This window comes from Brevibacillus jepli (assembly GCF_047229145.1).
Taxonomy (GTDB): domain Bacteria; phylum Bacillota; class Bacilli; order Brevibacillales; family Brevibacillaceae; genus Brevibacillus.
This window is the reverse complement of record NZ_JBFEFW010000001.1, coordinates 115,344-171,696: the sequence shown is the minus strand read 5'-3', so window position 1 is coordinate 171,696 and position 56,353 is coordinate 115,344. Positions and strand designations below refer to the sequence as shown.

The window sequence follows — 56,353 nt, the reverse complement described above, 5'->3', positions numbered from 1 at the left end:
TCGTTTTGCGATCTCATCCGGAGACAAGCCTTCTTTACTCAGCTCAAATACACGGCGATACCGTTCACGCAAAGCGAGCATATCCACATCTTGAACTTGCGAAGCTGGTTCTATTACGTCGGTGTTCTTCGGAGCGTCTTGCTTGTGGCTTATGCTCTGCTTTAACTGCTGATCCATGTTGTCTAATCTCTTGTGCAGACTAGCGATATCCTGTAGTAGATCCGCTCTCATTTCTTGCCACTCAGAAGCAAGAAGATTTGTTTCTTGCTTCCATTGTTTTTGAAGACGCTGCATATTTTTTTCAAGCTCGTCCTTGTCCGTTGTGCGTTGTGTCGGTAAGGAGGAAAAGGAGTCAACAGGCTGCTTCTTTTTAATGACGAACGCAAGAAGCATACTGATGATTCCTGCTCCGATCAGGATGGGATACACTACGTCCATGTTGTCCACCTTTATTTCTGGCTTGGCTTCATTTCTTTTATAATGAAATATCAATAATGCGTCCACGCAACGGATCTCTCATTAGATCAGCGCTCGTAGATATACCCTCACTCGATCCGGACATTTGGCTCTCCGAGGATTCATTTTTGTCCTGATGTTGCTGCCCTTGCTTTTTCTCTCTTTCACGTATCTCGTTCTTCTGTGATTGCTCAATATCGCCAGGACGCTGGCGCATGTGTTCATCCAGCTCTCTGCGCTGATCAATCATCGATTGTTGTTCATGCATGGAACGTTGTTGCTGATGCTCCTGAATACGGCTGACTTCTAACGTACGTGGTATTGCCACCTGTAATTCAACCGCTTTCAAACTCATATGGCCCCAACTCCCTTATTTGCACTAGTTAGAAAGAGCATCCTTGATCAGATAAGAGTTGCTGTGCTAATCTCACCGTCGAGCACAATAAAGCGCGTTCTCGCATACTCATGCTTGATAAAGTGCACGAGCTTTCCAAACGTCATTTTGATTCCTGGATACATCACATGATACGCCTCAATTGCTGCTGGGCCTTCGCCTTTCAACTCAAGCTCGATATCATTTCTGCGTGCTTCCAGTTCCTTGCTTTCTTTTTCGAGAACCAAACGAGTATTGGTTAGCTTGATTTGCATGAGTCGTTTGTCAGCAGGCAGTTCTTTGCTTACTTGGAGAATCTGATTAATAACTCCCAAGCCCTGGTCTGTTTTGCGTAAATTTTCATACACATTTTGCAGTTCTTTCTGAATATTCGCTAGCTCTTGCCTTAATTCTGGTTTTACCCCTACCTCTAGAATAGTAGGTGTGGCGCTGCTGTTCCCAAATACACGAGCTGCGATCTTTTCACCTGCTTGCAGCACGCCCCCAATGATAAAGCCTTTTGCCCCTTTGCAAATAATTTGCTTTCCGGCTCTTACTGTTGAGAACATAATGCTTTGCGAAACGATCACTTGATTGCCTGCCGTGACATTGGCGTTTTGGATAAAGGATGTCCGGACGTCTTTTCCCGCAACGATGCAGCCTTTGTCCTGCGCAACAATCCCGCTTTTGATTTCAATCGAGCCTTCCGCGTACAACTCAGCGCCTTCTACACTGCCTAGTACACGGATATCCCCTGATGACTTTACGCGAAAGCCATTCAATACGTTCCCGCGAATGACCACCGTTCCCACAAAATCAATATTGCCAACACCAAAATCAACATCCCCGTTTACTTCAAATACGGGAAAGACATTCATTTTTACCTGGTCTGTAAAGGAAACTTGTCCGTCAATTGCAGCGTATAACATCGTTCGCTCTTGATTCAGAACAACATTTTTCCCAGGCTTTATGTTTATTTCCTTGCCGGCTTTGGGAGCGATGGGCTCTCCGGTAACTGCTGTGCCTGGGCTTCCCGGGCTAGCTGATGTCTTGCGGGCCAAGAGCTGTCCTTTTGCCACGTTGGGAATGGTTGTAACATTATAGAAATCAACCCGTCCATCCTCTAGCTCTTTTGGACCTTCCCCTTCATTAATAGATGCCAAATACGGATATTCGATTGTTGCATCGGAACCGGGCACAGGAGCAACACCCTGCGCAATTTTTAGTCTCGCGTTTGCATACTTCGCGGGCAAAGTACATAATTTCTGAATTTCCTCATCGAGGATTCCATATTTCACATTGTTTGCCTGCAGCGCTTTGTATACATCATTTTCCATGACAACAATGTCGTCAATATCTTGTTCGTCGACCCTTAGAAGTACTTCAGCCTCAAGTTTATCAGCTGAAATTTTTACTTCTATTCTATATTTCCCGATCCCTTCCATCATTCTACCCCTCTCAAGCTTGGGTAATTTCTTTTACATCAATTGCGATTTCCATCTGGACAACGCAGAACGAAGTCGGAAAAGAGCCTTGGAATGCAGCTGGGATATCCTTGAAGGTGACAAGCTCATGATTTCCGCTATTTCAGATAAAGTCATTTCTTCGAAGTAAAACAAGGAGACAACCAACCGTTCCTTTTCAGGCAATTTGTCGATGACTGTTACGAGAACCTCTTTTAAGCTGGATACTTCCGCCACATTATCAGGACGTGGTGTAAGCTCATCGATGATATACGAATGTCTTGCTGTTTTCTGTTCGTCTTCATCCCCTACTGCCTCATCGATCGAAACCATGCTGGCAAGAGACGTTTCCAGGAAAACCTGTTGAAGCTCCTTTTTGCTTATCCCCAGATATTCAGATACTTCTTGATCGGTTGGCATTCGCAGCATTTGCTGTTCTAAGGTTGTATATGCTTCTTCGATTTTTTTGGCCTTGTCTCGGACGGTACGAGGGATCCAGTCGTTCTCGCGGAGTCCATCGATCATCGCGCCACGAATACGCCACATGGCATACGTCTCAAATTGCAGACCCCGGGTATGATCGAACTTGGCCAAAGCGTCCAACAGTCCAAAGCGACCATAACTAATCAAGTCATCCTTGTCCACATTCGCCGGCAAATTAATCGCTAACCGATTTGCCACCTTGTCTACCAGTGGCAAAAACCGCGTGACCAAGTCTACCTCCGCCTCGCGACTACCCTCTTGTTTCCACATGACCCATTTATCGAATTCTTTTGCTTTTTCTTGACTGGTTAGCCGTGCCACGAATAGTCACCAACCTTTACTCATCTGATAAGCGCCTAACGACCTCTGCAACGGTGGCTGGATCCTCAGTTGGATGAATCCTTTCCATCTTGTTGATTGAGAGTGGTGCAAATGTTTGATCTTCCTCGTTTACTTGTCCGATTTCCAGTACAACCCCACCTTCCGCTAGAGGAGAGCTTGTCCCCTCTAGCGCGTCAGTAACCATTGGTGGGGTGGATGACTGTATGAACGTTGCGAGCAGCCAGCGAATTGGAAATGCAGCGAGGAAGAATAGAACAAATGCAATACCTGCCCTCTCCAGTGACACTAGCCAGACATTACTTGCCACCGCCGTAACCAGCGTTACAAGAAATGCGAGCATTCCTAAGCCAAAATTAATCCAAATGGTTCCTAACATTCGTTATACTTCCTTCACACCTTGATTTACGGTCCTGATTTGAAGAATACCGTTTGTGGCATCTAACTCTATCGTCCGACCGCAGTTTCCCCCTGTATCTTCTGCCACGATCTTTATATGAGCATCCTTCAAAGCAAGCTTGCATGCCTCTACATTACGAGGCCCAATCCGCATGGTGTCATTATTACCTAAAAAAGCGAACATTTGAGCACCGCCAGCTATCTTAGCAACCGTATGCTTCGACTGCGCACCAGCCTTCTCCATCAGTTGAATCAGATGGGGTATTGCCGTATCCGCGTACTTGCCAATGGATAGCTCTCCGCCTTTAGCCAGTGACGATTCAGGGAGCATAACATGTGCCATACCTGCAATTTTATGGATATGATCGTAGAGCACTACCCCTACGCAAGAACCTAACCCGGTGGTACGAAGCTTACTCGGCGGCTTTGCCACACCGAGATCAGCCATCCCTATCTTAATAATCTCCATCGAACGGAACCCCTAATGAACGAAATAGTATTGGGAGCGATTCAGGATCAGGAATTAAGAAAAAGTTCCCTTTTATTTGGTCATTGCCTTCAAAAAAAGCGGTGTCAATCGTGAGGGCAAAGTCACCCGCTTGACCCAACGCTATTAATCCGTAGCTTAGAATAGCTCCAGCCATATCCACAGCAAGTGCAGGTACGGACGGCTGCAAATTTAGCTGTGTAAAATCAGCTAACGATGAAAGATAAGAACCCGTTAAGATGTTTCCAATCTCATGCAGCGCTGAAATCTCCAATTCTTCCCACTCGTACACATCTTTATTGATTCCCGTGATTTGCTCGAGCAGGTGCTTAGCAGAATCTAGATCAAGGATGAAGAACATGTTCCCCGGGCTATCCCCTTCGACCCGAAGGAAGACCGTAACCACTACAGTTTCCGCTCCCCCTACACAATCTGCGACTTCGTCAAAGGGAATAATGCTAACTTGAGGAACTTTCATATCGATTTCTTTTTGCATGAGCTTGGAGAGAGCCGTGGCAGCGTGACCAGCACCGATGTTCCCGATTTCCCGTAAAACGTCAAATTGGAAATCCCCAAACTTCGTAAAATCACCCATGTCGCTTACCCCTCAATTGCGTCCAACTGCTTGATTTCCTCTGTGCTCAGAACCTTATCGAGGTTTAAGAGGATTAACAGTCGCTTGTCCAGCTTAGCGACGCCTCGCAAATAAGCTGCTTCCACTCCTCCTACAACCTCAGGAGGTGGTTCAATCGCATCAACTGGAATGTCGATGACATCGTTAGCAGCATCTACAATCAGCCCAACTTCCAACTCGCCTACCGCTACGATAATGATCCGCGTCGCTTCGGAATAGACGCTTTCTTCGAGCGAAAAGCGATTTCGCAAGTCGATAATCGGTGTCACGACTCCACGAAGGTTAATAACGCCTTTGACGAAACTAGGCGTTCGAGGAACTCTTGTGATATGCTCCAGCTTTTCAATGGATTTCACTTGATGAACTTCTACACCATACTCTTCGTCCTTCAATCGAAAGACAATCACTTTGACTTCGCTAACGACTTCTTTTTGATCGAGCATGTGGCTGCCCCTCCTTCTACTTAATCAGTGAGTTACAATCTATGATGAGCGCGACTTGACCGTCTCCAAGTATCGTTGCGCCAGAAATGGCAAATACATTGACGAGATATTTGCCGAGAGATTTAAGTACAATCTCTTGTTGGCCGATGAACGAATCGACGACAAGTCCTGCCATTTTCTCACCTTTGCGGACGATGACAACTGCCACTTCATCTTCTGTCGTTTCACCATTATCAGGCACTTGGAAAATGTCCTGGAGCGACACGAGCGGAACAACTCGTCCACGGAAGTCGATCACTTTTTGGCGGTGAGCCATCATAATTTGATCTTTTTTGAATACAGCCGTCTCAATAATGGAGCTAAGTGGGACTGCGTATTTTTCATCTTTCACTTGTACCAGCATCGCGGAGATGATGGAGAGTGTCAGTGGCAATTGAATGAGGAATGTAGTACCTTGACCGCGCACAGAATCTACACCGACGCTACCGCCCAACGATTCAATTTTGGATTTCACAACATCCAGCCCAACACCGCGACCGGAAATATCCGAAATAACCTCTGCTGTACTAAATCCTGCTGCAAACAACAGCTCGTGGATCTGTTTGTCACTCATGCTATCTGCGTTGGCAGGATTCACGATGCCACGTTCAAGCGCTTTTTTCAGTACTTTATCCTTGTTGATTCCGGCACCATCGTCTTTTACTTCGATAAATACGTGGTTGCCACTGTGGAAAGCTCGCAGCTCGATTGTGCCTTCTTCCGGCTTCCCAGCTTTTTTCCGATCTGCTGGAGACTCAATTCCGTGGTCAAGCGAGTTTCGCAGTAAGTGATTCAGCGGATCACCGATTTCATCGATAACGGTACGATCCAATTCTGTCTCTGCACCGATAATCTCCAGATTCACTTTTTTATTCAGATCTTTTTGCAAATCACGAATCATACGCGGGAATCGATTAAATACTTGCTCGACTGGAACCATGCGCATGGTCAGAATGATGTTTTGCAGATCGCCACTGATGCGGCTCATATGCTCCACGGTTTCTTGCAGTTCGCTTTTTCCGATCTCGCGTGCGAGCTGCTCCAGTCGACCGCGGTCGATCACTAATTCACTGAACAAATTCATCAAGATATCCAACCGCTCGATATCAACACGAATCGTTTTTCCACCTGCAGCCGCCTTTTTCACAGGTGCCTGAGGAGCTTCCGCTGCTCCCTTCTCAGCAGGTGCGGATGTCTGTTGCACAACTGGAGCAGGTGGGGCTTCTTTTTTCAATTGAATCGTATCGATTGTCACATCTTGGATTTCCGAAATGTTAAGAATCGTATTGCGAACTTTTTCAATCGGTTGCATCGTCACATATGCGATTTCAAACGATTGTTCAAAGCGCTCATTCTCGATATCTTCAACCGCTGGCTTCGTTTTGATCACTTCACCCATGGACTCCAATTGATCAAAAACCATGTAGGAGCGAGCAGCCTTGAGCAAGCAGTTTTCATTTAATGTGACTTTGATCCACACAACGTTGTTGCCTTGCTCTTGCGACTGTTGCAAGACCATAATCGCATAATCATCCAGCTCGTGATCTTCTGCCTGGGTACTTTCCTCTTGCGGTGCTTCTACTACTGTCATCGTAGCGGCTATTTCCTGCTCAGCAGAAAAGTCGCCTGCTACAATGGCTCTCAGCTTCTTAACAATTGCGGATACATCCGCTGAACCGTCTCCGCCTTCTGTAATATCGATTACCATTCCTTCGATCAAATCTACGCTTTGAAAAATAGCGTCCATGATATCGCTGGTAATGGTTAATTTCTGATTGCGAATCAGGTCAAGCACGTTTTCCGCTTCATGAGTCAAGCTCGCCATGTCTTCGAAGCCCATGGTTGCTGACATACCTTTCAATGTATGCGCGGAACGAAAAATTTCTTTGACGTGGCCAATATTACCCGGATCACTTTCCAAGAGTAATAGATTAGCGTTGATTGCCTGTAGGTGCTCCTTTGACTCCTCAATAAACATGTCCAAATACTGATTCATATCCATAGGTGATCCACCTCCCAAAAATCAGTGCAAGAGCTTGCACAACAGCTCTGGAATCTTCTCCAATGGGGCCACATTGTCGGCCAAACCTGCTTGAATCGCCGCTCGTGGCATCCCGTAAACGACACAACTCGACTCATCTTCGACAATGCTTGTGACGCTGCCCAGCTCCTTCATGAGCTTTAGCCCTTTAGTCCCATCATTTCCCATGCCTGTCATGATGATTGCCCATTTGTCTACATTTGTCAATCGACTGACTGATTCAAAAAGAATGTCGACAGATGGTCTGTGACCGCCTCGTGGCTCCTCTTGATGTAAATGGGCCTGTAGCCTTCCATTCACCTGTCGAACTTCGAAATGAAAGCCTCCTGGAGCGATGTAAGCTGTACCATTCTCGAGATACTCGCCATCCACTACTTCGGTCACTCTGATTTGGCACAACGAGTCTAACCGATTTGCTAACGATTTTGTGAAACCTGCTGGCATATGTTGAACGATGGCAATTGGCGCCGGGAAGTTCGCCGGAATTGCAGTAAGTACACTCTGCAATGCTTTAGGCCCACCCGTGGATGTACCTAGAACCACCAGTCTTGCCTTTCCGCCCACTTGTGTACGCAACACGGCAGGCGGGCTCGGTATTTTCGTACGGATAACTGGGGATGCCGGTGTAACAAGTGCTGCTGTCGGATCTAATGATACGGGTTTGATTACTCGCGGCGTCATTTTTCTCATGCGAACTTTGGAGGCTGCTGCAGCCTTAACTCGCTCGATAAGTCGATCGCCTACTTTATGGATGTCCAGAGAAATTGGACCTGATGGCTTCGTGACAAAATCAAACGCACCTAGCTCCAATGCATGAATCGTAGCTTCTGCCCCTTCTTTCGTCAGGCTACTTAACATGACGATAGGGAGAGGGCATTCATTCATTAGTTTTTCCAGAGCGTCCAGCCCGTTCATGACCGGCATTTCAATGTCGAGTGTGAGAACATCCGGAGCTAGTTCTTTACACTTTTCAATACATTCGAGTCCGTTCTTCGCTCGATCAATGACTTCAATCTCAGAATCCGTAGATAATATGTCCGTAATCACTTTACGCATAAATGCAGAATCGTCCGTGACGAGAACGCGAATTTTGCTCATTCGAATGTCGCTCCCTTCCTACTTTTATGTCTCATCGTATGAAGTGCCTCAACCTCGCAAGAAAACCTTTGAGCCCACTGACAGAAGCATCTGAAGCAACCGGACGATCCAAATACCGCTCAACCAGATTTCGTATGCTTCTCGCGGCTTGCGATTGTGGATATGTAAGTAGAAAAGGACGCTGCTGTTTTACAGCTTTTGAAACATAAGGATCATCCGACACATATCCAAGCGACTGAATTTCCATATTCAAAAAACGTTTGGAAACCATCGTGAGCTTGTCCGCAGTCATTTTCCCTTCCCTTTCCGACGATGCTCGGTTTATCACCAATCGAATGGAGACAGCCGGATTACGTGCGTGTAGCATCTTGATGACTGCATATGCATCGGTTATCGCTGGGGGTTCGGGTGTAGTAACGAGAATGACCTCATCTGAGGAGAGCATGAACCGCATGGATTCCTTGGAAAAGCCTGCTCCCGTATCAAAAATGATTGTGTCGGCATAGCCTTGCAGCGGGTCCAGATGCGAGAACAAGCGATCAAGCTTGTGATCATCTAGCTGCATAATCTGCGTAAATCCAGAACCACCTGCGATGAATTCTAAGCCGCCAGGTCCGTTCTCGATAATGTCCCAAACAGTCGTATCTGGCTCTAACAAATGAAACAGATGCTTTTTCGGCGTAATTCCCATCAATACATCCAGATTTGCCAGACCCAGATCCAAGTCAAACAATACCGCCTTATGTCCCTTCTCGATCAAACCAAGCCCAAAATTCAAGCTGAAATTGGACTTGCCGACACCACCCTTTCCACTTGTCACTGTCACCAGTCTAGTTGGTCGTGTCTTCTTGTTTTGTAGCATCCGCTCACGGAGTTGCTCTGCTTGGTCACGCATCTGTTTACTCTCCCATAATCATCGTTGAAACTAACTCGGGCGTAGCGACAACGATATCATCTGGTACATTTTGACCTGTCGTTAAATAGGAGAGTTGTAGATTCATCTCCTGACAAACATTCAACATCGTGCCGAAGCTGTTCGTTTCATCAGCTTTTGTAAAAATAACTTGTTTCACTTGAACTTCCGCAAAATTTTGGGCGATCGCCTTCATGTCGTTGTATTTAGCGCTCAAGCTGAGCACCAGGTAGTTCACGCTGTCTTTTCCGTGCGCAAGCAACTCACGAATGCCTGCTACATATTCATCATTGCGAAAATTTCGCCCAGCCGTATCGACGAAAATGAGGTCACAATCGCTTAAGCGCTCCATCGCTGCAGCCATTTCTTTTGGAGAAAAGACAACTTCCAACGGGACATTCAGAATGTTTGCGTACGTCTTCAGTTGCTCTACAGCTGCCATTCGATACGTATCAGCCGTAATAAAGCCAATCTTTCGCTTCTCTTTTAACATGCTGTTTGCTGCAAGCTTCGCAATGGTCGTCGTTTTTCCTACTCCTGTCGGACCAAAGAAGAATGCGTATCGAACGTTCCTGCCAAGCGTTGCCGACGTTTCTGCGTACGGCTCAATCATGGAAGTGATGATTGTTCTACATGCTGTGAACGCTTCTTCCTCCGTCCACTTTTCACCCGGTTGGACCTTTTCCATGACTTTTCGAATAATTTCAGCGGTAAGCTCTTCTGTTACTTCCTGCTTCAATAGCTGGGCACGAACGGGCTGTATCGCCGCGGGCAATTGCTCACTTAAATCATGCACCAGCAGTTTTTGAAACATTTGACGCATATCCCGCATTTCGTTCGCGAGAGCGTCATGATTGCTTGCGAGTGAAGCTGTTTCCTTAGGCGTTACGACAGGTGCATGCTGCATGGTCGGCTCCACTTGTGAAGGCACATCTCTCATATCTTGGTACTCTACTCTTGGAGAAGTCGCAACCGCAGTTTGCGCCATCGCGGCTGCGACCTGCTCCTTGCCATCAGATTCGGTTTGTGTCTCCAACGTCTTTGGCACAGAGGGTCTTCGATACGCTTGAGCAGCCGTGTACGTCCCTGTCGGCGATTTGGGCAAAACGTTGTTGGCTCGATGTTCAGCCGCAACAGGGGTATTTACTCGATCGGATGCCTTTTCATCGACAGCGGCGACAACTTCGATTTGTTGTTTGCTAAACATCCCGAACAATCCACCTGTTTTGATCGGTTTGGAATTAAGAATGACCGCATCTATTCCTAAGTCCGTCCTGATTTTATCCATTGCTTCTGGCATCGAATCGACAATGTAACGTTTTACCCTCACGAAATGTTCACCATCCCTACGCTTTGCACTTCAACATGTGGTTCGAGCTCGCTGTACGACAAAACGGGTACGTCTGGCATCATTCGTTCTACCAATTGACGCAAGTACATTCGGATCGCCGGTGATGAAAGAATGATTGGCTGTTGACCCGAGTTGATCATTTTGCCCACTTCCGATGACATGTTCTGGAAGATCCTTTGTGACGTTTCCGGATCCATCGCTAGATAGCTTCCTTGCTCAGATTGTTCCACACGTTCGGAGATTACTTTTTCCAACCCAGCTCCGGCTGTAAGTACACGGAGTGGCTGCCCAGGCTCTGTAAATTGGAGCGTAATCTGTCTCGACATAGCCTGTCTCACATATTCTGTCAGCACATCTGGATCTTTTGTATACAAGGCATGATCCGCAAGTGCTTCGAGAATGACATTAAGATTGCGAACAGATACTTTTTCGCGCAACAGCTTCTGCAACACTTTTTGCACGTCCCCAATTGCTAGTAGACTTGGAATCAGCTCGTCTACGAGTACTGGTGCTGTCTCTCGTACATTGTCGATCAAGGCCCTTGTTTCTTGGCGTCCCAACAGTTCGTGTGCATGTCGCTTGATGACCTCTGTCAGATGAGTAGCCACAACAGATGGCGGATCGACTACCGTATAGCCAGACAGCTCAGCAATCTCCTTATTCTCTTCTGTTACCCATAATGCGGGCAATCCAAACGCAGGTTCTACGGTTTCTATTCCAACAATCGAATCGTCCTCGATCCCTGGGCTCATTGCCAGATAGTGATCCAGCATGATTTCCCCTTTTGCGACTTGGTTGCCTTTTATTTTGATCATGTATTCATTTGGTCGAAGCTGGATGTTGTCACGTATCCGTATGACCGGAACGACGATCCCCATCTCTAGTGCGATTTGTCTTCGAATCATAATGACCCGATCAAGCAGATCTCCTCCCTGCTTTACATCTGCAAGCGGGATTAAACCATATCCGAACTCGAATTCGATCGGATCGACCTGCAACAGGTTCACGACGCTTTCTGGACTGCGCACTTCCTCCATTTGCTGCTCTTCCACTTTGTCGGCTGACTCTTGTATTTGAATCTTTTGGTTCTTCTCCATTTTCCAGGCAGCAAAAGCCATAATCGCGCAAACTGGAAGTACAGGAAGAATCCCAATCGGTGTAAAGAGTCCTAGTAAAAGCATACATCCAGCTACGATATACAGAAGACGCGGGAAGCTGAACATTTGCTTGACGATGTCTTCTCCCAAACCTTCTCCAGATGTAGAACGAGTCACAATAATACCCGCTGCGGTCGAAATCAAGAGCGCTGGAATCTGGCTCACCAGTGCGTCCCCGACAGACATGGTAGTAAAACGTGATGCAGACTCGGCAAAACTCATGTCGTGAATGAGCATCCCGATGATAAAACCACCGATAATATTTACGATAAAAATGATAATACCCGCGATGGCGTCCCCTTTTACGAATTTACTGGCACCATCCATTGCTCCATAAAAGTCTGCTTCGTTCTCAATCTTTTTTCTTCGTACACGTGCTTCTGATTCTGTGATCATCCCTGCATTCAGATCCGCATCGATACTCATCTGTTTCCCTGGCATCGCATCCAGGGTAAATCGTGCAGCTACCTCTGCGACACGCTCAGAACCTTTTGTGATTACGATAAACTGAATGATGATCAAGATCAGGAACACAACGAAACCGACGACTTGATTACCACCGACTACGAAGCTACCAAACGTTTCGATAACCTTACCGCCTTCACCGTGCGAAAGAATGTTTCTTGTGGTCGACACGTTTAGAGCTAGTCGAAATAAGGTTGTAATGAGCAATACCGTCGGGAAGATCGAGAATTCCAACGTTTCTTTTGTGTACATCGACACAAGCAAGATGGTCAATGCAAGGGAGATATTCAGAATCAACAGTAAATCAAGTAGCGCTGAAGGAAGTGGGATTACCATCATGACAACAATGCTTATGACAAAAAGGATCGTACCGACTTCTTTAAATTTGAATCCCACTGGTTATCCTCCTTCCATTTATTTCACTTTCCCTTGCAGCTTGTAGACGTACGCGAGAACTTCCGCGACCGCTTTAAACATCTCTTCGGGAATTTGTTGCCCAACTTCAACTTGACTATAGAGAGCCCGGGCCAAGGGCTTGTTTTCCATGGTAACAATACGATGCTTCTTAGCTACTTCCCTTATTTTTAAAGCCAGGTAATCTTGTCCCTTGGCGATTACCGTCGGCGCACTCATCGCACTTGCATCATAACGAACAGCAACGGCAAAGTGAGTCGGGTTCGTAATAATGACATCTGCTTTGGGAAGCTCCTGCATCATCCGGCGAATGGCCATACTTCTTTGCCGTTCACGAATCTTCCCTTTAATGAGCGGATCACCTTCGGCTTGCTTATGCTCGTCCTTTAAATCCTGCTTGGACATTCGCAGCTGTTTTTCATGCTCATAACGCTGATACGCGTAGTCGAGGATAGCAAGAACGAAAAGCAATAATCCAAGATAGATTCCTAATTTTGTTACCTCTTCTGCAGTAAACGATAGGACTGCATCGATAGAAAGTAAGGAAAGCTGTACAACTTGTTCCTTTGAACTCCACAAAATGACATAGGCGACATAAATGCCTGCACTAATTTTTAACAAGGACTTGAGTAGCTCTACGATCGAGCGTAAGGAAAAAATTCGTTTTGCGCCTTGAATCGGATCGAGCTTTTCCAGCTTTATTTGCAGGGTTTCTGTACTAATTAACCAGCCCACCTGCATGTAGTTCACCGCAAATGCGACAAGGAAGCTTAAGGCCAATACAGGACCTATTATTTTTAATGCTTCAAATGCCAGCTGCATCACGATGACTTTTAAATTTTCTTCATTTACTTGCCAAGTGGTGTACGTAATCAATGACTCGCGCATGAGATCTTGAAAGGTACCGAACATAGAAGAACCAAGCATCATCAACAGAAAGAAAAATGCTGTCAATGATATGGCTGGGGAAAGATCCTGGCTTTTGGCAACTTGCCCTTTTTTTCGAGCGTCTTGCTTTTTCTTGGGCGTCGCTTTTTCTGTCTTTTCCCCATTAAAAAATTGAAGATCTACTTGATAAGAAAACCTCAATTGATTCATGGTGATCCTCCGAGCGATTTCATCATTTCTGCAAGTGCCCGGAACATAATCTCAAACAATCCGTTCAGGGTCAGCAAGAACGCAGGCATCACCACGATAAGCAGTAAAAAGCCAGCAAGCAGTTTTATGGGCAAACCCACCACAAAGATATTAAACTGCGGAACAGATTTGGCGATAATACCAAGAGAGAGATCAACCAGAAACAATGCTACGACAATTGGGGCCGCCATCATGAAGGCGCTCAAAAACATGGTTTGAAAAGTTTTAACGGCTGTCATCATGACGTTTTCGCTTCCAAATGCCGCCCACATAATGTCCACCGGTATTGCCTGATAGCTGTTTATCACTCCACGTATCAGCATATGATGTCCATCAATACTGAAAAAATAAAGAACAGCGAGAATGTTTTTAAAGTTACCTGTTACCGGGATGTACGCACCTGTCTTTGGATCGATAACGTTTGCCATCGCAAGACCCATCTGCATGTCCATCAGTCCACCGGCAACCTGAATAGCAATAAACATCATTTCACATATGTAACCGAGAATGACACCTACGAGTGCTTCTTTCATGACATACAGAATGAATGTCAAGTCCATGGGAATCTCGTTTTGTACAGGCAAGTATTGAAAACTGATTACTGCCATGATAAAGGCAAGACCAATCTTAAACTGGTTCGGTACGCCTCGAATAGAGAAGAATGGAGCCGATACGAAGAAGGCACTCATTCTAACAAACACGAGTAAGAACACGGGCAAATACATCAGAAAAAGATTCATACGCTACCCAATAAAACGATGAAGGTTACCGAATATCCCCATCGTAAAATCAAGCATTACACGAAGCATCCATGGACCAACAGCCAAGATCACCACAAACACCGCCACGATCTTCGGAATGAAAGCGAGTGTCTGCTCCTGAATTTGTGTCGTTGCCTGAAAGACGCTGACCATCAAACCGACCAGTAAGGCGACCCCAAGGGCGGGTGCCGAAATCAGCAGGATGGTATAAACAGAGCTTTGGGCTATCTGCATAAGTAATTCTTGAGTCATGCTCTACCTCCTGAGGCATTCGGAATGTCGCTAAAAACTGGTCAAAAGTGATTTCACAACGAGATACCAGCCGTCCACCATGATGAACAACAAAATCTTAAACGGCAGAGATATCATAACCGGCGGTAGCATCATCATCCCCATCCCCATCAAAATACTGGAGATGATCATATCAATGACTAGAAATGGAATGAAAATCATAAAGCCGATCTGAAAAGCTGTCTTCAACTCACTAATGGCAAAAGCAGGGACCAGCGCATTCAATGGAATATCTTGAATCGATTTTGGTCGTTCGGCTTTTGTATATTCTAGAAATAGTGCCAAATCTTTTTCACGCGTCTGCTTTGCCATAAACTCCTTAAACGGTATGACTGCTGCGTCAAATGCCTGCTGTTGCGTCAGCTTTCCATGCATGAATGGCTGCACCGCTGTTTCGTTTACTTGTCCGAGTGTCGGAGCCATGATGAAAAAAGTCATAAACAACGCAAGAGCAATCAATACCTGATTCGGTGGCATCTGCTGCGTTGCCAATGCATTTCGCACAAAGGACAAGACAATGATAATTCGCGCAAAGCTGGTCATTAAAAGCAAAATCGCTGGAGCCACAGATAGTACTGTCAAAATCAGTAACAGCTGAATGGCCGTTGATGTCTCCTGCGGTGTTCCAGTTCCGCCGCCTATCTTCAAATCGATGCTCGGAACAAGCGATGTACCCGCTGGCGCCGCCATGACCATCTCAGGTACGGATAGCAGCACTGCGACAAGCATCAGCACCTGCAAAAAATATTTCATTTTTGGTCCCCTCTGTCCTGAGCTTGCTCTTTCTCCCAATGTTCTGTTTGGTGTGGGCGATTTTTCAAATCGTTCCATTGACCTTGCAACAGATCTTGAAAGGTTTTGCCGTACATATCAGAAGAAAACAATATTTCTTCTTCAGCCTGCTTTTTCTTACCGAACGGGAGCCATTCTAGCGAGAATGGGTTTTTCATCGGTTTGATCTCTGCGTCAGCTAAGATCAGATCCACTTCATCACCCGGTTCGATTCTACGAAGCAATTCAACGTTATCTCCAACTCCCACGATGTACAATGACTCGCCAATCATCACGACCTGCAGTGTTTTTCCATTTCCTAAAGCAGCTGCACTGATCACTTTAATGGGTCCATGACTTTGAGCCGCTTGACGTCTACCAAGAAAACGAAGCAGTAAGAAGATCAATACTGCTATAAATCCAAGTGAAAAAATGACTTGAACTAGATACCCTATCATACTTCCTGTTCCGCTGCCCGGAATGGCCGCCGGCTGTTCGTTGCCGGCGGGCGCATTGCTAGTTGGCACTTTTCCCTGGTTGTACGCATCCGCGACTGAACCTTCTGCAAAAACGGTACTCGGCAGGGAGGAGACGAAAAGCAACAGGATCAGACTGAAGGCTAAAATGAGTCTTGCCCCTGCATTCCGGATCTTCATCATTAGCTCATGGTCTTTTTGATCGCTTCCAGAACGCGATCTGCCTGGAATGGTTTTACGATGAAGTCTTTTGCGCCCGCCTGAATCGCATCGATTACCATCGCTTGTTGTCCCATCGCAGAGCACATAATTACGCGTGCGTTAGGATCCAATTTTTTGATTTCTTTCAATGCAGAGATTCCATCCATCTCTGGCATGGTAATATCCATAGTTACGAGATCAGGTCCCAATTCTTTGTACTTTTCAACTGCTTGTGCACCGTCACTTGCTTCCCCTACGACGCTGTACCCGTTTTTCGAAAGAATTTCCTTGATCATCATACGCATGAATGCTGCATCATCAACGATTAAAACTTTGTTAGACATGAATAGCTCCTCCCTAATACTTCCCTCTTGATTGGATTATTGTAATTTTTGAACACGATCTATCTGACTGATGATGTCTGTGACACGAACCCCAAAGTTCTCATCAATGACGACAACCTCGCCTTTGGCAATCAACTTGTTGTTCACCAAAATGTCTACATGCTCACCTGCCAGCTTGTCCAACTGTATAATTGACCCAGCGGACAAGTCAAGGATTTCTCTGATCAGCTTTTTCGTGCGACCTAATTCAACGGTTACTTGCAGCGGAATATCGTGCAGCAAGTTAAGATTTTGTATGTCTCCTGTATACATAGGAGCACCTCCAAGCGGAGCAAATTGTGCCGGTACTACGTTCGCCTGATTAGCAGCTGGACTTCCGAAGTGCTGCGGTGTTGGCGGAGCCATTGGAGGCTGCTGATACATACCTGGGTATGGAGCGAAGCCCGGAGGCATCATCTGTTGTCCATACGCATCAGGATACATCGGCTGTCCTGGGTACCCCATTGGCTGTGCATACCCCATCGGTTGTTGATACATTGGCTGTTGTTGTGGCGGCGGCGCTACAGGCGGCACGTGACCCTGTGCTGGCTCTGGCGCGCTTGGTTGGACTGATGGAGCCGACAGGTTCATGGCAGGCAGAGAAGGCATCTCAATCTCTTCTACGAGGGCCGCTGCTGCTGCTTCATCCTCTGCACCTCCAACCAGTCTATCAATCATCTTTTTCGCAAAGGAAAGCGGAAGAAGCTGCATAATATTCGAATCGATAAGTTCGCCTTGCTCTCCTACCTTTAAGCGGAAAGATACTTTCACCAGAGGACTGTCATCATCAGAAAAACTGTCTCCGCCCTTGCCTTGCGCAAGATCCATCACATCGATGCCTGGCGGTGTAATATTAATAAATTGGTTGAAGATCGTCGACATGGACGTAGCAGCGGAACCCATCATTTGATTCATCGCTTCTTGAACCGCACTGATATGTAGCTCCGACATTTCCGTGTTCGCCGGTCTGCCGTCTCCGCCCATCATGAGATCCGCGATAACCGCAGCATCCTCCATGCGAATGACCAACAGGTTAATTCCTTTGAAACCATCCGTATATTCCACGTGGACTGCCACATGAGGAATGGGAAACTCACTTTCCAATTCATCGACATTCACTACGGTAACAGTAGGGGTCGTAATATCTACTTTTTGACTTAACAAAGTAGATAACGCAGTAGCTGCGCTCCCGAAGGAAATATTTCCGATTTCTCCGAGTGCATCCTGTTCAAACGGGGACAGAAAATCGGCAACATCCTGGGTCACTACCGAATCAGCTTCCTCTTCGTCCTCAACCAAGTTGTTCGCACGTAGCAGCGCGTCAATCTCGTCTTGAGAAAGCATATCTCTACTCATTTTGTTCCTCCCCCTCCTCTATGACTTCATCAATCTGTACAGCGACTCTTCCTTTGAGTGTTCCTGGCTGACCCAAGAACTTCAAATGGTCACCTACTTTAATTTTCAGCTTGTTATCGATTGATTGATCCAACTGGATCACATCGCCTTTTTGAAGCTGCAGGAAATCTCCTACCGTAATAGTAGCCGTTCCCATTTCAGCAACAATCGGCAATTTCGCAACCTTTACTCGCTCTTCTACGCGAAGACGTTCTTCTTCATCCCGCGTTTTCTTTTGTTTGGAGAACCAGTATTGTCCCGACAGCTTTGTCATGATTGGCTCCAGTACCACGTGAGGCAAACAGAGATTGATCATTCCTGTTGTATCGCCGATTTTGGTACTAAAGGAGATTACCACGACAATCTCGTTAGGTGAGACGATCTGCATGAACTGTGGGTTCATCTCCAAACCTTCCTGATACGGATCCAGCTCAATGATTTGCTTCCATGCCTCGTGGAATGTATCCAGCGCTTTGCCGAATACGCGTTCCATCACCGTTGTTTCAATTTCCGTAAGGGCGCCCATCTTTTCCGGGATAGCCCCCTGACCTCCTAGAAGCCGATCAAGCATGGTGTAGGCGATGTTTGGATTCACTTCCAAGACCATACGCCCTTCCAGTGGAGGAGCTTCAAAGATGTTCAAGATGGTCATCTTGGGAATAGAACGTATAAATTCGTCATACGGCAATTGATCGACGGAGGCAACCGTAATTTGCACGAAGGTACGGAGCTGAGCAGAAAAATACGTAGTCAACAGCCTCGCGTAGTTTTCATGGATTCGCGTTAGACCGCGGATCTGATCTTTTGAGAACCGCAGGGCGCGTTTAAAGTCATATACCTTGACTTTACGCTCAGTCTCTTCCTTTTTCAGCTCGTTGGCATCCATCTCGCCCGATGATAGGGCGGCCAACAACGCATCAATCTCACTCTGTGAGAGAACCTCGGCCATATGTCGTCACCTCCTTGCTATGTATACCATAATCGCTTCCTATGACAAGACGCGTTTGGTTGTCACTACTTGAACAATCTTACCTTCTTGCATCAGGGAGCTGATTTCATTCATGATTTTAGCTTCCAGCTTGTTCACACCTTCAGTTCCTTTAATGTCTTCTGGTGTCAACCCCGCCAATGTTTTAATAATCACCTGATTGACCTGCGGCAAACGCTGTTCCAATTCTGTTTTGGCATCAGCACTGTCCGCCGTGATGCTAAAGCGTACAATCATGTAATTGTTCGTTAGCAAGTTCGTCGTAATTTCGCCTGTGTCAACGGAGAACTCTTTCATTTCCTCAGCTGTTAGCGGCTTCACTTCTTGCTCTTCCGTCGTGGCTGTTTGAGCAGCCGGAGAGAGATACGTTTGCCAGAGAACAAACGAGATCACTCCCAGTAGCGATATCGCGATGATAATGATTAGAGCCATGTTAAACAATCGATTTTGAAACATCGCTAATGCCTCCCGCTATTCATTTGAATCACCCGGCATTCTCGGTATAGACGTTGCCGGAGGAACATTATGATAAAAAGCCTGAACACGTTCAGCGATGGATTCCACCGAATCCTTCACGATGTACTTTCTGTCGTTGAACAGCGTAATCACGCTATCCGGAGTTGCTTCAACAGTTTCAATGTGAGTGATGTTCAGATAAAAAGTAGAGCCGTTAAAACGTGTCAACTTAATCATTGGCTGCTCCTTTCCGGATCTAGCTGGGGAAGGCTTGTCGCACTTCCCCGGCTGTTTCCGTTAAACGAAATTATCGTTTCAGGTTCACCAGTTCTTCTAGCACTGTGTCAGATGTCGTGATGATCCGAGAGTTTGCTTGGAAACCGCGTTGTGCCACGATCATTTCAGTAAATTCTTCAGAAAGATCCACGTTGGACATTTCCAGTTGTCCCGCGATGATGCTGATTCTTGCATCTGCCGGAGTAGCTGGAGTCATTGGGTCATCGTCACGCGCACCAGCATTCACCGTGTTTTCGTAAAGGTTGTTCCCGACTTTCTTCAATCCGCCTGGGTTGTTGAAGGTCATGACGCCAATGGTGTTGTCCGAAGCGAGTGCGCCGGTATCATCCACAGTCGTAACTACCCCGTCCTTGCCGATAGAGTAAGAAACGATTCCATCAGCCTGGTTGATTTGGATTGGTGCTGGGTCGGTATTCATCAGCTTCATCCCTTGGGAGTTCACTAAGAAACCTTGAGCGTCACGCGTGAAGTTGCCTGCACGTGTGTAATAGATCGTAGCACCATCATCAGGGCTGACCATGAAAAACGCGTCTCCTTCGATCGAAAGGTCTGTCGGAAGGTTCGTCGTCATCGGACTACCAGCAGAGAAGACGGTATCGATCGAAGCTAAGGATGCACCAAGACCGATCTGCGTCGGGTTGGTACCGCCTTTTCCACCATCTGTAGGAGCCCCAGCCCCTTGAACGTTCTGGCTCAAAATATCTTGAAACATGACACGACCCTTTTTGAAGCCGACTGTGTTCACGTTCGCGATATTGTTACCAATCACGTCGAGTTTTGTTTGAAAACCACGCATACCTGAAATACCTGAGTACATAGAGCGAAGCATAATTAATTTCCTCCTTTACCTTCTCATTCACAGCGGCTACCTCTGTCAGTCGGTAGCCGAATGGGCTTCCTCAAAAGGAGGTCCAGCCCGCTAAAACAGCCACCTACACGAAAATGGCACTGTCAATGTTTGTAAAGACGTTGTCCTTCATGCTGCCATCGTCTACGGCGGTTATTATTTTCCGATTTACGATGCTCACGACGTAGGCCACATTATCCATCATAATGAGAGACTCTCTGGCGCCTTTAGAGGCTGCTTTTTGCACAGCAGATTCCAAACGCTCCAACTGCTGACTTTCAAGCGAAATGCCCCGTTCCTGCAAGCGATTGACGGCATGCTGACTAAAGCTGAGTGCTTGAGTCTTGGTTGCAGACCCAATCGATTCCGTCAAAAACTGCTGAAATGACTTGTTGTTTCCCCCAACTGTTTGGGTTGTAGCTTTTGCGACGTGATTCGTTTTCGGAGGAAAATAGGGCTGCCCCACACGAAAATGGTTCATGGTGCTTCCTCCTTACATCCAATCCTAGACGATATCGTCAATGCCGCGAGCTGTTTCCCGCAGTCGATTCCAAAGCGCTTCTGTTGATTCATTGTTGTCTACCAGGGCATCGAGGGCGAATTCCTGCTCGTCCTTGTTCTGCTGTTGTTTATTCTCTTGTTGTTGTCGAGCTTGTTCACGCTGCTGCTGGAAGTTAAAAGCTGTATCCTGCTGCTGGTTTACCTCCAAGCGATCTACCTGCAAGCCTTGTTGTGTCAAAGCTGCACGAAGCTGTGGGAGCTGATTATCAAGCAATTCCTTTCCAGCCTGTGTTTCGGCATGGAACTGTGCAGTAATAACCCCATTTTGGGAAGTAATCGTAACATCTACCTGTCCCAACGATTGCGGATTCAAAATCAGCCTTGCCTCATGCACGCCATTGTTTTGGGTCATCTGCATTTTGGACACGAAAAGCTGTGTAACTTGCTGTGTCAGTTGATTGGCGTTCACATGATGGGTTGGAACCGCCGACTGCTGAAAGGTCTGTACCGATTGTGATTGCGTATTAGATGAAGCGATAATCGGTGTCTGACCATTTCCTGTTAACAGGCCCTCTTGTGCATTCCCTTCTTGATTCAAAAGGCCACCTTGAAGCGTAGACTGTACCGTCTGAGACTGAATCCCTGCCTCCAGCTTGTAAGCAGATAGACCTTGGTTCAGTCGCAGTGGAGAAATCGTCTTGAACGTATCTTGCTGTGTTGTGTTCAAGTTTGCCAGCACGTCGGATCGCAAGTTCAGTCCACTACGCTTTGTCTCCTCTACATTTCCTTTTTGATTCTTCAAGGATTCGAGAAGAGCTGCCAGCTTGTCCATGTCGCTTGGAGTTGCTTCCCCTTTTTTCAGGTTAGCAAGCATCTGCTTTAATTCCTCACTCACTTGGCCAGCATTTCCTTGCGCTTTACCCAAGAGTTGTTCAATCGCTGCCGCAAACTTTTCCTGAGTTTCAGGCGGCAATTCCCCTTGTGCATTTTGACCGGAGTTAAGCAGTTGGGCAATTAACGCCATGAGTTCAGCCATCGCTTGCATTTCCTCTTCACTCAAGCCCTCTGGCGCGACCGCTACCTCTTCTGCGTTTCCAGCCTGATCTAATACTTGAATCAACTGCATAGAAAACAATTGGCCTAAACTAGTTCCTCCTGCATTCGATGCAGGTACTGCTGTAACAGATCCAGCTGAACCAACTGCCGGGGTAATATTGGCTACATTCATCTCGTTCACCTCCTCTTTTTGATTTGTTGCTTATAGGAACGAAAACAGATGATTGTTCAACTATTTTCGAAGCAACTCTTCTGTGATGCGAGCCGCCAGATTGTCTTTTTCCTTCTTGTCGTCATTGGCGATCGCGGAGAGAGTTTGCGCCCGTTTCTCCACAGGCAAATCTTTCATTAAGGCAATAGCTCTGCTCTTGTTTGTAACCATAAGAGAACGAATGATGGCAGCAGCATCAGCTGGCGGCAATTGTTCAAACGTCTTGTTTAGGTCCTCTTGAGAATCAGAACCATCACGAGTATCGCTCAACGCCTTTGTCAAAACATCAACCCGTTGTTGAAGAGCGGCGATGTCATCATCTTTGTTCACAACAGAATCTTTTAACAAGATCGAAATATCAGCAGCTTTCTTCGGATCCATTTTGGCCAAAATGTCTGCCTGTTGCGCAGGTTTCATCTTTGTCATGACTGCAACAGACTCTTCCAGCTTTAGATTTCCAATGATCGCAGCCGCATTTTTGGCTGACATGGTTGTATACACCTTAGCCAAATCCGTAAATTGCTTCTGACGCTCTTCCTCTGTCGTACGCTTGTCTTCCATAAGCTTGTTTACATCATCAAGTTGCTTTTCCAGCGCCGCTATGGTGGCATCTTTCTTTGCTGACTCCTCTTGTAATGCGGTTATTTGCTGCTGGTTTTTGGCTTGATCTTGCTGTAGGGTTACCACTTGCTTGTCCATATCAGGTTGTTCTTCCGAGTCGGTAGCTGCCGCATAATCGTCGGGGACTAATTTTTCCACGTACGGTATGGAGTTAGCCCAGTGGAGAACATTCCCTAACACATTGACCCCGAGCAAGCTCAGGAGCACACCGCCAAGGAGGCTGGCAAACAGTGCAGGAATGACAATCATATAAAAGAACCATTCCCACCTGCCGTATTCCCGTTCTTCTTGGATTTCTTCCATTTGGAACCTCCCTCAGTTGCTTCGGCGAAGATAGAGCTGCGTACCGATCTCATCCAGCTCTTTTTGCTCTCTTTGCTTCTGGTCGTCCAGAAATTGGTGGAGCGACTTTTCCCGAAGGCGTTGCCATAGCTGGGACTCTTTCATGCGTTCCGTCAATCGTGACTGACAGCGTTCCACATCCTGTTCACAACCGTGCAAGGTACGTTGTTGATTCGTAATTGATCTCGCAACAGATTGCTGGTATTGCGTGATGGAAATGAGCTGCGCTGCACTGCATGTCTGCATCTGTACTTCCTGGAGCTTCATCGTCATCTCTTCATGATGATCCGTTAGTTGAGAGAGCTTCCACTCTTCTTCGTTTTTACGTTGAATCGACTTTCCGAAAGCCCATTCTGCTTGTTCTTTTTCTTTTTCCTTTAAATCAAGAACCTTTTGGAGATGAAACTGAAACACTCGCACTTTAGTTCACTCCTCCGAAATGAGCTGTCAACGCTTGGATGGCGCTTTGCAATGTAGATGGCTCATGTGTCCCTTGTGCCGTAAATCCTGAAATGATATCACGATAGCGAATAGCTGCATCAATATCCCGATTGGTTCCCGGTTTATACGCCCCAATATTAATGAGGTCTTCCGCTTCACGGAATGTAGCCAAATGCTTTTTCAGTTGCCGAGCCGCATCCAAATGGTCGCTTTCGACAATTTCATTCATGACACGACTTACACTCGCCATTACATCAATGGCCGGGAAGTGACCTTTATGCGCGATTTTTCGGTCAAGAACGATGTGACCGTCCAAAATCCCGCGCGCCGCATCCGCAATTGGATCGTTCATATCATCCGAGTCAACCAATACGGTATAAAACGCTGTAATACTGCCCTTATCCGCTGTTCCTGCGCGCTCCATCAACTTTGGCAGCATCGCAAACACCGATGGCGTATAACCACGAGTAGCCGGAGGTTCTCCGATTGCCAAGCCCACTTCACGTTGCGCCATGGCAAAGCGTGTGACGGAATCCATCATGAGCATGACATTCATTCCACGATCGCGGAAATACTCCGCAATGGATGTCGCTATCATCGCCCCCTTGATCCGAATCATCGCTGGTTGATCAGAAGTGGCGACGACGACAACAGAGCGTTTTAGTCCTTCTTCCCCAAGATCGCGCTCGATAAACTCCATTACCTCACGACCGCGCTCTCCGATGAGACCAATGACATTGATGTCTGCAGTCGTATTACGAGCGATCATTCCCATCAATGTACTTTTTCCAACCCCTGATCCAGCAAAGATACCAACCCGCTGGCCTTTTCCAATGGTTAAGAGTCCGTCTATCGCCCGAACTCCTACACTTAATGGTTCATGAATGCGTGGTCGAAGAATCGGATTCGGAGGCATATTGTTTGTTGGATAAGAAGTTAGTCCAAATGGCAGTGAGCCTTGATACGGTCGGCCAAGTCCGTCCAAAATTGAACCCAAGATTTCAGGTCCAACCTTTACATCTAATGAACGTCCAGTTGCGACCACATCACAACCTGGACCAATCTCCGTCAGTTCGCCTAGTGGCATTAAAAGCACTTTATTTTCACGAAAGCCAACCACTTCCGCGATGATGGGTTCCTTTGTGTTAGCCGGATATAGATGGCATATCTCGCCTAATTTCACTTCTGGTCCTTGCGACTCAATCGTGAGACCAACGACTTGTGTGACTTTTCCATTCACGCGCATCGGGTCTAATCCATGCAGCACTTGCTTGTACTTCGATAGATCTAGGATGCTCATGGAGACTCACTTCCTCTAGCAATCGCAAGTAGAGCTTGTTTAATCTCGTCCATTTGTGTATCGACTCGTGCATCGACACTTCCTAATGCCGTACGGATGACACAACCACCATCTTGTACCGTATAGTCAGGGTAAATCGACAGCTCAGCTTGGCCATCTAGCAGTTCGAGAAAACCAGCACGATGTTCCAGCACATAATCGAAGTACTTATGGTTCACACATACCGTAATCTCACCGTGAACACGAGAGCGGCGAAGTGCTTTCTTAGTCATCTCCAGGACCTGCTCGGGATGCTGTTGCAGCTCCTGTCCAATGATTTTTTTAGCGACCTCCATGCTTAGTTCAACTAAGAATGGCTCCGCCTCAGCAATGATCTGTTTTTTCTCAGCGAAGGCTTGTTCCAAGATGCTTTTTGCTTGGCTGAGCGATGCTGTTTGCTCCTCGTACGCCTCACGTTTTCCCTCTTCGAAACCTGCCTCGTGCCCTTCAGTCGAAGCTTGCTCATTTACTTGCTGAAACAATTGCGCAGCTTCCTGGCGCTTTTGTTCCCACCATTCTTCCATTTGAGCAAGCGTCTCTTGTCTTAATAGCTCCGCTTGCTCCGCAGCTTGCTGTAGGATGTTTTGCGCGGTTTCTTCTGCATCTGCGATGATCGTTTTTGCTTCGATCTCAGCTTGATTTAAAATTTCTTGATTTTCTTGCAACCTTTCGGCAACTTCTTCCGTCTTTAGTTGTACAGGCGTTACCGAGAGGAGAAAAGAGTCCTCAGAAGGCCGATAATTGGCGCTTTTGATGATCCTAGACAATGATATCATCTCCTCCACCGCGGGCGATGATGATCTCACCAGCCTCCTCTAAGCGACGGATAATCGCAACGATACGAGATTGTGCCTCTTCGACGTCGCGTAGGCGAACTGGACCCATAAACTCCATCTCTTCTTTGAAGGTATCCGCCATCCGTTTGGACATGTTTCGGAAAATAACTTCCCGAACTTCTTCGCTGGATACTTTGAGAGAGAGTTGTAGATCGGCATTTTCCACATCGCGGATAACGCGCTGAATCGAGCGGTTGTCGAGTGTTGCAATATCTTCGAAGACGAACATGCGCTTCTTGATTTCTTCTGCCAGCTCTGGATCTTGAATTTCGAGGGAATCCAGAATCGTGCGTTCGGTTCCACGATCGACACCGTTGAGTACAGCCACGATTGCTTCGATCCCACCTGCTTGTGTGTAATCTTGGGTAACAGTCGCAGAGAGCTTTTGCTCCAGGACCTGCTCTACCTGAGCAATTACTTCCGGTGATGTACTGTCCATCGTCGCAATACGTTTCGCAACCTCTGCTTGACGTTCTTGCGGAAGAGCGGACAAAATCATGGCAGCTTGTTGAGCCTCCAGATACGAAAGCACCAATGCAATCGTCTGCGGATGCTCATTTTGGATAAAGTTGAGAATTTGACCTGGATCTGCCTTTCTTGCAAAGTCAAACGGTCGAACTTGCAGGTTTGCCGTCAAGCGATTGATAATATCCATCGCCTTGGTCTCACCCAAAGCCTTTTGCAAGATTTCTTTCGCGTAAGTAATCCCACCTTGTGCAATTACTTCTTTGGCAACAGCTATTTGGTGAAATTCAGATAAAATTTTATCTTTTTCATCGGTATCCACTTTTCGCACATTGGCGATTTCTAATGTCAGTTGCTCGATCTCATCCTCACGCAAGTGCTTGAACACTTGGGCAGAAACTTCGGGCCCGAGTGAGATGAGGAGGATAGCTGCTTTTTGTCGTCCTGACAACTCTTTAGCGCCGCGAGCCATACCATTCACTCCTTAATCTTCTGCTAACCATGTACGAAGCAGAACAACAAACTCATCTGGATTGCTTCGCGCCAATTTTTCAAGTTGTTTTCTGACCACTACCTGGTCTCCATCTTCTTGGTAAATCAAGTCTGGTATTTCGGTCGCGTTGAACGGTTTCTGCAAGTCTGGCAATTCCTCTTCTTCCTGTTGCTTCGCCTGACTGCGTCTGCGGTAGACGAGGAATGCAACAGCAGCAAGTGCCAATACTGCAATACCACCAACTGTCCAAAGAACAGCAGGACTAAGTGCACTGGAATCCTCAATCTCAGCTTTTCCTGAGAACTGACGAGGGAGTACAGAAATATGCTTGTCCAACTCAGCATCTGTTAAATCAACAGCTTGATCACTTAATGTGACACGAACAACATTGCGCAACACTTGCTTGATGCTCTCAAGCGTAGCAGCATCCAATTGTCCACCGTCTGGCGGTTCTACCCCTACGTTGATTGTGATGTCTTCGATCTTGTATGGGCTTGATGTAACATTTCGCGTGATGCGATTTACTTCACGGTTAATCGTATCGTTCAACTCTTCGTATTGACTGTTACTTCCTTGCGGGTTACTTCCTGGGTAAGTCGGAACTGCATTGTTGCCTGTTCCTGCAATCCCCCCTGGAGGTTGACCTTGTCCAGAGAAGGCTTTTGATAATTTTTGAGAAGAAATGATAAGTCCTTCGTTGTTCTCTTTGTCAGGTGCTTCGACGATATTTTCCACGCGATTTTCTTTGTCAAAGTTCATTTTAATGAATGTATGGACGATGACTTTATCGCGTCCCATGATCGTACCCAACAGGTTGTACAGGTTTTGTTGAATTTTCTTTTCAACATCTGCTTTGATTGTTTCCTGTTGCTTGAAGCTGCTCATTGTTCCTTCGTTTTCATTGCCTTCAGATCGTTCAAGGGGATTGGAATACTGGTCTGTAATCGCAATCGCTTCCATTGGCAATTTTGGAACGCTTCGAGAAACGAGCAGGTAAAGTGAGTTAATTTGCTTTTGATCAAGTGTCGTTCCAGGTTCTACATCGACGATGACCGAAGCAGTCGCTGTATCCGGTGTCTCTGTTACCCAAACGCTTTCCTCCGGTAATGTAATCATCACCTGTGCGGAGCGTACACCTTTTACACGTTCCAGCATCTTGCGTAATTCTTGTTGCAACGCTTCTTTTTTCATGACATCAAATTGGCGATCCGTAACGCCGAGCGTACTGGAGAAAATTTCTGCATTAATTCCTGCCTGGCTCGGAATACCTTGTGCCGCCAAATCTACGATGACATCTTGTGCCATTTTCTCGGGAACCTCGATGCTGGTACCATTCCCTGTGATTTGATAAGGGATTTGTTTTGCTTCCAGCTCTTTCTTGATAGTCCCAATTTCTTGTTCACTCAATCTTTGGTTATAAAGTGGCTTGTACACCGGCTGAGAAGCGATGTATATGTATAGACCAAGAGATATCAAGAGGAAGAGCGAGGTACCAATTATCAACCATTTTTGCTTCTTGGAAAATTGGTTCCATTTAGACGTAAACTGGTCTTTGTATAATGCTAAACGTTCGTTCATGTTTCACCTCTCAAAGGATACCACCCACGATCAAATCGACATGCGCATGATTTCTTGATAGGACTCGATCATCTTGTTCCTGACCTGCATGGTCATTTGGAGCATGACCGTAGCTTTTTGCCCTGCGACAGTCAACTGGTGCAAATCTGTAAGTTCTCCCGCTGCATACTTAAGCCCAAGATTCGATGATTCTATTTGAGCCTCGTTCACTTTCGTCATGGCATCGGATAGAAACGATGAAAACTCTTGGGAAACTTCAGCTGGGGTTGGTTTGTTCACACTCGCTGTACGAATTGGTGTTAATTGAGATATTGCGCTCATTTCCATGCTTTACTGTCACCCGCTTTACTTGATTTCCAATGCTTTTAGCATCATCGATTTGGCAGCATTTAATGCTGTTACGTTTGCTTCATACGATCTGGAAGCGGAGATCATGTCCACCATTTCTTTCATCGGATCTACATTCGGCATCAAGAGGTACCCGTCTTGATCAGCGTCCGGGTGCGATGGATCGTATACACGCTTGAATGGAGTATTGTCTTCCTGAATTGCTGTTACTCTCACACCTTGTCCACCCTGACTACCAGAAACCGTTCCCACTGCTGCTTGCAGAAAGTTATCAAACGATTGATTGGTTCGTGGCGATAGCTCCACCATTTTCCGACGGTATGGCTGCCATGCACCGTCTACGAAGCTCGCACGAGTTGTTTCCGCGTTCGCAATATTCGATGCAATAGTATCCAGTCGCAATCGGTTAGCTGTTAAGGCAGAAGCACTTGTGTTAATCCCTTGAAACAAGCTCATCCTTATTTACCTCCACCTTCAATGACGCTGCGTAGTTTTTGGAAATGTCCGGCCGTTAGTTGCGTCAGTCCGCCATACCAGATTTGATTTTTGGCCAGCTCGGTCGTTTCTGTTTCCAAGTCCACATCATTTCCATTGTTTTGTACGAAGTTATTCGGATTGGACCCAACCTGTGGTACTGCTACTCCCCCAGTACTTCCAAACGGGAGATGTCGTTGGTTAGTCCGATACGCTTCTAACTTGCCACCCGCTCTTGCGTTCAACTCATCTTGCAAAAAGCTCTCAAAGATGACCTGTTGACTTTTGAATTGAGGGGTGTCTATGTTGGCAAGGTTGTTTGCGATTGTTCTATGTCGCAATGTCGCAGCATCCAGTGATCTTTCCAGAACCTGCAGATTGTAACTATCCAGCATTTTTCCTTCTCCCCCAATATGAGTCAATTCTTTTCCCTAAAACCACCTATATTTCCTGTATTTTCGACACCTTAATACGATTCAATCATAGCAAAATCAAATTGGACAAAAAAGCCCCTTTTCATGACGTTTTTCAAAATGATTCAATGGCACTAAATCCCTGATCTTTCCTGTTTTTTTACTGCATTTTACAAGGAATCCATATTCAAACCATCGCCGATCTCGGGTCAATTATTAAATTTCAATATATAATATATGGTAATAATGTGTCGTTTTTTGTAATAATCAGGACTATAGTCCTATGAAAAAAGGTGCAGCAACATGAGTTGCTACACCTTTTGTTTACTTTTGTGTAACTTTCAGCCAGGTATCTTACGAGGTTTTGAGCTTCTCCAGCTCAGGCAACAGCTTTTCATTCAATACTTTAATGAAGGTACCCTTCATCCCCAAGGAACGGGATTCAATAACACCCGCACTCTCCAGCTTACGCAGTGCGTTAACGATTACAGAACGAGTAATTCCTACGCGGTCCGCGATTTTGGAGGCAACGAGCAAGCCTTCTTTGCCCTCGAGCTCTTCGAAAATATGTTCAACTGCTTCCAGCTCGCTATAGGAGAGGGAACCAATCGCCATTTGTACAACTGCTTTGCTACGAGCTTCTTCTTCGATTGCTTCAGAACGCTCACGCAGGATTTCCATACCTACTACCGTAGCGCCTACTTCTGCAAGAATCAAATCGTCATCGACAAATTGATCGTTAATGCGACCCAAAATCAGTGTACCCAGACGATCTCCTCCACCCATGATTGGAACAAGCGTTGTCCAACCTGTGCGGAATACTTCTTTCATTTCGACTGGGAAGATTGTGTATGGGCTCTCTACATCCAGGTTAGCAGATGTTTCATCTACTTTCAGAAGTCCCATGCTGTATTCTTCTGGGAAACGGCGCTCTTCCAGCATTTTTTGCATACGGCTGTTATCCATTTCTTGGTGAATCGCGTAGCCAAGAAGTTTTCCTTTACGGCTTACAACATAGGTATTTGCTTCAATAACGTCACTCAAAACCTGCGACATTTCATTGAAGTTCACGGCATGACCCGCGGATTTTTGCAACATGCGGTTAATTCTTCTTGTTTTCGACAGTAGATCCATCTGTATTTCCTCCTAATGTATATGTGCTACCTATCCAATGATTATAAAATATATTGACTCAAGTCTTTGTTCCCCACGATATTGCCTAATTTCTGTCGGACATAATCAGGGGTAATCTGTACAACTTCCAGGTGGATTTCTGGGGCTTCAAAAGAGAGATCCTCCAGTAGCTTCTCCAGTATGGTGTGCAATCGTCTAGCACCGATGTTATCTGTGCTCTGATTGACCTCAGCGGCGAGACGCGCGAGTTCTTGGATGGCTTCCGGTGTAAAATCAACCTGCACACCTTCCGTTTCCAGAAGAGCTACATACTGCTTAAGCAAGGCGTTTTTTGGCTCTGTCAATATTCGGACAAAATCTTCAACGCGCAAGCTAGTCAATTCTACCCGAATCGGAAAACGTCCTTGCAATTCCGGAATCAAATCCGATGGTTTTGCCATGTGAAAAGCACCCGCTGCGATAAACAAAACATAATCTGTTTTGACAGGACCGTACTTGGTCATGATCGTTGAGCCTTCCACAATCGGTAGAATATCACGCTGGACTCCTTCACGGGATACATCCGGGCCACGCCCATCCTTACCCGCAATCTTGTCAATTTCGTCGATAAAGATGATTCCGTGTTGTTCTGCTCGACGGATCGACTCCTGCGTCACTTCGTCCATATCCACCAGTTTTTGCGCTTCCTGCTGAATTAATACCTTTCGCGCATCTTTTATTCGCAATTTTCGTTTCTTCATCCGCTTAGGCATCAGGCTACCGAGCATATCTTGCATTTGCATCCCCATTTGTTCTGTACCCGGAACCTGGAACATGTCAAACATCGAAGGTGATTGATCTTCTACTTCTATCTCAATCATCTGCTCTTCTAACTGGCCATTTGTCAATTGCCACATTACCTGTCTCTTCTGCTGCTGGATCGATACTTCTTCTTGATCAGAGGTATCCTGCTGCTGTTGCTGCTGACCACCGAAAAACATCTCCAGCGGATTTTTAAACGAATTTGATTGCTTACGTGATGGGACGAGTACGTTCACAATCGCTTCATTCGCAAGTTTTTCGGCTTTTTCCTTTACCGAGTCTACTTTTTCCTGTTTGACAGTACGAATCGAAGCTTCCACCAGATCACGAACCATCGATTCCACATCTCGTCCTACATAACCGACTTCCGTAAACTTCGTTGCTTCTACCTTAATAAAGGGAGCACCTGTTAATTTGGCAATTCGGCGAGCTATCTCCGTTTTTCCAACACCAGTAGGTCCGATCATCAAGATATTTTTGGGAACAACCTCTTCAATCATTTGTTCTGGCAAACGACTGCGACGATAGCGGTTGCGAAGCGCTACAGCGATGGCTTTCTTGGCTTGTGCCTGCCCGACAATGTATTTGTCCAAATGCTCAACGATCTTACGCGGGGTTAATTGCTCAAGATTCAGCACAGTAGGGTCCTCCCTTTCGCTCAATTCAACTCATCCACAACAAGATTGTTGTTTGTGAACACGCAGATTTCAGCAGCGGTCCGAAGTGATGCTTCCGCAATTTCACGTGCGCTGAGATGTGGCGCATATGTTTTCAATGCACGACCAGCTGCAAGAGCAAAGCTACCGCCAGAACCAATTGCAAGTATTCCATCATCAGGCTCGATGATTTCGCCGTTTCCGGAAATAAGCAGCAAATGCTCCTTGTTAGCAACAATCATCATGGCTTCCAAGCGACGCAGTATTTTATCCATGCGCCACTCCTTCGCTAGCTCTACAGCTGCACGCTGCAGATTGCCGTGATACTCTTCAAGCTTTCCTTCAAATTTCTCGAAAAGTGTAATCGCATCAGCGACAGAGCCAGCGAACCCTGCCAAAACTTCACCTCGATAAAGACGTCTTACTTTTTTCGCACCATGCTTCATTACCATGCTGTTGCCAAAAGTAACCTGACCATCTCCGGCCATCGCTACGGACCCATTGTGCTGTACAGCAAAAATGGTTGTTGCGTGAAACTGTTCCATCACTGATTCCTCCCGTTATGTCCGATTGGCGGAACCTGTATTGCTCGGGTTTGCTCGTGGGTGTGCGGTGTCATATACATGCCGAAGTCGCTCTTTGGTTACGTGCGTGTACACCTGTGTCGTCGAAACATTGACGTGTCCCAATAATTCTTGCACGGTACGCAGATCAGCGCCTCCGTTCAGCATATGGGTCGCAAACGTATGACGAAAGGTATGAGGTGAAACCCGCAAGTGAAGAGCGTACGTATCTACGTATTTGTCTACAATCCGCCGAACACTGCGGTCGGATAACGGTTCTCCCCGATAGTTAACCAGCAAATTGCCGTGATCTACTTTTCCAGCCAACAGTTTTTCTCTTCCATACTCTAGGTATTGCCGAAGAACGTCGCAGGCATAACTTCCAACCGGCACATATCGTTCTTTCGCTCCTTTTCCATAAACCAAGGCGACTCCCATGCTCGGATTCACATCATCTACAGATAAAGTGGTAAGCTCCGTAACACGCATGCCGCTAGCGTATAACAGTTCAAAAATCAGCCGATCACGAATTCCTAATGGAGTGGTTGTATCAGGCAGATCGAAAAAAGCTTGAACCTCTTGCGGATATAAAAAGGAAGGAAGTTTCTTCTCCATTTTTGGAGTGGAGACTAGTTGGAATGGGTTATGTTCCAGTTGACCTTCACGCAACAGAAATCGGTACAAGCTTCGCAAACTAGAAAGCTTGCGGGCAATACTTCGCCGGGAAAGCCCCCTGCCAGCCAATTGCGCGAGAAAGGAGCGACCATGCAAATAAGAAACAGCAGCAAATACGGTGATTTGGTGCTGTTCCATAAAGGAGACAAATTCGCTGATATCTGCCACATACTGCTTCACCGTATGAGGAGAGGCGTTTTTTTCAACTCGCAAATAGCGGGTAAACATCTCAATATCCGCAGAATTTTGTTGCGAAATGTCCATACCGGATGCACCCTCCTCGAAGCACCTATATAGTAACACAGACGAAAATCGGATATCAATGTTAATTGTGTCGTTCTTGTGTAAAATTCTGAATTGTATCTAGCGCCCGCTCAGCCAGCTTTTCATTTTTCGCACGCTTGTCTCGGATTCTTTCAGGCCATTCTGGTACCAACCCGAAGTTTGCGTTCATTGGTTGAAAATGCTTTGGATCTGCTGTTGTAATATAACGAGCCATACTTCCCATGATTGTCTCAGGCGGAAGCACGATCAATTCTTCTCCTTTTGCGAGTCGTGCTGCATTCATCCCCGCAAGCAAACCAGAAGCCGCTGACTCTACATATCCTTCTACGCCAGTCATTTGACCAGCAAAGAAAAGTGTTTCCCGATCTTTATACTGATACGTAGGCTTCAATAGTTTTGGCGAGTTGATAAAGGTGTTGCGGTGCATGACGCCATAACGAACGATTTCGCAGTTTTCCAACCCAGGAATGAGTGAAAAGACTCTTTTTTGATCCGGCCATTTCAGATGGGTCTGGAAGCCCACGATGTTATACAATGTCGCAGCACTATTGTCCTGACGAAGTTGTACAACCGCATAAGACTTTTTGCCTGTACGTGGGTCGACCAGACCTACTGGCTTCATCGGACCAAATGTCATGGTCTTGTGCCCACGCTTCGCCAATACTTCAATTGGCATGCAGCCTTCGAAGAAGATTTCCTTCTCAAATTCCTTCAGAGGAACTGTTTCTGCCGAGATCAACGCATCGTAAAAGCGATTGAACTCCTCTTCCGTCATCGGGCAATTCAAGTAAGCTGCTTCACCTTTATCGTACCTGGAAGCAACGAATACCTTGTTCATATCAATCGAATCTTTTTCGATGATAGGTGCCGCGGCATCATAGAAGTACAGGTACTCTTCACCGGTCAGTTCTTTCAACTGCGTAGACAGAGCCGGGGAAGTAAGTGGTCCGGTTGCAATCACCACAATCCCTTCAGGAATTTCAGTAATCTCCTCAGAGATGACCTCTACCAGCGGATGATTACGAACGGCATCTGTGACATAAGCTGCAAACTCGTGTCTGTCCACAGCAAGCGCGCCTCCAGCTGGAACCGCGCAACGATCTGCCGCATGAATAATAACTGAGTCCAGTCGACGCATTTCTTCTTTTAATACACCTACTGCATTTGTCAACGTGTTAGCACGCAATGAGTTACTGCATACCAACTCTGCGAATTTATCGGTATGGTGCGCAGGAGTTTGTGTTTTAGGTCTCATTTCATACAGCTTTACTTTTACGCCTGCTTGCGCGATTTGCCAGGCTGCCTCACTACCAGCTAGGCCAGCGCCCACTACTGTAATGGTTGGTTGTGACATGCTGTTAATCCTCCAAACTACAAAATCGAATCAGGCTGCTTAGGAGTCTGCTTCTTCTTGATAATCACACTTGGTGCAAACAATACTAACTCCTTGCTTCTTGCGCTTTTTCTCCACTAGCATGCTCGAGCATTTTGGACAAGGTCTGGCAATCGGTTTGTCCCACGAAACAAAATCGCATTCCGGATATTGATTGCAACCGTAAAAAATACGGCTCTTCTTAGATTTACGTTCGATAATCTCTCCGGTTTCACATTGTGGGCATTTTACTCCCGTTTCTTTTACAATCGGCTTGGTATTACGGCATTCTGGGAACCCAGAACAAGCTAAAAACTTACCGAAGCGGCCAAGCTTGTAAATCATCACGCGACCGCAAAGCTCACATGATTCATCCGATTCTTCGACTTTGAGCTCTACTTCTTTCATTTCTTCTTCTGCAACAGCTAAGCGCTTTGCAAAATCTTGATAAAAATCGTCAATGACTTGCACCCAATTGGTATTTCCAGCTTCGATGTTGTCCAAGCCTGATTCCATATGTGCTGTGAATTCTACATTGAGAATCTCGGGGAAGAACTCCTCCGTGAGCGTAATCACAATCTCGCCCAACTCAGTCGGTACAAATCGCTTTTCCTCTAACGCTACATAGCCTCGCTTTTGAATGGTCTCTAATGTAGGAGCATAGGTAGACGGTCGTCCAATTCCCATCTCCTCCATTGTTTTAAGCATGCGCGCTTCGGAGAATCGCGGTGGTGGCTGTGTAAAGTGCTGACTCGGCTCGATTTCTTTTTGTTCAAGGATTTGTCCTTCTTCAATGGGCGGAAGGAAGCTTTCTTCTTCTGCCCCGTCATCGCTTCCTTCAATATATACTTTCATAAATCCAGGGAACTTCACTTTTGAGCCCGTAGCTCGAAAAGTAACACCACCTGCATCAATATCTACGCTCATGGTATCAAGAATGGCGGATGACATTTGGCTGGCGAGGAAACGCTCCCAGATTAATCGATACAGGCGAAGCTGATCTCGTGACAAGAAATCTTTGATTTCATCAGGGGTACGCATTACACCAGTTGGACGAATTGCTTCGTGGGCATCTTGTGCATTTTCATTTTTCCCCTGATTACGCGGTTCGGTTAACACAAAATCAGGGCCGAATTTTTCAAGTATGTATTCTTTCGCTTCGTTCCGAGCCGTTTCAGACAGACGTGTAGAATCTGTACGCATATAGGTAATCAAACCTACTGCTCCTTCTTTATTCCCAACGTCAATCCCCTCGTACAGTTCTTGAGCAATTCGCATCGTCTTGGAAGTACGGAAGTTCAGCTTGCGCGCTGCCTCTTGCTGTAATGAACTTGTGATAAAAGGTGGTGAAGGATTACGCTTGCGCTCACGCTTCGTTACCTTTTGTACCACATATGGCTTATCCTTCATTCGTTTCAACACTGCGGCTACATCTTCTTCTGAATGAAGCTCGACTTTCTCATCACCGTAACCGTAAAACTTTGCGTTAATTTCTTTGCCTTTGCTGATCAGGGTGCTTGCAATTGTCCAGTACTCTTCCGGAACAAACTCTTGAATCTCACGTTCACGATCCATGATGAGCTTTACCGCAACCGATTGAACACGTCCTGCACTCAAGCCTTTGCGAACCTTTTTCCATAAAATCGGGCTGATATTGTAGCCTACAAGTCGGTCAAGAATGCGACGCGCTTGTTGGGCATTTACCAAGTCCATGTTTATGTGTCGCGGATGCTTGAACGCTTCTTTAATGGCATCTTTGGTGATCTCATTAAATACTACGCGAAGTGGCTGAGTTAAATCGAGCCCCAAGTATTGCGCCAAATGCCAAGCAATTGCCTCCCCTTCGCGATCCGGGTCGGCTGCGAGATATACTTTTTTTACTTTTTTAGCGGCATCTTTTAACCCCTTCAATACATCCCCTTTGCCGCGAATGGTTATGTATTTGGGTTCAAAATTATTCGTAACGTCTACACCCATTTGGCTTTTCGGCAAATCGCGTACATGCCCGATAGACGCTTTCACGATATATTTACTACCCAGGTATTTTCCGATGGTTTTGGCCTTCGTAGGGGATTCTACGATTACTAGCGTATCAGCCATTTTTTTCCTCCCCTTTTAGTAAGGAATCTTCCCTATTATTAAATATGCTCATCCGGTTTGTCAAACACTTGTACGTCTACAGCATTGCTATGAAGCTAATGGATATGCTAGCGCCGTGCAAAATAACCGCCAGGAAGTGCCACGATAGCCCCTTTTGCTTCCAGACGAATCACGACCTGATGCAGCATTCTGCGTTGGTCTTTATCCAAACTGCTCATTAGCTCATCCATATGTATGCCATCATACGTTACTGCCTCCACGATTGCTTTTTCTTCATTAGATAAGGGAACAACATTCGATTCGTTGCTATTTACAACAGGCTGCATTTGCTTTGTTACTGGAAGATGCTGATTGATTTCCTCCAAAATATCTCTGCTGCTTGTTACTAGCTTTGCACCTTGTTTGATCAAGTTATGCGGACCTGTGCTCATCAATGAAAAAATTGGTCCAGGAATCGCAAAAACTTCTTTTCCTTGCTCAAGAGCGCAGTCTGCTGTAATCAAGGATCCGCTTTTTTCTGCCGCTTCAACAACTAATACGCCGATAGCCAGCCCACTTATGATTCGATTTCGTTCTGGAAACAATCCAGCTATAGGTGGAATATGGGGAGGATATTCACTGAGGAGTAGGCCAAAAGATTCAATTTCGCGATAAAGTTCTCGATGTCGAGAAGGATAAACATAGTTCATTCCGCAGCCGAGTACGCCTATTGTCTTTCCGCCTGCTTTCAATGTGGCTTGATGGGCTTCCGCATCAATTCCATACGCTACTCCTGAAACAATGACAAGTCCTGCTTGCACGAGCTCGCGAACAAAGAAGGTACAACTCGCTCTTCCGTAAGATGTTGGCTTGCGCGATCCGACAACACCAATCGACAAGTTCTCCAACAAAGTATGATCTCCACGATAAAACAAGGTTAGTGGCGGATCGGGGATATTACGCAACGAAGCAGGATAACCCTCATCGAACGGACATAAAAAGCGAGTTCGTTCCGATTCACGCTTTTCCAATAGCGCGATCGCTGAGCCTTCATTGGTTTGCTTTTCAACTTGTTGTATGAGCATTGACGTCAATCTTAACTCATGAGCTAACTCACCCCAATTGTCAATCGCGAACTGAAAGGAACCTGCGATTTCAAAGAGTTCGCGTATTTTCTTCCTCCCTAATCCCGATATCATCGTCAGCACATACAACCAGTCTCTCTCGTCGAGCTTCGCCTTTCCCATTTGGAATGCCTCCTTCATATCGATCACGAATTGTCGCATTGGACGGTTTTGAAAGCTATTCTACCGAAAGAAAGAGCATGTCTTCAAAATAAAAAAGTGGACAAGCCTAAGGCTGTCCACTTCTGTCTTAACTCTTACTTGCCCATTACTTTCTCGAGCATACCGCGCTCTTTCAGCAATTCAACAAGTGTTTCACCGATAACTGCAGGTGTTTTCGCTACGCGAATACCGCATTCTTCCAGCTTCGCGATTTTCTCAGCAGCTGTACCTTTACCACCGGAGATGATCGCACCAGCGTGGCCCATGCGTTTTCCTTCAGGAGCAGTTTGTCCCCCGATGAAGCCTACAACTGGTTTTTTCATGTTAGCAGCGATCCACTCTGCTGCTTCTTCTTCCGCAGTACCACCGATTTCACCCAGCATGATAACTGCTTCAGTGTCTGGATCTTCGTTGAACATTTTCAGTACGTCGATGAACTCCATACCTTTTACTGGGTCTCCACCGATACCTACAGCTGTGGATTGACCAAGGCCGCGAGTAGAAGTTTGGTGAACCGCTTCATAAGTCAAGGTACCAGAGCGGGAAACGATACCTACTTTACCTGGAACGTGGATGTAACCAGGCATGATACCGATTTTGCACTCACCTGGAGTGATAACGCCAGGGCAGTTAGGACCTACGAGAAGGGTTTTCTTGCCTTCCATGTAGCGCTTAACTTTTACCATGTCCAGAACCGGGATACCTTCAGTGATGCAGATTACCAGATCCAGTTCAGCGTCAACCGCTTCCATGATTGCGTCAGCAGCGAAAGGAGGAGCTACGTAGATAACGGATGCAGTTGCACCTGTTGCTTCTACTGCTTCTTTTACTGTGTTGAAAATTGGAATACCGTCAACTTCGGTACCACCTTTACCAGGTGTTACACCGCCCACCATTTGTGTACCGTATTCAACGGCTCCGCGAGTGTGGAACAGACCAGTTGCACCCGTAATCCCTTGCGTAATTACTTTTGTATTTTTATTAACGAGAATACTCATCGCGTAATTTTCCCACCTTTTTTAACGTGTAGGAATTTATAAGCTCAGCTTATAAATTTCCGGAGCGCATGAAAACTTTCCGAAGAGTCGCGGTCGCTCAGCACTGAGTTTACATCGATATATGTTTTCTTAACGTATCTACTTCGCTTGTTCTTACTTCACCAAGGATACGATTTTCTCAGCGCCATCAGCCATAGATTCTGCAGCTACGATGTTCAAACCGGACTCATTGAGGATTTTCTTACCCAATTCTACGTTTGTACCTTCGAGACGTACTACGAGAGGTTTGTCCAATTTGATTTGTTTTGCTGCATTCACTACGCCGTTTGCGATAACGTCGCATTTCATGATGCCGCCGAAAATGTTGACGAAAATACCTTTAACTTTCTCGTCACGGAGAATAATTTTGAACGCTTCAGTTACTTTCTCTTCAGTAGCTCCGCCACCAACGTCAAGGAAGTTAGCAGGATCTCCACCGTAGAATTTCACGATGTCCATTGTTGCCATCGCCAGACCTGCACCGTTTACCATGCAACCGATGTTACCATCGAGTGCGATGTAGGACAGATCGAACTTGGAAGCTTCGATTTCCTTCTCATCTTCTTCATCCAGATCGCGCAGAGCTACGATGTCAGGGTGACGATAGAGAGCGTTGCTGTCGAAGTTCAGCTTCGCATCGAGTGCCATTACTTCACCGTCGCCAGTAACAACCAGTGGGTTGATTTCAGCGATAGAAGCATCTTTATCAACAAAAGCTTGGTACAAGCTCATCATGAACTTAGCAGCTTTGTTAATCAATTCTTTTGGAATGTTGATCGCATAAGCCAGGCGACGAGCTTGGAAGCCGTTCAGACCTGTAACTGGATCAACTACTTCTTTGAAGATTTTTTCTGGATTGTTTGCTGCTACTTCCTCGATGTCCATACCGCCCTCTTCAGAAGCCATCATTACAACGCTTCCAGTTGCGCGGTCAACTACTACACCTACGTAGTATTCTTTCTTGATGTCGCAGCCTTGCTCGATCAGAAGACGCTTAACTTCTTTACCTTCTGGTCCTGTTTGATGAGTAACCAGTACTTTACCAAGAATTTCGCTGGCATATGTACGAACTTCATCAAGATTTTTTGCAACTTTTACACCGCCAGCCTTACCACGGCCACCAGCGTGAATTTGCGCTTTTACTACGTTTACTTGGGTGCCCAGTTCTTTCGCTGCTTCAACAGCTTCTTCCACTGTGAAAGCTACGCGACCTTCAGGAACTTTTACACCGTACTGCTTAAGTATCTCTTTACCTTGATACTCATGAATGTTCATTCTCCATCCTCCTATGGCAGATAAAGATCGGCAGGCTTTTAGACCGGTTCAAAGACATCTGCCTTTTTCCGGTCGAAACCTCCACTATCAGTGCAACGTAACTATTCTACGACAAAAACTGCAAAAGTGGTAGTAATATGTTCTCTTTATCGTGACCATAAGCGTGAAACTTCATGAGGAAATCCCTCATTTTCGTAGAGATTGAAACAATTTCCACTCATTTTCCGCTAGTTCATCATGAATATACCAAGTTTGATCGTATTTAAAATAGTTTGGATAAATCTCAATGATCTGCTCTGTATCATTTACCAAAAAATGAAGTTCGAATTGTTTTGAGCCAGGTGCTTTCGGTGACCCTTGCAACGGATCTGCATTTTTTAGCAAACGGACAGATTGATGGGCGATTCCTTGTTCGATGGTCGTTTGTGTGACGTCCATTTCTGTATTTTGGACTGGCATTTCACCATTTGCTGCGATGCGAATATGCGTTGTTTTAAATAACTGTCCGATCGCGTCCTCATTGTTATTGCTCGGCGGTAGCCATTCCGTTAACTGTGAAAAAAGGCTGCCATCTACGTGAAAATAATAGGTTTCTCTTCCATATGGAACAGCGATTAATGTTGGTGTCAAAATGGCCACTTCAAGCGGTTTGTCTGCAGAATTCATTTTCATCCGGTAATTCGGGTAGAGTGGATACTGCTTCTTGCCGCTTTCCCCCTCCGGAACTGCCGATCCCAATACTTTCCTGATGTTTTCGGTTTCTATTTCGCTCAACACGCGAGCCTGACCAAGGTCTTCTGCAGCTAATCGTACGCTATTAATTTTTTGTGAGAGCACTCCTTTGCCAGTTAACTTGTTAACCCATTGATAAAAATAACTGGCACCCGCACCGCGATACGTATGTCCTCCAAATTCACTCGCCAGCTCTCCCACTGTCACGACAAGTGGAGCCTGCTGTTTTCTGTACAGGACAAGCGTAAAACGTACGTCTTCTTGCCTTAAAGGTTCGGATGATATTTGCAAATCTTGTCCCTGTCCAGATAGTTCTTGCATAAACGAACGCAAGTCCAGCAAAACTTCCTGCCCATCCGTAGACATGACGGTTACTTTTTCAACCGCTCCAAGCTCTGTCTCGATATGATCTTTCATGTCGTCAGACACCTTGCCTGACTGTGCACAGCCAGTGACGAACAAGCTACTAACCATCATAACCAGCAAACAAGTACGCAAAGACGATATCACGCAGTAACCCTCCTCGTGTATTCCTGTAAGATAACATTACAGAAGTCCCAATCGACGGCTGATCTCACTGCCAAGCTTTCGTTTCACGTAAATTTCACCAATCTGGTGCGGATCTTTCACAATAACAGAGCGATTGTTCGTACGGATGACCACGTACTTTTCATTATTTTTGTCCAAACCACAAATCAAATCAGATGAGGCCTCTACAAAAATAGCTACAACCGTTTTCCCATCTATTTTTTTCAACGAAATTTTTGGGAATGGAGTGACAAACGGTGACGTCTTGTCTTGAATGTATTGGGTTATTGCCAGGATGTACTTATCTGGGTCACCGTACTGCTCGATTTCATGGTCGACCCCGCAAACTGTTCCTTCATCCGTAATACCTAAGTACAAATTCCCGTTGTTTGAATTCGCGAACGCGACAATGGATTTAATGATTCCAGCCTTAGAAAGAAGGAAGTCGCGCTTGAATTCAATCATGTCGTTTTCGCCCAGTTTTGTAGCCGTAACTGGATCATCTATTCGACCCAAATATCGAAACCGACTGATGGCGCCCAGGCGATACACATATTCTTCAAATATATCAGCAGGCAGAGATAAGTCTTCCAAGCTTGCATCTGTGTTTTGCCACAATTTATATGTTTGTGGGGCAAAACACATGTCAAACAATACATTTCCACCGAGCGAGCGTATGTTCATCCCGATTGAAGCAGGCATGATCTTCCCTGGCTGATAAGGCGAATCCGTTTCTACTTCCAAAACTCCTGAATGAATTAAATAATCAAAATAATGACGCGGTAATTGTGCATGATGCTTTAATAACTGACGTTCTGGCTTAGGTCGTCTGATTTCTTGATAAAAATCAAAACGCACAGATTGTTCTTCCAGTTGGCTTACGATCGCAATCAATGAACAAATATGGCGCATGTTTCCCCTCGATTTTGTGTTGGAGTAGGTGTCATTGTTTGGTCATATTTTAACGCAATCTTTTAAGGGTTGACTAGTTTTTTCTGGTCGATAGGTCCTGGGTCGCGAGTTACATTACGAAATTTTTCATTATTTTTGTGATTGATAATGATGTAAAATCGTTTGCAATTTAAAGGATAGACCCATTTCTCCGGTAATTTTTAGCTTTCCTGTCACAAAAGCAACGGTAGGATTCAAGCTTCCCTCTACAAGCTTAATAAAATTCTTGTCAGACAGCTCCAGCTTGCAGCCAGCTTCTCTTGTAACACCCAGAGTATAATCGGCCTGATTCTCGGCAAAAACGACCTCGTAGGTGCCTCCCTCTTCTCCACTAAGCACAAAATGGTACACCGCATGGAATCCAGCTATCCCCTGGGGGTTGGCGTTTATTTTATTCGATAGGTCTTGAAGCGTTTTTTGTACCAGCATACTCGCTTCCTCCTTCATTCATCTTCTATTTTTATGTATGTCACTCGCTTATAGAAAAAAAGAAAGCCGGATGTTTACCGGCTTACTTCACACGGACAGCTGTGCCTGTTGCAATGACCATCATCATGCCTTCACGCAAGGTTTCGAAGTCGAGATCAACACCCACAACAGCGTTTGCACCTAATGCACGGGCCTTTTCTTTCATTTCACGCATAGCCATTTCACGGCCTTCTGAGAGCTTGCTCTCATATGAGCCACTTCGGCCACCAATGATGTCTGTAATCCCAGCGAGAAAATCACGAACGACGTTTGCCCCCATGATAACCTCTCCACTGACGATATCCAAATACTCCTCAACTTCTTTTCCTTGGATCATGCTGGTAGTCGTTACAATCATGTCATTGCCTCCTGATAACGTTCTTATCTCTCCATGTATTACGTTAGAAAGAATAATTGGTTGCAAAATAGATCCTGACCTGTCCAAATCTCTTCAAAAGTGTATGCGTACTGCCTGCAAACTATACTTTTCCTATCCTACCGTGGAGGTGATCGTTTTGGGCATTTTGGCAGCAGAGGAGCCTAGGCTCGCTTCAGCAATTAATTCCCTCCAGGAGCGAGAGAAAAAGTCGGGTGTATCGTAACCGTTCACATGGCCAACAGCAGCAGATACAAAGATATCGAGAATGTTTGTCGGACGTGTAATGAGCGTGATGTACTCCTGGATCTGATCGTCAGAAATCGTCGAGATTAAAACAAACTCGTCCCCCGCATAACGACATAAGTAATCACCTTGTTCCTCAGCCAGTGACGAAAGGACGGATGAGTATGTACGGATAACATCATCGCCGAACGGATGCCCATGCAGCTTATTGATTCGACCAAAGTCGTTTAAATCGATAAATAGCAAATGGAACGGTTTTCGCTCCTTCAAGAAGCTCTCGCCGATAAACTGGATATAGGGAGCCCGATACAAGCCGGATAATGGGTCCCTGTACTCTGCTATTTTCATCTCTACGATTTCTTTTGTTATGAATCCGATGACTTCTTCCTCATTCTTGACCAATGCCAGCCCGTTCTGTTCTTGATGAAGCGTATGATAGGCCTCCCAGACATTGTGATTGGCTGACAAATAGAAAGGCTGACTACTCATAGCATCGGCAACGATACGATTAGGATGCGCTGACAAAACATCTCTCGTCGTCACCATACCCAGTACCTCTCCGTGATCCATGACAACTAACGAATCAACATGACATTGATTCATTCGCTCCGCCGCATAAGAGACACTTTTGTCTGAGGTGATGGTACAAATCGTCGTCGTCATGATTTCGGAGATGTTCATAAGAGATCCACCTCTCGCTGAACGGACAAAGCTATTTTTAACTCGGAACGCAGAACCATCGATTCACTAATCATGCGTTCTGCCTCTTCCATGATGATTTTCATCAATAATTTTTCATCAATCATTTGCAAAAGGGTGTTTCTAAGCAAAACAGCTTCAATCTTCGGATGATTCATTTTCAGCAAAGTAAACTGCTCTGGTGATAAAGCATCCGCCATTCTCCTTACAGCCTCTGGTCCAATCGGTGCTTTCCGACCAATGATCAACATATCCTGCATCGGAGGGACTTCAAACTCGGATATTTTTAAGGAAAGCGTTGCCTTCCTAGAATACACGTTGTTATCATTAGACATAAAAATTCCTCCAATTCTGCATTGCCTTCTTAATCGTCCTGCAAGTTGCCTGGTTTACCGAACAAGTATCCCTGGCCGATCGCAACTCCCAATAAAGAAGCACAAGCAAAATCCTCTTCTTCTTCAACTCCTTCGAGAATGAGTTGAGGTGCATTCTTGCAAAAATCGACAAACAGCTTCACAGTCTTTTGCTTCTCTAATGAACTTGAAAGCTCTTGCGAAAAAAAGCGGTCAATCTTGATGTAATCAGGCGAAAGATCTTCAATTTTACTGAATATATTCGCTCCATCTCCAACATCATCCAACGCAATTAAAAACCCCATCTTTTTCAATTCCGCAATGCGTTGTGTAAAAATGGGTTCGTTCCAACTTTCTCCTTCCATAATCGATTCATTGATCTCCAAAACGATTCGACTCAAAAAGGGAAGAAAGGAGCGAGCAATCTTTTCCATGAAGCTAGGAAATGTGTCTTCTATAATGGTTGAAGGAAAAATATTCACAAATAAAAGCTCATTTTTGTGTTCGTTCGACGAATGAAAAAAAGTCGAGAGCGCATGTTGCAGGGAATGGATATCGAGCTCTGGCAGCTTTTTGTTTTCCTTTGCGATCGAAAACAATGCCTCTGGATGGATCCCCGCTTTACTGCGAAGTAATACTTCATACCCTATTCTACTTTTTTCGGGAAGTTGACATATGGGCTGAAATGCGTGGTAATACTCTTTTTTCTTAAACAATTCTGCAATGCTCTCCATCAATTTTCCTTTCCCTTTCCTAGCAAATATGAACACAAAGAAAAAGCTTCTTCCAAGTGAGAAATAGTAGCGACTATTTCAACGTCAATTGGAAGTGCTGGGAAATGTACCTACATGCACGTGAACAAAAGTGATGCTACACTCTCTTGAAGATTCTAATCACACCAGTAACTAGGTAATAAAGATTACGAAGATGAGCAGATCATTCGACAATATATGCCTTTGTCCCTACTTATTCGCCAACATCTCACATTTTCCTTTCCAGATCATACTAATTGTTTCAAAGAAATTAGGAACTTTGTACGGCATGTAGCTATTTTCATTATGTATATGTTCGTTAAATGGTAGATGTATCAAGTAATTCGTCAACTTGGTTCGTGTTGGAAATCGATTCCATAAAAGAAAATAAAATTTTTTTTGCCTAGTTTTTTCATAAGCATCTATCAGGCTTTTTTCATATGGTATAGGAAGATGTCTATCGTCTAATCAGAAAGGAAGTTGTAAAGTGGTCAGGACCTCAACGTATACGATACAAGTAACGGCAGGTCATTTGTTTACGATTACTCTAGAGGCAAATCCTTCAACTGGATACCAATGGGGCTTGTCCAATCCATTGGATGCACGATTTTTATCCTTGCATTCGAATGAGTTTGTTCCTCCATCTTCGCCATCCCGCATTGGTCAAGGTGGTCATCAGGTGCTGTCCTTTCAGGCTCTGCGGCGAGGGATGACCTCCATTTCTATGAAGTACTGCCGGCCTTGGGATCGTGGGGATTGCGGGGAGTTTGTATTTTATGTTGTTACTATCTTTTAGGAACAATTCTCTAAAATTGTTCTTTTGAATATGACAGCTGTGTAGTCAGGTTACTCGTCTCCCCATCCGTATGGTATAATTTGGATGAGGGGATTGAAAATTCGCCCCTTTTCACAACTGCTATCGGTTCGCTAGAAAACCTACATGCTATGGTGATAAAAATGAAAAGTTATATGCGCTGGAGGGGAGATATTTGTTTAAACGCTATACAAATAAATATGCTCGATGGATTCGGATAATGGCATTCGTTATTGTTTTTGTTGGCTTTGTTGTCGGTTTGTTCATTTGGTTCGATGATTTTAATGATAATTTCATTCATTTTCTAACCGCTCTGTTCTATTCAATTGTTCCTTCCATTTTCATGCTTGGATTTGCTGAGGTAATTGAAATCTTATATCGTATTCATTTACGCTTAGAATCAGACGCTGGTGACAAAACATTGATTGAAGAAAATAATGAGTCTGAGTGAATTTTACTATCACGTGTACTCCGTCTCCTTTTCTTTATAACTAACCTTTTCTTCCTCACTGTAGTTTTAAAAAAGTAACCCTCTATCCAAGGCTCGATATCGAATCGCTTCCGCTACATGTGCCGCTTCTACACGAGATGCCCCATCTAAATCTGCTATCGTTCTTGCCACTTTCACAATTCGATCGTAAGCTCTTGCACTTAAACCTAATGTCTCGAAAGCAAGCTGCAGCATTTCCTGTCCTTCCTTGTCCAGTTGGGCGAATTGGCGCAGTTCTTCCCCATTCATCACACTGTTAAAAGGACTTCCTGGACGATAGTGATACCTATCGCATTGAACCGCACGAGCTTGTTCTACTCGTTGTTGAATGTCTTTTGACGATTCCTCTGCGGTTCTGTTGTGGAGAAATTGAACAGGCACTCGTGGTACCTCGATGTGTAGATCAATGCGGTCTAGCAAGGGTCCTGAGAGCTTTGAGCGATATTTGTATATTTGTTGGGGGGAGCATGAGCAGGTTTGCTTCTCTCGAGTACCGAAGAATCCGCAAGGACATGGATTACACGAACCGATCAACAGAAATCTGGCGGGGAAGGTAAAAACCTGCTTGGATCGTCCAATTGTTACAATTCCCGATTCCAGAGGCTGGCGTAGCACCTCTAATACATGCCGTGAAAACTCAGGCATCTCATCCAAAAAAAGAATACCACCATGAGACAAGCTACACTCACCGGGACGCGGGATTTGCGCACCTCCGCCAATCAGTGCGGTAGCGGTAATCGTATGGTGTGGGGCACGAAAAGGCCGCTCCTCTACTAGCCCACTCTCCCGCTTCAATTGACCTGCGATGCTGTATATTTTCGTCACTTCGTACGATTCATGAATCGTCATATTCGGCATAATGCCCGGCAGGCAAGTAGCCAGAAGGGTCTTGCCTGAGCCTGGGGGACCGACCAATATCACATTATGAAATCCTGCTGCTGCGATCTCCAGTCCTCGCTTTACGAACTGCTGTCCGTAAACATTCGCAAAGTCCGGAGGCAACTGTTTGGCAGAAGTCCTAGCTGTATGTATTTCGGAAAAAGCTGAGTTGGAGTTCTTCCTGTGTAATCCTTCTTTCCAATAGTTCACGGCTTCTTCTAGATTACACGCGGGCAATACGTTAATGTCTACGAGGTGTGCTTCCGCTGCATTTTGTTCGGGGAGAATGACGTGGGTAAATCCTGCATTTTTGGCTTCAAGCAGGATGGGCAGTACACCTGTTACTGGACGAAGTGAACCGTCTAAAGCCAGTTCACCAAGAATGATGACTCGCTCCGGTCTGGGTTGCAATTGCTTCGAGGCGAGTAAAATTCCAAAAGCAATAGCCAGGTCGAAGCCTGATCCTTCTTTGCGTTGGTCTGCTGGTGCCAGGTTAACCGTGATCCGCTGCATGGGGTAGTCGTAGCCTGCGTTGCGTAATGCTGCACGAACACGATCTCTTGCTTCTTTGACTGCTGAACCGCCCAATCCGACTAAATCGAACTGCGGTAAGCCATTTGCAATGTCTGTTTCTACAGTGACGACCATTCCATCTATGCCGAGCACTGTGCCTGAATAACTGCAAGCGTACATGTTCTCTCCCCCTCTAGTTATAGGGTAGGAAAAGATAGAGGGGGTGGGCAAGTTTATTAAAGCATACGTCTCAACTGATTAATCTTTTAAACTTTTACTTTTTAAATCTGTAAGTCTTTTCAACATAACTGTCAATTACATACCCGCAATTCATACAAATTCGATGAATTATGACTGCTCCAAGACCGAAGTACTTTTCTAAGGGAGCAACTATTGCATGCCCAGCCTGCCTTTACCTATTTCAGTTCACCCACATTTTTGGACATATTTCCTGCTGAACTTCCATCATCAGCACCTTTCCTCTCCTCAATCCTGCACATGAATCTCTCTGATGTTACTAGGCAATTGACCAAAAATAAGGTCTACAATTTCTCCAAGCGGCCTCCACTCTTCGTTTGGTTCACACCACCAGGTTATCTCAATTTTTTGAAAGGTATTTCTCACTCTCATTGTGTATGTATAACCATCTAGGCCTATACTCATTTGTCTTGGTATGATACTGATTTTTGAATCGTATAGCATCTCTTCTATTTTCTGAACGATTGCTTGATCTATTTCGAGCTCCACGATCCCATCTTCCTCAAACATTGAAAAAGTAAAGTACCTAATATAGTATCTCTTTTCCTTATTATTGGTAATATCTGTTCCTAGATGCAAATACACCTCTTTACATATGGGATTAGAACTGAAGTGCAACTCAAGGATTACCGTTCCATTCATTCTCTGTAGTATCTTGTAATTCTCAATCCAATCACCAATGATCATCTTTAACCTCCTATTGTATTGTTTCTACTCCCTTATACAATTCTGGAAAAAAATCACTGAAAGACGTATACTGCTAATAATAATGTAAGGAGTTGGTATTATTTGATTTTTACTGTTGATCGCGATCAAATTTCCGTTAAGTATGATCATGTTGAAGCTACCTCTATCGACTGGGAAGAAGTATACAGTGTCTCCTACTACAAAATCGACTGCATCGAGTACGAAATTGGTTACCTTGTGTTTGACTTGGTTTACGGTGAGTCCATTGAAATTCATGACAGTGATCAAGATTGGGAAAAAATAGTGAATAATCTTGAAAAATACCTACCCGCTCAAGCAAGTAATTGGAGGCAATCATTACTCAACTGGTCGATTGATGATGGTATCCTTTATATCTATGAAAAAGTGTAAGGACGAAGTTGACATGAAATTGCGGATCTTTGAAAGAATTTCTTTTTACAGTGAACTTGACCTCGAAGCTTTCTCCAGTACCTTAGAAAGTATCTTGTCGCTGAAACCATTTGAATACGATTGGGAAAACGATAATCGCTGGTCCTGGACTTATGATCAAGACCATATTCAAATTAATCTATCCTGGCCATTTCTTTTTGAGAATCTTCAAGAATGGGATCCGACAGTGCCTGACGGATGCAACTACAGTCTGATCCTGATTAGCGATTTTCCACTTGTTGACTATGAGCAGGACAAATACAATGAGCAGTTTGTCATTTCCGTCCTGATCCCAAAATATGTGGCAGTCTTACGTAAGATCGCGGGTGATGTATACTACCATTCTGGCAATCATCATGCGAAATACGTGAATAGCTTGTTATCCAGTAACCAATAACTACGCATTCGCTTCTTCATTGTTTTTTCTTTATGTCGTTTAGTAGTTCAATAATACGTTGGTTTTGGTCCAATTGCGTAATGACGTTCTGGTTAAGCTTTCGAATCGCATCGTAAATAGCAAAAAGTCCCGCCAACAGTAGAAAGGCTAACAACAAAAACATACCATTACAACCTCCTCCAGATAATCGTCGATACAAAAAAGACCCGCGATCCACTGCGAGCCTTTTCTCATGCTGTGTGTCATTCCTTTTTTAGCCGAATCGAGCTACTTTTGATAGACAGAGATGTACTGCTTATGTACGTGATCTGCTAACCAAACAAGCTCATTCCCATGGTAAAACTTCACGCCGTCATGCCAGGCTCGCCTCGCATCGATTTGCAACAAAACCGGATTGTCGTCTCGTCTATTTCCAACCTGCTGGGCCGTTTGGATGTCTTCAGATAAATGAACATATTGTCTTCCTTTAGGAACAAGCCCGGTTACCAAAATAGAATCCAAGAATCTTTTCGGCGTTCCATGAAAAAGATACGCAGGCGGTTCTTTTTCTTCCTTTTGGATCTTTTGGGGCACCGAGTGTCCGTAGAGAGCTCGAATTTTGCCTAGATTGATCTCATGGCGCTTTTTCTCCGATAGCTCAATCATCGTATGTAAATCTTTCTCAGTTACCGCTCGCCACTTGCGCTGGTCATGAAGTGACAATAGCAATTGCGTAATCGGAACCCATCCGTGCTCGTCTAACTCAAGTTCATATTCATGGGGTGCATGACGAAGCGCATAGGATAATTCTTTACTTAATTTTTGATAATCCATACACTCATCTCCCATTACATAGTCAACGTTCGCTATGTAAGTCATAACCTTTCTCTAGGCAAGAAAGTAGCCGAGACTGGCTATTGCAGCAATAAAAAGATGCACAATGAAATTTCCTGTAATCCGAACCCACAGCTTCCGGCTTTTCATCGTCAAAAACCCATAGATGAGGGCAATGATCAGATAGGCCAAAACATAAACGAAAAACACCGGATTACTCTCCTTTTTAAGACATTTCTTTTCTTATGTTAGCAATGAGCTTGTCAGCATTGTTTTCATCGTTATCAAACATCACCAAGTCGTGTAAGACAATACCATCCACGGTTTGAATCGCTGCGGACATGGAATCCGCCAGTTCCTGCATATCAACTTTGTCCGTTTTTTCAACATCTAAAACCAGCACTAGTTTTTTCTTCATGGTGAAAGTCCTCGCTTTACGATAAGTATCGATAATGGAATGGAGCCATTTCATACTCATTATACAAAATTATGCGGGATTCATCGACAATAGCCAATGGCAGCTTAATCCGGAATCTCAATGTACGATGAAACGCTCGACTTTAGTGTCTCGATTAGCTCTTCATCCATGTATTCATATTCGTCAGGAATGCCCAAACAAATAACTCTTTTATCAATCAGATCCGAGCTAAACTTTTCATGTAACCGCCTCACATGTTTTTTCTCCATACAAAATATAAGCTCAGCCCAACCGATATGACCACTTGTTACTTTGATACGCGCTCCTGCTTCTGTACCTGCTGATCTTACCTCAGAGTCGTTTATCCCGTGAAAAATCTTCTCTGCTGTCAAGCTTCTCCATTTATTTTTGCTGCAAATAAACAGTAGTTTCATTCGTCCTCATTCTCTTTCCGAGGACCACTCCACGCCTTCTGCAAATACTTTCTAAATACCTCATCCAGTTTGTCTGTCGGGTCCTGCAAATCAGTTGTACACTGGCTCGTTACTACGGTCAGACGCTCTATTTGTTCCTCAATAAAGTGGTGAAGCACGTCTATTCTGGGCTCCAGGTCCAGTTCATCCCCGGCCATCTTCCTTCGTAGCAACTCAGAAATTTTGTCTTTTAGCGAGGAGTCCGTTACCAACTCCGAAACTAAGCGTTCAAAACCTATAGGTGGATTGGTATTGTATTTTTCAATCCAGATACATGCGAGAATCGGTCGCAAAACGTAAAAGTATTTTTTTATTTTGACTTGGTCCCCATGCAAATAGTCTCGAAAATTTCCTTTGGCCATACTGAGGTAATGATGCAAAGATGCCTTTGGCGAGAATACCTCCTCTCGCAACATGATTAGCTCATCTCGAAAGCCTAGAGAATCGTGATAAACGATGTCTGACACCAGCCATTCCTGAAGAGGTGGATTTGATTTTCGAAATAGCTTTAGGGCTTTTCGAATATCCCATCCGTTTATATCTAATAGATCATTGATGGGTACTTCAACAACGTCCCTTTTGTCGTCAATCGACAGGTACCATTCGGGTTTCTTCACATATACAAAACGCACATCGTAATCGCTATCTTTTGATGGAAATCCCCATGCACGGCTTCCTGATTCAACAGCGAACAATATCTTGAGCTCATGCTCTTGCTCGATTTCATTTAATTTTTCCAAGATGGTCTCTCTCATAACTCGATCCTCCTTACACTAAAGATCACATTATTTCCTTTTCATTTGGAAAAAACTCGCCGAACCAGTTACGATTCGGCGAGTTTTCTTTCAACCATTATTTTACCGTTACTTCAATTTCTACTTCATAACCTTTGTATTTAGCTGTAATGGTTGCCTTACCTTTCTTCTTACCTTTTACAGTACCATTGTCGGATACTGTTGCTACCGACGACTTGGAGGTCTTCCAGGAAGCTTTAGAGCCACTGATATCATCGCCATCATAGGTCAGCTTGATCTTTTCAGATTCGCCTTTTTTAAGAGTAATGGAGTCATCATCAGCTTCCAGCTTGCCACCATTGCCGTCAACTTTTACTTCAATCTCAACCTTTTCGCCTTTATACGTAGCTGTAATCGTTGCAGTTCCTTTTCCTTTTGCGGTAATCGTACCACTGCTGCTTACAGTCGCTACAGACGTTTTAGAGGATTTCCAGGATGCTTTGGAACCGCTGAGGACATCGCCATTATATCTCAGTACAACGCTTTCCCTGTCCCCTTTATCCATGGTCAGGCTAGTATCATCTGCTTCCAGCAATGAGGAGGAGCCATCAACAGTCACATCAATCTCTACTGTTTCGCCTTTGTATTCGGCAGTAATCGTTGCCTTACCTTTACCAGTTGCCGTAATAATCCCGTAGCTGCTCACAGTCGCTACGGAAGATCTAGAAGTTCTCCAGGTTGCTTGGGAATTACTGAGAAAACCGCCATCGTATCTCAGCATAACGGCTTCTTTATCTCCTCTTTTCATGGAGAAATTGGTGTCGTCCGCTACCAGCTTGCCGGAGCTGTTTGCATCAACTTTTACGTAAATTTCTACTTTGTAGCCTCGATATTCGGCAGTAATAGTTGCAGATCCTTTACCTCTTGCCGTAACAACACCATCATCAACCGTTGCTACACTCGAATTGGATGTTCTCCAAGTTGCTTTTGAACCAGACAATCTCTCATTGTCATAGGTTAACTGAATGGTATCTCTTTGCCCGTCTCTCAAGGAAATGCTAGTGTCATCTGCTTCCAGTCTACCTGAGCCATCCGTATCGACGTAGACGTCAATTTCTACCTCGTCGCCCTTGTATTTGGCAGTAATCGTAGCTGTACCTTTGGCTCTAGCAGTAACGACCCCATCATCACTGACTCTTGCTACAGAAGTATCTGACGATTTCCAAGTTGCTCTTGAACCAGACAGCTTATCATCGTCATAAGTCAATTTGATTGTTTCTTTATCGCCTTTCTCCATCCTAAGTTGTGACACGTCTGCTTCCAGTTTCCCATCTGAGTTGCTCTGGCCAACATTTACTCTAATCTCAACGATTTGGTCTCTATATTCAGCAGTAATAATTGTGCTTCCAGAAGATACACCTTTTACTTCACCATCATCAACAGTCGCAATCGATTTATCCTCGGAACGCCAATTTGCCTTTGATCCCGATAGTGCCTTATCAGCAAATTTCAAGCTAATTGTCGATTTCTTACCTTTTTTAATATTGATTTCTGAACGATTTGCTTCCAAAATTTCAGCTTTCGCAACAGTCACTCTGATTGTAATTTTACTTCCATTATATCTTGCAGTAACAATGGTCGATCCTGTTTTCTTACCCGTGATAACCCCATTGCTAACAGAAGCGATACTGGAAGTACCTACTTCCCAGTCTACATATGCATTATCGATGGTGCTACCGTTATAAGTAAGGCGGATCGTAGACGAAGAACCTACAGAGAGATTCACTGCATTCGTATTTGCTTTCAAACCAGAAGAATAGGCACTTGCAACCGCGCTATACGCTTGGATAGGTTGTGGTGTCACAGTTTGTGCAGAAGCGATGCCTGCAACTGAAAACTGAACAGTGCAAATAGTAGCTACGGCTAAGGAGACGTTTTTGATCAAGTTGCTTTTAATAATTTTCATCTTTTTACCTCCAAATTATTTCCTATACTTTTATTGACGTATGAGATGGAAAAATGTCACACCAATTCTGCAGTTTTTTTGAAAAACATTTGTTTTTCATAATAACAGTTGTTTTCGGAACGAAATAAGAGTGGGCTTGTCTGTACGTTCAGATCCAAAAAGCTACAAAAAAAATGCTTTCCAGCTTCTGAGCCGGAAAGCGGATATTGATGCTTGGAGGAGTTTCATCGCGTCGAGTACAGTACATAGTACGCTGGCTCTGCGACTGATGCTGTAGACGTATCCCCATTATGTACGTGGCCAGGAGCCCGTTTTTCCTAGAAGGCACTCTCATAGTGCTCAATGACTGGCTTCATGAGGTCCTCATCCCCTCTTGAAGTACCGGTAAAAATCGCTATGACGTCAAAACGAAAGGATGGGACAGGCTGTGAAGCTTGGTGCAAATATTCGATGGCAAGCTCACGAAGCTTCTGCTTTTTCTTCCATGTAATGGACTCAGCTGCCGTTCCAAACATTTGACTGCTTCTTGTTCGTACCTCTACGAAAACCATGCAGGTACCGTCTAAGGCGATCAGGTCTATTTCTCCACGCTTTGTTCGAACATTTCGATCTACGATCCGTAATCCTTTGTTCACTAAATAGCTTTCAGCAAGCTTTTCTCCTCTTTGCCCAAGAAGACGGCGACTTTCGCTCATTTTTTGGTTCCTCCGCCTTTATCGATGCGATAAACAAAGGCAAGGATCTCTGCCACTACTTGATACAGCTCTGGCGGAATTTGTTGATCCAGATCCAGCTTGCCCAGAACCTCTACCAAGGAAGGGTCCTCTTGTACGGGTATATCGTGCTCCTTTGCTGTTTTCAGCATATTGTCAGCTACGTACCCCTTGCCTTTTGCCACAATCTTTGGCGCTTCCATAATACCCGCCTGGTACTTCAGCGCGACTGCCTGCTTACGTTTGTTCTCAGAAGAGGATGGCGGCTTCATACGCGAAGGTCCACCCCTTTATAGTCAGCCAGGAGGGGGCCTTTGGTTTGTATCGGACTAGTCGACTTCCCTCTGTCAGCCGGCACTGGCTGGACCCGCATAGCAGATAGATGATAGCCAACGTCCTGCAATTGGTCAGCAAAACGATCTTTGGATCCTTGAATAAGTGCTTCAACCCATGGTGTATCATTAAAAATTTGCAAGTTGACGATTCGATTGACGATGCTGACATCTATCATGGTCGTACCCATGCTCTGAAGCTCCAAATGAAAAAACAGACGGCAGTTTTCTGGATCAAGCTGTCCCGATCCGTTCTTTTTCGACTCGATTTGTACAAAAGCCGTCTCATCCCCCTCGGCTTGGCGAATCGGGATTTGCATGACGATTTGAGACAGGGCTTGGTTAGAGGGCTGAACCATCATCAGCTGCTGTCCCGTTACTTGTTGTAGCAGTTGATCCGCAGCTTCTCGCAAGGCCGTTGGAAGTGCCTGAGCTGGCGTCTGGCTGATTTGCAGTAAGAGGGATTTGACTG

Annotated in this window: 67 protein-coding genes (2 of these 67 only partly in view); 4 read left to right on the top strand and 63 right to left on the bottom strand. The window is 45.2% G+C overall.

Going from position 1 to position 56,353, the window contains the following annotated elements; all coding sequences use genetic code 11:
* The 51 genes from AB1L17_RS00930 to AB1L17_RS00680 form a co-directional block, all read right to left on the bottom strand.
* Positions 1-438, bottom strand: partial view of a DUF6115 domain-containing protein gene (locus tag AB1L17_RS00930; RefSeq protein WP_412843119.1) — the 5' portion only. It extends 78 nt beyond the left edge of the window; only the first 438 of its 516 coding nucleotides appear in the window; it begins with the start codon at positions 436-438; the stop codon falls past the left edge of the window.
* 37 nt (positions 439-475) lie between these two features.
* On the bottom strand, positions 476-811 hold the full coding sequence (locus AB1L17_RS00925; RefSeq protein WP_412843120.1) for a hypothetical protein: 336 nt from the start codon (positions 809-811) through the stop codon (positions 476-478).
* A 47-nt stretch (positions 812-858) separates the two neighbouring features.
* The gene (locus AB1L17_RS00920; protein ID WP_412843121.1) at positions 859-2,277 is read right to left on the bottom strand and encodes a flagellar assembly protein A; all 1,419 of its coding nucleotides are present in this window, start codon (positions 2,275-2,277) and stop codon (positions 859-861) included.
* Positions 2,278-2,307: 30 nt separating this feature from the next.
* Entirely contained in the window at positions 2,308-3,096 is a 789-nt protein-coding gene (locus AB1L17_RS00915) for a FliA/WhiG family RNA polymerase sigma factor (RefSeq protein WP_412843122.1), read from the bottom strand.
* 16 nt (positions 3,097-3,112) lie between these two features.
* Positions 3,113-3,493, bottom strand: coding sequence for a hypothetical protein (locus tag AB1L17_RS00910; protein ID WP_412843123.1), 381 nt, complete (start codon positions 3,491-3,493; stop codon positions 3,113-3,115).
* 3 nt (positions 3,494-3,496) lie between these two features.
* Entirely contained in the window at positions 3,497-3,982 is a 486-nt protein-coding gene (locus AB1L17_RS00905) for a chemotaxis protein CheD (protein WP_412843124.1), read from the bottom strand.
* On the bottom strand, positions 3,969-4,595 hold the full coding sequence (locus tag AB1L17_RS00900) for a chemotaxis protein CheC (RefSeq protein ID WP_412843125.1): 627 nt from the start codon (positions 4,593-4,595) through the stop codon (positions 3,969-3,971). Before AB1L17_RS00900 ends, AB1L17_RS00905 begins: the two co-directional genes overlap by 14 nt.
* Before the next feature lie 5 nt (positions 4,596-4,600).
* Positions 4,601-5,077 (bottom strand): chemotaxis protein CheW, encoded by a 477-nt coding sequence (locus AB1L17_RS00895; RefSeq protein WP_412843126.1) that lies wholly within the window; start codon positions 5,075-5,077, stop codon positions 4,601-4,603.
* Between the two features lie 16 nt (positions 5,078-5,093).
* On the bottom strand, positions 5,094-7,118 hold the full coding sequence (locus AB1L17_RS00890) for a chemotaxis protein CheA (protein ID WP_412843127.1): 2,025 nt from the start codon (positions 7,116-7,118) through the stop codon (positions 5,094-5,096).
* A gap of 21 nt (positions 7,119-7,139) precedes the next feature.
* Positions 7,140-8,255, bottom strand: coding sequence for a protein-glutamate methylesterase/protein-glutamine glutaminase (locus AB1L17_RS00885; RefSeq protein WP_412843128.1), 1,116 nt, complete (start codon positions 8,253-8,255; stop codon positions 7,140-7,142).
* Positions 8,256-8,286: 31 nt separating this feature from the next.
* A complete protein-coding gene (locus tag AB1L17_RS00880) occupies positions 8,287-9,150 on the bottom strand; it encodes a MinD/ParA family protein (protein WP_412843129.1) in 864 nt (287 codons plus the stop codon).
* Between the two features lie 4 nt (positions 9,151-9,154).
* The gene (gene flhF, locus AB1L17_RS00875) at positions 9,155-10,498 is read right to left on the bottom strand and encodes a flagellar biosynthesis GTPase FlhF (protein WP_412843130.1); all 1,344 of its coding nucleotides are present in this window, start codon (positions 10,496-10,498) and stop codon (positions 9,155-9,157) included.
* Complete coding sequence (flhA, locus tag AB1L17_RS00870; protein ID WP_412843131.1) at positions 10,495-12,537, bottom strand: flagellar biosynthesis protein FlhA; 2,043 nt, start codon at positions 12,535-12,537, stop codon at positions 10,495-10,497. The genes flhF and flhA overlap by 4 nt, the downstream gene beginning before the upstream one ends.
* An 18-nt stretch (positions 12,538-12,555) precedes the next feature.
* Complete coding sequence (flhB, locus tag AB1L17_RS00865; RefSeq protein ID WP_412843132.1) at positions 12,556-13,653, bottom strand: flagellar biosynthesis protein FlhB; 1,098 nt, start codon at positions 13,651-13,653, stop codon at positions 12,556-12,558.
* On the bottom strand, positions 13,650-14,432 hold the full coding sequence (fliR, locus tag AB1L17_RS00860; protein WP_412843133.1) for a flagellar biosynthetic protein FliR: 783 nt from the start codon (positions 14,430-14,432) through the stop codon (positions 13,650-13,652). The genes flhB and fliR overlap by 4 nt, the downstream gene beginning before the upstream one ends.
* Positions 14,433-14,435: 3 nt before the next feature.
* The gene (gene fliQ, locus AB1L17_RS00855; protein ID WP_412843134.1) at positions 14,436-14,705 is read right to left on the bottom strand and encodes a flagellar biosynthesis protein FliQ; all 270 of its coding nucleotides are present in this window, start codon (positions 14,703-14,705) and stop codon (positions 14,436-14,438) included.
* Between the two features lie 30 nt (positions 14,706-14,735).
* The gene (gene fliP / locus AB1L17_RS00850; RefSeq protein ID WP_412843135.1) at positions 14,736-15,497 is read right to left on the bottom strand and encodes a flagellar type III secretion system pore protein FliP; all 762 of its coding nucleotides are present in this window, start codon (positions 15,495-15,497) and stop codon (positions 14,736-14,738) included.
* Entirely contained in the window at positions 15,494-16,174 is a 681-nt protein-coding gene (locus AB1L17_RS00845) for a flagellar biosynthetic protein FliO (RefSeq protein WP_412843136.1), read from the bottom strand. The genes fliP and AB1L17_RS00845 overlap by 4 nt, the downstream gene beginning before the upstream one ends.
* Entirely contained in the window at positions 16,174-16,536 is a 363-nt protein-coding gene (locus AB1L17_RS00840) for a response regulator (protein ID WP_007719294.1), read from the bottom strand. The genes AB1L17_RS00845 and AB1L17_RS00840 overlap by 1 nt, the downstream gene beginning before the upstream one ends.
* A 36-nt stretch (positions 16,537-16,572) precedes the next feature.
* Entirely contained in the window at positions 16,573-17,931 is a 1,359-nt protein-coding gene (gene fliY / locus AB1L17_RS00835; protein WP_412843137.1) for a flagellar motor switch phosphatase FliY, read from the bottom strand.
* Positions 17,924-18,919 carry a flagellar motor switch protein FliM gene (gene fliM / locus AB1L17_RS00830; protein ID WP_017249321.1) on the bottom strand — a complete coding sequence of 332 codons (996 nt, stop codon included), beginning with the start codon at positions 18,917-18,919 and terminating at the stop codon, positions 17,924-17,926. Before fliM ends, fliY begins: the two co-directional genes overlap by 8 nt.
* Positions 18,920-18,958: 39 nt before the next feature.
* On the bottom strand, positions 18,959-19,414 hold the full coding sequence (locus AB1L17_RS00825; RefSeq protein ID WP_007719300.1) for a flagellar basal body-associated FliL family protein: 456 nt from the start codon (positions 19,412-19,414) through the stop codon (positions 18,959-18,961).
* A gap of 15 nt (positions 19,415-19,429) precedes the next feature.
* Positions 19,430-19,651 carry a flagellar FlbD family protein gene (locus tag AB1L17_RS00820; protein WP_106840290.1) on the bottom strand — a complete coding sequence of 74 codons (222 nt, stop codon included), beginning with the start codon at positions 19,649-19,651 and terminating at the stop codon, positions 19,430-19,432.
* A gap of 70 nt (positions 19,652-19,721) precedes the next feature.
* Positions 19,722-20,540, bottom strand: a complete 819-nt coding sequence (gene flgG / locus AB1L17_RS00815) for a flagellar basal body rod protein FlgG (RefSeq protein WP_412843138.1) — start codon at positions 20,538-20,540, stop codon at positions 19,722-19,724.
* Between the two features lie 103 nt (positions 20,541-20,643).
* Positions 20,644-21,039 (bottom strand): TIGR02530 family flagellar biosynthesis protein, encoded by a 396-nt coding sequence (locus tag AB1L17_RS00810; protein ID WP_412843139.1) that lies wholly within the window; start codon positions 21,037-21,039, stop codon positions 20,644-20,646.
* 24 nt (positions 21,040-21,063) lie between these two features.
* Positions 21,064-22,287 carry a flagellar hook-length control protein FliK gene (locus AB1L17_RS00805; protein ID WP_412843140.1) on the bottom strand — a complete coding sequence of 408 codons (1,224 nt, stop codon included), beginning with the start codon at positions 22,285-22,287 and terminating at the stop codon, positions 21,064-21,066.
* Between the two features lie 60 nt (positions 22,288-22,347).
* Positions 22,348-23,250 (bottom strand): MotE family protein, encoded by a 903-nt coding sequence (locus AB1L17_RS00800; RefSeq protein ID WP_412843141.1) that lies wholly within the window; start codon positions 23,248-23,250, stop codon positions 22,348-22,350.
* Positions 23,251-23,262: 12 nt separating this feature from the next.
* A complete protein-coding gene (gene fliJ, locus AB1L17_RS00795) occupies positions 23,263-23,709 on the bottom strand; it encodes a flagellar export protein FliJ (RefSeq protein WP_412843142.1) in 447 nt (148 codons plus the stop codon).
* Between the two features lies 1 nt (position 23,710).
* On the bottom strand, positions 23,711-25,030 hold the full coding sequence (gene fliI / locus AB1L17_RS00790; RefSeq protein ID WP_412843143.1) for a flagellar protein export ATPase FliI: 1,320 nt from the start codon (positions 25,028-25,030) through the stop codon (positions 23,711-23,713).
* Positions 25,027-25,845, bottom strand: a complete 819-nt coding sequence (gene fliH / locus AB1L17_RS00785; protein WP_412843144.1) for a flagellar assembly protein FliH — start codon at positions 25,843-25,845, stop codon at positions 25,027-25,029. The genes fliI and fliH overlap by 4 nt, the downstream gene beginning before the upstream one ends.
* Positions 25,829-26,842, bottom strand: a complete 1,014-nt coding sequence (gene fliG, locus AB1L17_RS00780) for a flagellar motor switch protein FliG (protein WP_007719331.1) — start codon at positions 26,840-26,842, stop codon at positions 25,829-25,831. Before fliG ends, fliH begins: the two co-directional genes overlap by 17 nt.
* A 12-nt stretch (positions 26,843-26,854) precedes the next feature.
* A complete protein-coding gene (gene fliF / locus AB1L17_RS00775) occupies positions 26,855-28,441 on the bottom strand; it encodes a flagellar basal-body MS-ring/collar protein FliF (protein ID WP_412843145.1) in 1,587 nt (528 codons plus the stop codon).
* Positions 28,442-28,471: 30 nt separating this feature from the next.
* Positions 28,472-28,768, bottom strand: coding sequence for a flagellar hook-basal body complex protein FliE (gene fliE / locus AB1L17_RS00770; RefSeq protein WP_412843146.1), 297 nt, complete (start codon positions 28,766-28,768; stop codon positions 28,472-28,474).
* Positions 28,769-28,786: 18 nt separating this feature from the next.
* Positions 28,787-29,245 (bottom strand): flagellar basal body rod protein FlgC, encoded by a 459-nt coding sequence (gene flgC, locus AB1L17_RS00765; RefSeq protein WP_412843147.1) that lies wholly within the window; start codon positions 29,243-29,245, stop codon positions 28,787-28,789.
* Positions 29,246-29,247: 2 nt separating this feature from the next.
* On the bottom strand, positions 29,248-29,658 hold the full coding sequence (flgB, locus tag AB1L17_RS00760) for a flagellar basal body rod protein FlgB (RefSeq protein ID WP_412843148.1): 411 nt from the start codon (positions 29,656-29,658) through the stop codon (positions 29,248-29,250).
* A gap of 372 nt (positions 29,659-30,030) precedes the next feature.
* Entirely contained in the window at positions 30,031-30,810 is a 780-nt protein-coding gene (gene codY, locus AB1L17_RS00755; RefSeq protein ID WP_412843149.1) for a GTP-sensing pleiotropic transcriptional regulator CodY, read from the bottom strand.
* Between the two features lie 41 nt (positions 30,811-30,851).
* Positions 30,852-32,249, bottom strand: coding sequence for an ATP-dependent protease ATPase subunit HslU (hslU, locus tag AB1L17_RS00750; protein ID WP_412843150.1), 1,398 nt, complete (start codon positions 32,247-32,249; stop codon positions 30,852-30,854).
* A gap of 20 nt (positions 32,250-32,269) precedes the next feature.
* Positions 32,270-32,812: an ATP-dependent protease subunit HslV gene (hslV, locus tag AB1L17_RS00745; protein WP_412843151.1), complete on the bottom strand. Its 543-nt coding sequence runs from the start codon at positions 32,810-32,812 to the stop codon at positions 32,270-32,272.
* 15 nt (positions 32,813-32,827) lie between these two features.
* Complete coding sequence (gene xerC / locus AB1L17_RS00740; protein WP_412843152.1) at positions 32,828-33,769, bottom strand: tyrosine recombinase XerC; 942 nt, start codon at positions 33,767-33,769, stop codon at positions 32,828-32,830.
* Positions 33,770-33,830: 61 nt separating this feature from the next.
* Complete coding sequence (gene trmFO, locus AB1L17_RS00735; RefSeq protein WP_412843153.1) at positions 33,831-35,144, bottom strand: FADH(2)-oxidizing methylenetetrahydrofolate--tRNA-(uracil(54)-C(5))-methyltransferase TrmFO; 1,314 nt, start codon at positions 35,142-35,144, stop codon at positions 33,831-33,833.
* A gap of 39 nt (positions 35,145-35,183) precedes the next feature.
* Positions 35,184-37,262, bottom strand: a complete 2,079-nt coding sequence (gene topA, locus AB1L17_RS00730) for a type I DNA topoisomerase (protein WP_412843154.1) — start codon at positions 37,260-37,262, stop codon at positions 35,184-35,186.
* 107 nt (positions 37,263-37,369) lie between these two features.
* Positions 37,370-38,488 (bottom strand): DNA-processing protein DprA, encoded by a 1,119-nt coding sequence (gene dprA, locus AB1L17_RS00725; protein WP_412843155.1) that lies wholly within the window; start codon positions 38,486-38,488, stop codon positions 37,370-37,372.
* 134 nt (positions 38,489-38,622) lie between these two features.
* A complete protein-coding gene (sucD, locus tag AB1L17_RS00720) occupies positions 38,623-39,525 on the bottom strand; it encodes a succinate--CoA ligase subunit alpha (RefSeq protein ID WP_015891769.1) in 903 nt (300 codons plus the stop codon).
* A gap of 153 nt (positions 39,526-39,678) precedes the next feature.
* Positions 39,679-40,839, bottom strand: coding sequence for an ADP-forming succinate--CoA ligase subunit beta (gene sucC / locus AB1L17_RS00715; RefSeq protein WP_412843156.1), 1,161 nt, complete (start codon positions 40,837-40,839; stop codon positions 39,679-39,681).
* Positions 40,840-41,025: 186 nt separating this feature from the next.
* Positions 41,026-42,081, bottom strand: a complete 1,056-nt coding sequence (locus tag AB1L17_RS00710; protein WP_412843157.1) for a hypothetical protein — start codon at positions 42,079-42,081, stop codon at positions 41,026-41,028.
* A 36-nt stretch (positions 42,082-42,117) separates the two neighbouring features.
* On the bottom strand, positions 42,118-43,011 hold the full coding sequence (locus tag AB1L17_RS00705; RefSeq protein WP_412843158.1) for an AlbA family DNA-binding domain-containing protein: 894 nt from the start codon (positions 43,009-43,011) through the stop codon (positions 42,118-42,120).
* Between the two features lie 129 nt (positions 43,012-43,140).
* Positions 43,141-43,479 (bottom strand): SCP2 sterol-binding domain-containing protein, encoded by a 339-nt coding sequence (locus AB1L17_RS00700; protein WP_412843159.1) that lies wholly within the window; start codon positions 43,477-43,479, stop codon positions 43,141-43,143.
* 82 nt (positions 43,480-43,561) lie between these two features.
* Positions 43,562-43,876, bottom strand: a complete 315-nt coding sequence (locus AB1L17_RS00695; RefSeq protein WP_412843160.1) for a YbjQ family protein — start codon at positions 43,874-43,876, stop codon at positions 43,562-43,564.
* A 132-nt stretch (positions 43,877-44,008) separates the two neighbouring features.
* Positions 44,009-44,821, bottom strand: a complete 813-nt coding sequence (locus AB1L17_RS00690; protein ID WP_412843161.1) for a diguanylate cyclase domain-containing protein — start codon at positions 44,819-44,821, stop codon at positions 44,009-44,011.
* Positions 44,818-45,174, bottom strand: coding sequence for a hypothetical protein (locus tag AB1L17_RS00685; RefSeq protein WP_412843162.1), 357 nt, complete (start codon positions 45,172-45,174; stop codon positions 44,818-44,820). Before AB1L17_RS00685 ends, AB1L17_RS00690 begins: the two co-directional genes overlap by 4 nt.
* 29 nt (positions 45,175-45,203) lie before the next feature.
* The gene (locus AB1L17_RS00680) at positions 45,204-45,926 is read right to left on the bottom strand and encodes an EAL domain-containing protein (protein ID WP_486599046.1); all 723 of its coding nucleotides are present in this window, start codon (positions 45,924-45,926) and stop codon (positions 45,204-45,206) included.
* A gap of 505 nt (positions 45,927-46,431) precedes the next feature.
* Between AB1L17_RS00680 and AB1L17_RS00675 the strand changes: the two genes are divergently transcribed.
* On the top strand, positions 46,432-46,740 hold the full coding sequence (locus AB1L17_RS00675; RefSeq protein WP_412843164.1) for a protease inhibitor I42 family protein: 309 nt from the start codon (positions 46,432-46,434) through the stop codon (positions 46,738-46,740).
* 193 nt (positions 46,741-46,933) lie between these two features.
* On the top strand, positions 46,934-47,209 hold the full coding sequence (locus AB1L17_RS00670) for a hypothetical protein (RefSeq protein ID WP_412843165.1): 276 nt from the start codon (positions 46,934-46,936) through the stop codon (positions 47,207-47,209).
* 66 nt (positions 47,210-47,275) lie between these two features.
* Here the strand turns inward: AB1L17_RS00670 and AB1L17_RS00665 are convergent, their stop codons facing one another.
* Positions 47,276-48,820 (bottom strand): YifB family Mg chelatase-like AAA ATPase, encoded by a 1,545-nt coding sequence (locus AB1L17_RS00665; RefSeq protein WP_412843166.1) that lies wholly within the window; start codon positions 48,818-48,820, stop codon positions 47,276-47,278.
* A gap of 306 nt (positions 48,821-49,126) precedes the next feature.
* Positions 49,127-49,585, bottom strand: coding sequence for a hypothetical protein (locus tag AB1L17_RS00660; RefSeq protein WP_412843167.1), 459 nt, complete (start codon positions 49,583-49,585; stop codon positions 49,127-49,129).
* 102 nt (positions 49,586-49,687) lie between these two features.
* Between AB1L17_RS00660 and AB1L17_RS00655 the strand changes: the two genes are divergently transcribed.
* Positions 49,688-49,996: a hypothetical protein gene (locus AB1L17_RS00655; RefSeq protein WP_412843168.1), complete on the top strand. Its 309-nt coding sequence runs from the start codon at positions 49,688-49,690 to the stop codon at positions 49,994-49,996.
* A 13-nt stretch (positions 49,997-50,009) separates the two neighbouring features.
* Positions 50,010-50,432 (top strand): hypothetical protein, encoded by a 423-nt coding sequence (locus AB1L17_RS00650; RefSeq protein ID WP_412843169.1) that lies wholly within the window; start codon positions 50,010-50,012, stop codon positions 50,430-50,432.
* A 16-nt stretch (positions 50,433-50,448) separates the two neighbouring features.
* Here AB1L17_RS00650 and AB1L17_RS00645 read toward each other — a convergent pair whose 3' ends face one another.
* From AB1L17_RS00645 to AB1L17_RS00600, 10 genes are all read right to left on the bottom strand, one after another.
* A complete protein-coding gene (locus AB1L17_RS00645; protein WP_412843170.1) occupies positions 50,449-50,595 on the bottom strand; it encodes a hypothetical protein in 147 nt (48 codons plus the stop codon).
* Positions 50,596-50,699: 104 nt separating this feature from the next.
* A complete protein-coding gene (locus AB1L17_RS00640) occupies positions 50,700-51,245 on the bottom strand; it encodes an RNA 2'-phosphotransferase (RefSeq protein ID WP_412843171.1) in 546 nt (181 codons plus the stop codon).
* A 54-nt stretch (positions 51,246-51,299) separates the two neighbouring features.
* A complete protein-coding gene (locus AB1L17_RS00635; RefSeq protein ID WP_412843172.1) occupies positions 51,300-51,455 on the bottom strand; it encodes a hypothetical protein in 156 nt (51 codons plus the stop codon).
* A gap of 16 nt (positions 51,456-51,471) precedes the next feature.
* Complete coding sequence (locus AB1L17_RS00630; protein WP_412843173.1) at positions 51,472-51,663, bottom strand: hypothetical protein; 192 nt, start codon at positions 51,661-51,663, stop codon at positions 51,472-51,474.
* 104 nt (positions 51,664-51,767) lie between these two features.
* Positions 51,768-52,097 (bottom strand): low molecular weight protein tyrosine phosphatase family protein, encoded by a 330-nt coding sequence (locus AB1L17_RS00625; RefSeq protein ID WP_412843174.1) that lies wholly within the window; start codon positions 52,095-52,097, stop codon positions 51,768-51,770.
* Positions 52,094-52,891: a nucleotidyltransferase domain-containing protein gene (locus AB1L17_RS00620; RefSeq protein ID WP_412843175.1), complete on the bottom strand. Its 798-nt coding sequence runs from the start codon at positions 52,889-52,891 to the stop codon at positions 52,094-52,096. Before AB1L17_RS00620 ends, AB1L17_RS00625 begins: the two co-directional genes overlap by 4 nt.
* A 97-nt stretch (positions 52,892-52,988) precedes the next feature.
* The gene (locus tag AB1L17_RS00615; RefSeq protein WP_412843176.1) at positions 52,989-54,836 is read right to left on the bottom strand and encodes an Ig-like domain-containing protein; all 1,848 of its coding nucleotides are present in this window, start codon (positions 54,834-54,836) and stop codon (positions 52,989-52,991) included.
* Positions 54,837-55,153: 317 nt separating this feature from the next.
* Positions 55,154-55,531, bottom strand: a complete 378-nt coding sequence (locus tag AB1L17_RS00610) for a YraN family protein (protein WP_412843177.1) — start codon at positions 55,529-55,531, stop codon at positions 55,154-55,156.
* Positions 55,528-55,821, bottom strand: a complete 294-nt coding sequence (locus AB1L17_RS00605; RefSeq protein ID WP_412843178.1) for an EscU/YscU/HrcU family type III secretion system export apparatus switch protein — start codon at positions 55,819-55,821, stop codon at positions 55,528-55,530. The genes AB1L17_RS00610 and AB1L17_RS00605 overlap by 4 nt, the downstream gene beginning before the upstream one ends.
* Positions 55,818-56,353, bottom strand: the 3' end of a protein-coding gene (locus tag AB1L17_RS00600) for a TP0910 N-terminal domain-containing protein (RefSeq protein ID WP_412843179.1). It continues 1,357 nt past the right edge of the window; 536 of the gene's 1,893 nt are visible here — the last part of the coding sequence; its start codon lies off the right edge, out of view — the gene reads right to left on this strand; it ends in the stop codon at positions 55,818-55,820. Before AB1L17_RS00600 ends, AB1L17_RS00605 begins: the two co-directional genes overlap by 4 nt.

Coding starts and splice junctions, on each gene's coding strand:
- AB1L17_RS00925 (WP_412843120.1), bottom strand. CDS start 811: ATGAGTTTGAAAGCGGTTGAATTACAGGTGGCAATACCACGTACGTTA.
- AB1L17_RS00920 (WP_412843121.1), bottom strand. CDS start 2,277: ATGATGGAAGGGATCGGGAAATATAGAATAGAAGTAAAAATTTCAGCT.
- AB1L17_RS00910 (WP_412843123.1), bottom strand. CDS start 3,493: ATGTTAGGAACCATTTGGATTAATTTTGGCTTAGGAATGCTCGCATTT.
- AB1L17_RS00905 (WP_412843124.1), bottom strand. CDS start 3,982: ATGGAGATTATTAAGATAGGGATGGCTGATCTCGGTGTGGCAAAGCCG.
- AB1L17_RS00900 (WP_412843125.1), bottom strand. CDS start 4,595: ATGGGTGATTTTACGAAGTTTGGGGATTTCCAATTTGACGTTTTACGG.
- AB1L17_RS00895 (WP_412843126.1), bottom strand. CDS start 5,077: ATGCTCGATCAAAAAGAAGTCGTTAGCGAAGTCAAAGTGATTGTCTTT.
- AB1L17_RS00890 (WP_412843127.1), bottom strand. CDS start 7,118: ATGGATATGAATCAGTATTTGGACATGTTTATTGAGGAGTCAAAGGAG.
- AB1L17_RS00885 (WP_412843128.1), bottom strand. CDS start 8,255: ATGAGCAAAATTCGCGTTCTCGTCACGGACGATTCTGCATTTATGCGT.
- AB1L17_RS00880 (WP_412843129.1), bottom strand. CDS start 9,150: ATGCGTGACCAAGCAGAGCAACTCCGTGAGCGGATGCTACAAAACAAG.
- flhB (WP_412843132.1), bottom strand. CDS start 13,653: ATGAATCAATTGAGGTTTTCTTATCAAGTAGATCTTCAATTTTTTAAT.
- fliR (WP_412843133.1), bottom strand. CDS start 14,432: ATGAATCTTTTTCTGATGTATTTGCCCGTGTTCTTACTCGTGTTTGTT.
- fliQ (WP_412843134.1), bottom strand. CDS start 14,705: ATGACTCAAGAATTACTTATGCAGATAGCCCAAAGCTCTGTTTATACC.
- fliP (WP_412843135.1), bottom strand. CDS start 15,497: ATGAAATATTTTTTGCAGGTGCTGATGCTTGTCGCAGTGCTGCTATCC.
- AB1L17_RS00845 (WP_412843136.1), bottom strand. CDS start 16,174: ATGATGAAGATCCGGAATGCAGGGGCAAGACTCATTTTAGCCTTCAGT.
- AB1L17_RS00840 (WP_007719294.1), bottom strand. CDS start 16,536: ATGTCTAACAAAGTTTTAATCGTTGATGATGCAGCATTCATGCGTATG.
- fliY (WP_412843137.1), bottom strand. CDS start 17,931: ATGAGTAGAGATATGCTTTCTCAAGACGAGATTGACGCGCTGCTACGT.
- fliM (WP_017249321.1), bottom strand. CDS start 18,919: ATGGCCGAGGTTCTCTCACAGAGTGAGATTGATGCGTTGTTGGCCGCC.
- AB1L17_RS00825 (WP_007719300.1), bottom strand. CDS start 19,414: ATGTTTCAAAATCGATTGTTTAACATGGCTCTAATCATTATCATCGCG.
- AB1L17_RS00820 (WP_106840290.1), bottom strand. CDS start 19,651: ATGATTAAGTTGACACGTTTTAACGGCTCTACTTTTTATCTGAACATC.
- flgG (WP_412843138.1), bottom strand. CDS start 20,540: ATGCTTCGCTCTATGTACTCAGGTATTTCAGGTATGCGTGGTTTTCAA.
- AB1L17_RS00810 (WP_412843139.1), bottom strand. CDS start 21,039: ATGAACCATTTTCGTGTGGGGCAGCCCTATTTTCCTCCGAAAACGAAT.
- AB1L17_RS00805 (WP_412843140.1), bottom strand. CDS start 22,287: ATGAATGTAGCCAATATTACCCCGGCAGTTGGTTCAGCTGGATCTGTT.
- AB1L17_RS00800 (WP_412843141.1), bottom strand. CDS start 23,250: ATGGAAGAAATCCAAGAAGAACGGGAATACGGCAGGTGGGAATGGTTC.
- fliI (WP_412843143.1), bottom strand. CDS start 25,030: ATGAGCATCCTAGATCTATCGAAGTACAAGCAAGTGCTGCATGGATTA.
- fliH (WP_412843144.1), bottom strand. CDS start 25,845: ATGATATCATTGTCTAGGATCATCAAAAGCGCCAATTATCGGCCTTCT.
- fliG (WP_007719331.1), bottom strand. CDS start 26,842: ATGGCTCGCGGCGCTAAAGAGTTGTCAGGACGACAAAAAGCAGCTATC.
- fliF (WP_412843145.1), bottom strand. CDS start 28,441: ATGAACGAACGTTTAGCATTATACAAAGACCAGTTTACGTCTAAATGG.
- fliE (WP_412843146.1), bottom strand. CDS start 28,768: ATGGAAATGAGCGCAATATCTCAATTAACACCAATTCGTACAGCGAGT.
- flgC (WP_412843147.1), bottom strand. CDS start 29,245: ATGAGCTTGTTTCAAGGGATTAACACAAGTGCTTCTGCCTTAACAGCT.
- flgB (WP_412843148.1), bottom strand. CDS start 29,658: ATGCTGGATAGTTACAATCTGCAGGTTCTGGAAAGATCACTGGATGCT.
- codY (WP_412843149.1), bottom strand. CDS start 30,810: ATGGATCTACTGTCGAAAACAAGAAGAATTAACCGCATGTTGCAAAAA.
- hslV (WP_412843151.1), bottom strand. CDS start 32,812: ATGGAACAGTTTCACGCAACAACCATTTTTGCTGTACAGCACAATGGG.
- xerC (WP_412843152.1), bottom strand. CDS start 33,769: ATGGACATTTCGCAACAAAATTCTGCGGATATTGAGATGTTTACCCGC.
- trmFO (WP_412843153.1), bottom strand. CDS start 35,144: ATGTCACAACCAACCATTACAGTAGTGGGCGCTGGCCTAGCTGGTAGT.
- topA (WP_412843154.1), bottom strand. CDS start 37,262: ATGGCTGATACGCTAGTAATCGTAGAATCCCCTACGAAGGCCAAAACC.
- dprA (WP_412843155.1), bottom strand. CDS start 38,488: ATGGGAAAGGCGAAGCTCGACGAGAGAGACTGGTTGTATGTGCTGACG.
- sucD (WP_015891769.1), bottom strand. CDS start 39,525: ATGAGTATTCTCGTTAATAAAAATACAAAAGTAATTACGCAAGGGATT.
- sucC (WP_412843156.1), bottom strand. CDS start 40,839: ATGAACATTCATGAGTATCAAGGTAAAGAGATACTTAAGCAGTACGGT.
- AB1L17_RS00705 (WP_412843158.1), bottom strand. CDS start 43,011: ATGCGCCATATTTGTTCATTGATTGCGATCGTAAGCCAACTGGAAGAA.
- AB1L17_RS00700 (WP_412843159.1), bottom strand. CDS start 43,479: ATGCTGGTACAAAAAACGCTTCAAGACCTATCGAATAAAATAAACGCC.
- AB1L17_RS00695 (WP_412843160.1), bottom strand. CDS start 43,876: ATGATTGTAACGACTACCAGCATGATCCAAGGAAAAGAAGTTGAGGAG.
- AB1L17_RS00690 (WP_412843161.1), bottom strand. CDS start 44,821: ATGAACATCTCCGAAATCATGACGACGACGATTTGTACCATCACCTCA.
- AB1L17_RS00685 (WP_412843162.1), bottom strand. CDS start 45,174: ATGTCTAATGATAACAACGTGTATTCTAGGAAGGCAACGCTTTCCTTA.
- AB1L17_RS00680 (WP_486599046.1), bottom strand. CDS start 45,926: ATGGAGAGCATTGCAGAATTGTTTAAGAAAAAAGAGTATTACCACGCA.
- AB1L17_RS00665 (WP_412843166.1), bottom strand. CDS start 48,820: ATGTACGCTTGCAGTTATTCAGGCACAGTGCTCGGCATAGATGGAATG.
- AB1L17_RS00660 (WP_412843167.1), bottom strand. CDS start 49,585: ATGATCATTGGTGATTGGATTGAGAATTACAAGATACTACAGAGAATG.
- AB1L17_RS00650 (WP_412843169.1), top strand. CDS start 50,010: ATGAAATTGCGGATCTTTGAAAGAATTTCTTTTTACAGTGAACTTGAC.
- AB1L17_RS00645 (WP_412843170.1), bottom strand. CDS start 50,595: ATGTTTTTGTTGTTAGCCTTTCTACTGTTGGCGGGACTTTTTGCTATT.
- AB1L17_RS00640 (WP_412843171.1), bottom strand. CDS start 51,245: ATGGATTATCAAAAATTAAGTAAAGAATTATCCTATGCGCTTCGTCAT.
- AB1L17_RS00630 (WP_412843173.1), bottom strand. CDS start 51,663: ATGAAGAAAAAACTAGTGCTGGTTTTAGATGTTGAAAAAACGGACAAA.
- AB1L17_RS00625 (WP_412843174.1), bottom strand. CDS start 52,097: ATGAAACTACTGTTTATTTGCAGCAAAAATAAATGGAGAAGCTTGACA.
- AB1L17_RS00620 (WP_412843175.1), bottom strand. CDS start 52,891: ATGAGAGAGACCATCTTGGAAAAATTAAATGAAATCGAGCAAGAGCAT.
- AB1L17_RS00615 (WP_412843176.1), bottom strand. CDS start 54,836: ATGAAAATTATTAAAAGCAACTTGATCAAAAACGTCTCCTTAGCCGTA.
- AB1L17_RS00610 (WP_412843177.1), bottom strand. CDS start 55,531: ATGAGCGAAAGTCGCCGTCTTCTTGGGCAAAGAGGAGAAAAGCTTGCT.
- AB1L17_RS00605 (WP_412843178.1), bottom strand. CDS start 55,821: ATGAAGCCGCCATCCTCTTCTGAGAACAAACGTAAGCAGGCAGTCGCG.